Annotated in this window: 50 protein-coding genes and 3 pseudogenes (1 of these 53 cut by a window edge); 31 read left to right on the top strand and 22 right to left on the bottom strand. The window is 70.6% G+C overall.

The annotated features are described in order from the left end of the window. The 3 genes from HN013_RS16045 to HN013_RS16055 all read right to left on the bottom strand — a co-directional run. Positions 1-705 carry the beginning of a cell division protein FtsK gene (locus HN013_RS16045; protein ID WP_398979860.1) on the bottom strand. Its footprint begins 1,368 nt before the window's first position, so 705 of the gene's 2,073 nt are visible here — the first part of the coding sequence; its start codon is at positions 703-705; the stop codon falls past the left edge of the window. Next, positions 675-962, bottom strand: a complete 288-nt coding sequence (locus tag HN013_RS16050; RefSeq protein WP_171166821.1) for a hypothetical protein — start codon at positions 960-962, stop codon at positions 675-677. The genes HN013_RS16045 and HN013_RS16050 overlap by 31 nt, the downstream gene beginning before the upstream one ends. Before the next feature lie 87 nt (positions 963-1,049). Beyond that, positions 1,050-1,433: a hypothetical protein gene (locus HN013_RS16055; RefSeq protein WP_171166822.1), complete on the bottom strand. Its 384-nt coding sequence runs from the start codon at positions 1,431-1,433 to the stop codon at positions 1,050-1,052. 294 nt (positions 1,434-1,727) lie between these two features. Between HN013_RS16055 and HN013_RS16060 the strand changes: the two genes are divergently transcribed. Both HN013_RS16060 and HN013_RS16065 read left to right on the top strand, forming a co-directional pair. Continuing rightward, on the top strand, positions 1,728-2,516 hold the full coding sequence (locus HN013_RS16060) for a GntR family transcriptional regulator (RefSeq protein ID WP_171166823.1): 789 nt from the start codon (positions 1,728-1,730) through the stop codon (positions 2,514-2,516). Then, complete coding sequence (locus HN013_RS16065) at positions 2,510-3,277, top strand: glycosyltransferase family 2 protein (RefSeq protein WP_171166824.1); 768 nt, start codon at positions 2,510-2,512, stop codon at positions 3,275-3,277. The genes HN013_RS16060 and HN013_RS16065 overlap by 7 nt, the downstream gene beginning before the upstream one ends. Here HN013_RS16065 and HN013_RS16070 read toward each other — a convergent pair. After that, positions 3,267-4,007 (bottom strand): GntR family transcriptional regulator, encoded by a 741-nt coding sequence (locus tag HN013_RS16070; RefSeq protein WP_171166825.1) that lies wholly within the window; start codon positions 4,005-4,007, stop codon positions 3,267-3,269. The genes HN013_RS16065 and HN013_RS16070 overlap by 11 nt on opposite strands. A gap of 500 nt (positions 4,008-4,507) precedes the next feature. Here HN013_RS16070 and HN013_RS16075 point away from each other — a divergent pair, with 500 nt between their 5' ends. The 7 genes from HN013_RS16075 (at position 4,508) to HN013_RS16105 (ending at position 9,100) form a co-directional block, all read left to right on the top strand. Then, positions 4,508-4,705: a hypothetical protein gene (locus HN013_RS16075; protein ID WP_171166826.1), complete on the top strand. Its 198-nt coding sequence runs from the start codon at positions 4,508-4,510 to the stop codon at positions 4,703-4,705. A 187-nt stretch (positions 4,706-4,892) separates the two neighbouring features. Next, positions 4,893-5,102, top strand: coding sequence for a hypothetical protein (locus HN013_RS16080; protein ID WP_171166827.1), 210 nt, complete (start codon positions 4,893-4,895; stop codon positions 5,100-5,102). Continuing rightward, positions 5,096-5,863 carry a GntR family transcriptional regulator gene (locus HN013_RS16085; RefSeq protein ID WP_212764398.1) on the top strand — a complete coding sequence of 256 codons (768 nt, stop codon included), beginning with the start codon at positions 5,096-5,098 and terminating at the stop codon, positions 5,861-5,863. Before HN013_RS16080 ends, HN013_RS16085 begins: the two co-directional genes overlap by 7 nt. Beyond that, positions 5,844-6,425, top strand: a complete 582-nt coding sequence (locus HN013_RS32380; protein ID WP_212764399.1) for a hypothetical protein — start codon at positions 5,844-5,846, stop codon at positions 6,423-6,425. The genes HN013_RS16085 and HN013_RS32380 overlap by 20 nt, the downstream gene beginning before the upstream one ends. Before the next feature lie 130 nt (positions 6,426-6,555). Then, a complete protein-coding gene (locus HN013_RS16095) occupies positions 6,556-7,524 on the top strand; it encodes an FkbM family methyltransferase (protein WP_171166829.1) in 969 nt (322 codons plus the stop codon). A 206-nt stretch (positions 7,525-7,730) separates the two neighbouring features. Continuing rightward, the gene (locus HN013_RS16100; RefSeq protein ID WP_171166830.1) at positions 7,731-8,102 is read left to right on the top strand and encodes a hypothetical protein; all 372 of its coding nucleotides are present in this window, start codon (positions 7,731-7,733) and stop codon (positions 8,100-8,102) included. 8 nt (positions 8,103-8,110) lie between these two features. After that, on the top strand, positions 8,111-9,100 hold the full coding sequence (locus tag HN013_RS16105) for a hypothetical protein (protein ID WP_171166831.1): 990 nt from the start codon (positions 8,111-8,113) through the stop codon (positions 9,098-9,100). Positions 9,101-9,198: 98 nt separating this feature from the next. Here HN013_RS16105 and HN013_RS16110 read toward each other — a convergent pair whose 3' ends face one another. Beyond that, the gene (locus HN013_RS16110) at positions 9,199-9,348 is read right to left on the bottom strand and encodes a hypothetical protein (RefSeq protein ID WP_171166832.1); all 150 of its coding nucleotides are present in this window, start codon (positions 9,346-9,348) and stop codon (positions 9,199-9,201) included. Between the two features lie 252 nt (positions 9,349-9,600). On the opposite strand from HN013_RS16110, the gene HN013_RS16115 reads away from it, so the two are divergent. Next, complete coding sequence (locus tag HN013_RS16115) at positions 9,601-10,134, top strand: hypothetical protein (protein WP_312018617.1); 534 nt, start codon at positions 9,601-9,603, stop codon at positions 10,132-10,134. 68 nt (positions 10,135-10,202) lie between these two features. Here the strand turns inward: HN013_RS16115 and HN013_RS16120 are convergent, their stop codons facing one another. Beyond that, positions 10,203-10,799, bottom strand: a complete 597-nt coding sequence (locus HN013_RS16120) for a hypothetical protein (protein WP_171166833.1) — start codon at positions 10,797-10,799, stop codon at positions 10,203-10,205. Positions 10,800-10,850: 51 nt separating this feature from the next. On the opposite strand from HN013_RS16120, the gene HN013_RS16125 reads away from it, so the two are divergent. Then, entirely contained in the window at positions 10,851-11,108 is a 258-nt protein-coding gene (locus tag HN013_RS16125) for a hypothetical protein (protein WP_171166834.1), read from the top strand. 329 nt (positions 11,109-11,437) lie between these two features. Here the strand turns inward: HN013_RS16125 and HN013_RS16130 are convergent, their stop codons facing one another. The 4 genes from HN013_RS16130 to HN013_RS16145 all read right to left on the bottom strand — a co-directional run bounded on the left by HN013_RS16130 (position 11,438) and on the right by HN013_RS16145 (position 14,930). Then, entirely contained in the window at positions 11,438-12,271 is an 834-nt protein-coding gene (locus HN013_RS16130) for an SLATT domain-containing protein (protein WP_171166835.1), read from the bottom strand. A gap of 1,173 nt (positions 12,272-13,444) precedes the next feature. Next, positions 13,445-13,939, bottom strand: a complete 495-nt coding sequence (locus HN013_RS16135; protein WP_171166836.1) for a hypothetical protein — start codon at positions 13,937-13,939, stop codon at positions 13,445-13,447. Positions 13,940-13,953: 14 nt separating this feature from the next. Next, positions 13,954-14,430: a hypothetical protein gene (locus HN013_RS16140; RefSeq protein ID WP_171166837.1), complete on the bottom strand. Its 477-nt coding sequence runs from the start codon at positions 14,428-14,430 to the stop codon at positions 13,954-13,956. A gap of 14 nt (positions 14,431-14,444) precedes the next feature. Then, on the bottom strand, positions 14,445-14,930 hold the full coding sequence (locus HN013_RS16145) for a hypothetical protein (RefSeq protein WP_171166838.1): 486 nt from the start codon (positions 14,928-14,930) through the stop codon (positions 14,445-14,447). A gap of 408 nt (positions 14,931-15,338) precedes the next feature. Between HN013_RS16145 and HN013_RS16150 the strand changes: the two genes are divergently transcribed. The 4 genes from HN013_RS16150 to HN013_RS16165 all read left to right on the top strand — a co-directional run bounded on the left by HN013_RS16150 (position 15,339) and on the right by HN013_RS16165 (position 19,439). Then, on the top strand, positions 15,339-16,523 hold the full coding sequence (locus HN013_RS16150; protein ID WP_249375053.1) for an XRE family transcriptional regulator: 1,185 nt from the start codon (positions 15,339-15,341) through the stop codon (positions 16,521-16,523). Continuing rightward, positions 16,520-17,062 (top strand): flavoprotein, encoded by a 543-nt coding sequence (locus HN013_RS16155; protein WP_171166840.1) that lies wholly within the window; start codon positions 16,520-16,522, stop codon positions 17,060-17,062. The genes HN013_RS16150 and HN013_RS16155 overlap by 4 nt, the downstream gene beginning before the upstream one ends. 102 nt (positions 17,063-17,164) lie before the next feature. After that, positions 17,165-17,407, top strand: a complete 243-nt coding sequence (locus HN013_RS16160) for a hypothetical protein (RefSeq protein WP_171166841.1) — start codon at positions 17,165-17,167, stop codon at positions 17,405-17,407. Positions 17,408-17,930: 523 nt separating this feature from the next. Next, on the top strand, positions 17,931-19,439 hold the full coding sequence (locus HN013_RS16165) for an AAA family ATPase (protein ID WP_171166842.1): 1,509 nt from the start codon (positions 17,931-17,933) through the stop codon (positions 19,437-19,439). Positions 19,440-19,668: 229 nt separating this feature from the next. Here HN013_RS16165 and HN013_RS16170 read toward each other — a convergent pair whose 3' ends face one another. Continuing rightward, positions 19,669-20,580 carry a LysR family transcriptional regulator gene (locus HN013_RS16170; RefSeq protein ID WP_171166843.1) on the bottom strand — a complete coding sequence of 304 codons (912 nt, stop codon included), beginning with the start codon at positions 20,578-20,580 and terminating at the stop codon, positions 19,669-19,671. 204 nt (positions 20,581-20,784) lie between these two features. Between HN013_RS16170 and HN013_RS16175 the strand changes: the two genes are divergently transcribed. Then, on the top strand, positions 20,785-21,927 hold the full coding sequence (locus HN013_RS16175) for an MFS transporter (RefSeq protein ID WP_312018618.1): 1,143 nt from the start codon (positions 20,785-20,787) through the stop codon (positions 21,925-21,927). Positions 21,928-21,949: 22 nt separating this feature from the next. On the opposite strand, the pseudogene HN013_RS16180 reads toward HN013_RS16175, so the two are convergent. Together HN013_RS16180 and HN013_RS34150 are read right to left on the bottom strand one after the other, a co-directional pair. Continuing rightward, positions 21,950-22,681 (bottom strand): annotated as a pseudogene (locus tag HN013_RS16180) (DUF2252 family protein); the annotation flags it as partial. A 151-nt stretch (positions 22,682-22,832) separates the two neighbouring features. Next, a pseudogene (locus HN013_RS34150) lies at positions 22,833-23,423 on the bottom strand (DUF2252 family protein); the annotation flags it as partial. A gap of 204 nt (positions 23,424-23,627) precedes the next feature. Between HN013_RS34150 and HN013_RS16190 the strand changes: the two are divergent. Both HN013_RS16190 and HN013_RS16195 read left to right on the top strand, forming a co-directional pair. After that, positions 23,628-24,410, top strand: a complete 783-nt coding sequence (locus tag HN013_RS16190) for a polysaccharide deacetylase family protein (RefSeq protein ID WP_312018619.1) — start codon at positions 23,628-23,630, stop codon at positions 24,408-24,410. Between the two features lie 266 nt (positions 24,411-24,676). Further along, complete coding sequence (locus HN013_RS16195; RefSeq protein ID WP_171166845.1) at positions 24,677-25,363, top strand: polysaccharide deacetylase family protein; 687 nt, start codon at positions 24,677-24,679, stop codon at positions 25,361-25,363. Between the two features lie 18 nt (positions 25,364-25,381). Here HN013_RS16195 and HN013_RS16200 read toward each other — a convergent pair whose 3' ends face one another. From HN013_RS16200 to HN013_RS16210, 3 genes are all read right to left on the bottom strand, one after another. Beyond that, positions 25,382-25,894, bottom strand: a complete 513-nt coding sequence (locus HN013_RS16200) for a hypothetical protein (protein WP_171166846.1) — start codon at positions 25,892-25,894, stop codon at positions 25,382-25,384. Between the two features lie 208 nt (positions 25,895-26,102). Continuing rightward, complete coding sequence (locus HN013_RS16205) at positions 26,103-28,427, bottom strand: DUF6571 family protein (RefSeq protein WP_171166847.1); 2,325 nt, start codon at positions 28,425-28,427, stop codon at positions 26,103-26,105. Beyond that, entirely contained in the window at positions 28,427-28,861 is a 435-nt protein-coding gene (locus HN013_RS16210; RefSeq protein ID WP_171166848.1) for a hypothetical protein, read from the bottom strand. Before HN013_RS16210 ends, HN013_RS16205 begins: the two co-directional genes overlap by 1 nt. Positions 28,862-29,181: 320 nt before the next feature. On the opposite strand from HN013_RS16210, the gene HN013_RS16215 reads away from it, so the two are divergent. The 9 genes from HN013_RS16215 to recQ all read left to right on the top strand — a co-directional run bounded on the left by HN013_RS16215 (position 29,182) and on the right by recQ (position 39,687). Then, on the top strand, positions 29,182-30,789 hold the full coding sequence (locus HN013_RS16215) for an ATP-binding protein (RefSeq protein ID WP_171166849.1): 1,608 nt from the start codon (positions 29,182-29,184) through the stop codon (positions 30,787-30,789). Next, positions 30,786-31,190 (top strand): roadblock/LC7 domain-containing protein, encoded by a 405-nt coding sequence (locus HN013_RS16220; protein WP_171166850.1) that lies wholly within the window; start codon positions 30,786-30,788, stop codon positions 31,188-31,190. The genes HN013_RS16215 and HN013_RS16220 overlap by 4 nt, the downstream gene beginning before the upstream one ends. Beyond that, complete coding sequence (locus tag HN013_RS16225; protein WP_171166851.1) at positions 31,187-31,555, top strand: DUF742 domain-containing protein; 369 nt, start codon at positions 31,187-31,189, stop codon at positions 31,553-31,555. Before HN013_RS16220 ends, HN013_RS16225 begins: the two co-directional genes overlap by 4 nt. Continuing rightward, positions 31,536-32,138 (top strand): ATP/GTP-binding protein, encoded by a 603-nt coding sequence (locus HN013_RS16230; RefSeq protein ID WP_171166852.1) that lies wholly within the window; start codon positions 31,536-31,538, stop codon positions 32,136-32,138. The genes HN013_RS16225 and HN013_RS16230 overlap by 20 nt, the downstream gene beginning before the upstream one ends. Then, positions 32,135-33,514 carry a cytochrome P450 gene (locus HN013_RS16235; protein ID WP_212764401.1) on the top strand — a complete coding sequence of 460 codons (1,380 nt, stop codon included), beginning with the start codon at positions 32,135-32,137 and terminating at the stop codon, positions 33,512-33,514. Before HN013_RS16230 ends, HN013_RS16235 begins: the two co-directional genes overlap by 4 nt. After that, positions 33,472-34,692: a cytochrome P450 gene (locus tag HN013_RS16240; protein WP_171166853.1), complete on the top strand. Its 1,221-nt coding sequence runs from the start codon at positions 33,472-33,474 to the stop codon at positions 34,690-34,692. Before HN013_RS16235 ends, HN013_RS16240 begins: the two co-directional genes overlap by 43 nt. A 135-nt stretch (positions 34,693-34,827) precedes the next feature. After that, complete coding sequence (locus HN013_RS16245) at positions 34,828-35,520, top strand: VC0807 family protein (RefSeq protein ID WP_249375059.1); 693 nt, start codon at positions 34,828-34,830, stop codon at positions 35,518-35,520. Between the two features lie 152 nt (positions 35,521-35,672). Continuing rightward, positions 35,673-37,721, top strand: coding sequence for a restriction endonuclease (locus tag HN013_RS16250; protein ID WP_171166854.1), 2,049 nt, complete (start codon positions 35,673-35,675; stop codon positions 37,719-37,721). A gap of 88 nt (positions 37,722-37,809) precedes the next feature. Next, complete coding sequence (recQ, locus tag HN013_RS16255; protein ID WP_171166855.1) at positions 37,810-39,687, top strand: DNA helicase RecQ; 1,878 nt, start codon at positions 37,810-37,812, stop codon at positions 39,685-39,687. Positions 39,688-40,830: 1,143 nt separating this feature from the next. Here the strand turns inward: recQ and HN013_RS33040 are convergent. The 4 genes and pseudogenes from HN013_RS33040 to HN013_RS33940 form a co-directional block, all read right to left on the bottom strand. Then, positions 40,831-41,481: pseudogene (locus HN013_RS33040) on the bottom strand (class F sortase); the annotation flags it as partial. A gap of 402 nt (positions 41,482-41,883) precedes the next feature. Continuing rightward, a complete protein-coding gene (locus HN013_RS16265; RefSeq protein WP_171166856.1) occupies positions 41,884-42,423 on the bottom strand; it encodes a hypothetical protein in 540 nt (179 codons plus the stop codon). A 264-nt stretch (positions 42,424-42,687) separates the two neighbouring features. After that, on the bottom strand, positions 42,688-44,529 hold the full coding sequence (locus HN013_RS16270) for an MFS transporter (RefSeq protein ID WP_171166857.1): 1,842 nt from the start codon (positions 44,527-44,529) through the stop codon (positions 42,688-42,690). 283 nt (positions 44,530-44,812) lie between these two features. Continuing rightward, positions 44,813-47,314, bottom strand: a complete 2,502-nt coding sequence (locus HN013_RS33940; protein WP_171166858.1) for a D-alanyl-D-alanine carboxypeptidase family protein — start codon at positions 47,312-47,314, stop codon at positions 44,813-44,815. Positions 47,315-47,573: 259 nt separating this feature from the next. On the opposite strand from HN013_RS33940, the gene HN013_RS16280 reads away from it, so the two are divergent. The 4 genes from HN013_RS16280 to HN013_RS16290 all read left to right on the top strand — a co-directional run bounded on the left by HN013_RS16280 (position 47,574) and on the right by HN013_RS16290 (position 50,306). Next, entirely contained in the window at positions 47,574-48,353 is a 780-nt protein-coding gene (locus HN013_RS16280) for a GPP34 family phosphoprotein (RefSeq protein WP_171166859.1), read from the top strand. After that, the gene (locus tag HN013_RS33675) at positions 48,350-48,481 is read left to right on the top strand and encodes a hypothetical protein (RefSeq protein ID WP_283247564.1); all 132 of its coding nucleotides are present in this window, start codon (positions 48,350-48,352) and stop codon (positions 48,479-48,481) included. Before HN013_RS16280 ends, HN013_RS33675 begins: the two co-directional genes overlap by 4 nt. A 567-nt stretch (positions 48,482-49,048) precedes the next feature. Then, positions 49,049-49,924, top strand: a complete 876-nt coding sequence (locus HN013_RS16285) for a helix-turn-helix transcriptional regulator (RefSeq protein WP_171166860.1) — start codon at positions 49,049-49,051, stop codon at positions 49,922-49,924. A 187-nt stretch (positions 49,925-50,111) separates the two neighbouring features. Continuing rightward, positions 50,112-50,306, top strand: coding sequence for a DUF397 domain-containing protein (locus HN013_RS16290; protein WP_171166861.1), 195 nt, complete (start codon positions 50,112-50,114; stop codon positions 50,304-50,306). Between the two features lie 77 nt (positions 50,307-50,383). Here HN013_RS16290 and HN013_RS16295 read toward each other — a convergent pair whose 3' ends face one another. Beyond that, positions 50,384-51,508: an ADP-ribosylglycohydrolase family protein gene (locus HN013_RS16295; RefSeq protein ID WP_171166862.1), complete on the bottom strand. Its 1,125-nt coding sequence runs from the start codon at positions 51,506-51,508 to the stop codon at positions 50,384-50,386. Positions 51,509-51,665: 157 nt separating this feature from the next. Then, the coding region (locus HN013_RS16300) for a hypothetical protein (protein ID WP_312018620.1) at positions 51,666-52,654 on the bottom strand (989 nt) is incomplete at its 5' end.

Below are 52,654 nucleotides of genomic sequence, written 5' to 3' on the forward strand. Positions count from 1 at the left end.
GATGGGAGTGGTGAAGACGAAGCCGTCCCGGCCCTTGCTCTGGGCCTGGTTGATCGCCGGGATGCCCAGGGCTCCGAGGGCGCGGAGGACGATGTCGCTGGTGAGCTTCTGGGTCTTCGGCATCTCCACTGCCCGCGTGATCACCGGGTCGTCCGCCGGGGTGCCGAGGTACCCGAGAGCCAGCACCAGCGTGCCGAGGGAGACGGCTTGAAGCCAGCCGGGGGCCAGCACGTACAAGGCCAGCGTCGCCCCGAGCCCGATGAACGAGGCCAGGACGGCGACGAGCGTCCGCAGCCGCACCCGGCCGTCCCGCTGCCGGGAGAGCTTCAGGTACTCGCCGACGTCCTCGCGCCGTATGGCGGCCAGGCGGACGGGGTCACCCTCGGAGTCGGTGACCCACCGCATGGTCCCGCCGACGAAGCGGGCGGCGCCACGGGGCGCCTGCAGGGTGAGGCGCGCCGTGTACAGCGGGGAGCGCCACAGGTGGTACGCGGTCACGTGGCTGTAGTGGCCGACGGCCCACGTCGCGGCGGTCTTGAGCTCCGCCCGGTCGCGCATCCACGACGGGACCACCGGCCGGCGCTTGGCGCCGGTGATCCGCGCCATGAAGCCGGGGCCTGCCGTGCCCGGGCCGTCGACCATGACTGCTGCGTCGAGGTCCTGAGCCGTGGCCATCACGCCGCCCCCTTCAGCCAGGTCGGCCATGCCTCGGCCTTCACCCTCCACAGGGCCGTGCTGTTGAGGTGGGCGGCGTACAACGCGTCCTCCGCCGCGACGTCATCCGTCTCGCCCAGCTCCAGGAGCTCCGCGAGCACGCACTCGGCCACCGCCAGGCGGGCCGCGCGCTCCTCGGCGGACTCTCCGGAGACTCCGTGGAAGAGCTCCCTGAAGCTTTCCGGAGTGGTCGACATCCGGGTCTGTAACCCCTTGATGACCTGCTGGTCTTCTGTGTACCAACGCATCGTCTCTCCTGCGCTGTCGGTGGGATGGAGAGCCGGGCGGTGAGCCTCCGTTGACCCGTCGATCACCGCTGCCGGCCCGGGTGGCTCTCAGAGGCGGAAGCGTCGGGGCTGGACGAGGCGGCGCGCGAATCCGTAGAGGTGCGACACGGCCATGTAGCCACCGAGGGCCGTCAATCCGGTGAGAAGCCAGTCCGCGCCCAGCTGCCGGGCGGTGTGGCCACCGAGGTAGGCGAGGAAGAGGGCGAGGACGAAGACGGTCACGGCCACGACGGCCTGCCCGTTCGTCATCGGCTCGGACCTGCGGGCCACCATCTCGACGTCCTTCGACTCGACGAGCCGGATACCGCCGGTGACCTGCAGGGCCACGAGGTTGCCGGTCGGCTGGGCGGCGAAGCCGGACACCGTGCCGAGCGTCTTGCTGCTGCGGTCACGGACCACATCGCCGATCGTGAGCTTGATCGCGCGCTTCAACTGGGTCCCCCCAAGGGATCAGAGGCCGGGAAACCGGATGGCGGTACGGGTCCGCCCCGGGCGGTGCCTCCTCCGGATCCACCGCTGCGGGCGACGGAACCGAAGGTGATCGCTCGTTGCCCTGATTCGCCCGCCCTCAGAACGGTCGCCACAGAGCCGCAACTCATCAAGAGGTCTTGAGGACAACTCCTCTTTATGAGTTGCGATGACTATGGCGGATGCCCGCAGACTCGTCAAGACCTCTTGATGACTCGTATGCTGAGGGCCATTGCACGACGGGACGGGTGAGCACCAGTGGCCAAGGCGTACGAGCGCATCGCGGACGACCTCCGCCAGTCCATCCGCACAGGCGAACTCGCCCCCGGCGACCGGCTGCCGTCCGAGGCGAAACTCGCCGAGCACTACCGCCGGAGCGTCCCGACTGTCCGTGACGCCCTCCGCCTCCTCCAGTCCGAAGGACTGATCGACAAGGAGCACGGACGGGGCAACTTCGTCCGGCGGCCGCGCACCCTGGTGCAGCGCTCGAACCTCCGCCACCAGTGGGAGAAGGACCGGGCCCGCGAACCGGAGGAGAAGCGCGCCGAGACCGGAGCGACCGAGCACGACACCGGCCTGGAGCTCCCGGACCTCGTCTTCCACGCGGCGTACGGCGAGATCCCGGCGGACAAGGACCTCGCGGAAGCGTTCGGCGTCCCTGAGGGGGCGGCACTCCTGGAGCGCACCTATCGCACCCGCTACCGGGCCGAAAGCGCTCCCTTCACTCTGGTGACCTCCTACCTCGTCCGCGACCTGGTAGCGGCGAACCCGGCCCTCCTGGACGCCGCCAACGAGCCATGGCCGGGCGGCACGCAGAACCAGCTGTTCACGGTGGGCATCGAGCTCGGGCGCATAGAGGAACGCGTCACGGCACGCCCCCCGACCGCGGAGGAGGCGGAGGAGCTCGAACTCCCGCCCGGGACCGCCGTCCTGGTCCTCCGGAAGACGTCGTTCGACGTCGATGACCGCCCCGTGGAGATCTCCGACGTCGTCCTGCCCGGCGACCGCACGGAAATGCTCTTCACCACTCCCCTGGAAAGGTGGTGACCGCCGTGCGCCGGCTCGTCATCATTACGGCCGTCCACGAGCCCGCCGCTCCGTACCTGGCGGACGCCTACAAGTCGCTGTGCGCACAGGAGCTCCCGGACGGCTGGGAGTGGCACTGGGTGATCCAGGAGGACGGCAAGGGCGACGCGGTGGCCCCGCACATACCGGACGACCCTCGGGTGACCTTCAAGCAGGGTCGTCCGGGCGGTCCCGGCGTCGCCCGGACCATGGCGCTGGCGCACGCGGAGGGCGAGTACGTCAAGATCCTCGACGCGGACGACCAGTTGACGCCGGGCGCGCTCGCCCGCGACCTGGCCGTACTCGAAGGCGACCCCACCCTCGGGTGGACGACGTCCCGCGTCCTGGACCTCCTGCCCGACGGTTCGACGTTCGGCTTCGACCAGGACCCCGACGAGGGCCCGATCGAGCGCGGAGCGGTGCTGGAGCACTGGCAGGCACACAGCTACCGGGCCCAGGTCCACCCGGCGACCCTGTTCATGCGCCGGGATCTCCTGCTCGCCCTGGGCGGGTGGATGGCTCTGCCGGCGTCCGAGGACACCGGCCTCTTGCTCGCCCTCAACAGCGTCGCCCGCGGCTACTTCACGCGCGAGGTCGGCCTGCTCTACCGCAAGTGGCCCGGACAGGCGACGAGCCAGGCGAGCCACACCGACGCCGACGAGCGCGACGCCCGCATGGCCGTCATCGCAGCCCGCGCCCGGGCTCTGTCGTACTCCAACTGGCGCTACCCGACTACCGGCTGACCGGTACCTCGTACACGATCTCGCCGAACGACACGGGGACGACGATGTCGGCGGTTTCCACCGGCCGCCCGTCGTCGCCGTAGTACGTCCGCCGGACGCGGGTGACGAGGGACCCTCGCTGCACGCCGAGGAGGTTCGCCTCCTCGGCGGTGGCCTGCCCCGCCTCCACCGCTTCCTCGGCGTGGCTGACGGTGACCCCGATCTCGGCCATGCGGGCGACCACGCCCTTGCCCGCCAGCGGCCCGCCCTCGGGCAGCACGACGATCGTGCCACCGGTGAGGCTGTAGGGCTCCCAACTGGTCATGAGCTGAGCGGGCCGGCCGTCGACCATGAACTCGTAGGTGGTGCGCACGCACAACTCGGCGCCGTCGATCCCCAAGCGGGCCGCGATGTGAGCGGGCACCGGTAGCTTCGCCTCGCTCTGGCTTTCCCAGGTGACCCGTGGGCCGAGCCCGAACGCGTCGCCGGACTGTCCGCCCCGCCAGCCCGAGCGCAGTAGACGCGCCCGCTCCCGCGGCTTCGCCACGTAGGTGCCCGAACCCGCGCGCCCCTCCAGGACGCCCTGCGAGATCAGGAGCTCCTGCGCCCGGCGGACGACGTTCTCACCGACGCCGCATTCCTGGGCAATCTGGGCCCGGGAAGGAAGACGCGCCCCGGGAGTCCACTCCTGATCCGCGATGCGCTGCCGAAGCACGTCGGCGATGCGGAGGTAAGGCGGCTGCTCACGCATGTTGGAAATCTAGTCCACTAGCTCTAATCTAGTTAACCAGCCTTACGCCATGTAGTTGTGCCGTAACGGAGGACCGCCTTGTGCCCTCACCCGAAGCTCGTGCCGAAGCGCTCGCCCACCGCTTCGCCGAGGCCGGCTTCGCGCCTCGCCGGAAGGACCGCGGGACCCACATCCACATTAGGGTGAAGGTCCCGGACTCGACATCCCGATCGCGCGCGGCCTGGCAGGAGCTCTTGGCCCTCCTCGAACTGGGCGACCGGTTCGGTCTCGCCCGCGGTCGACGCGGCTTCGTCGCATGGGTCGCCGTTCTCAAGGACCCCCGCCCTCATCAACCCCGCCGCGGCGCCGAGCGCCGCCAGGGGCCGCCGCCATCAGCCACAAGGAGCTGAAGCGTGCTCAACCGCATTCGCGTTGCCGCCGCACAGGCAGGGCAACGGCTCTTACCGTCCGCCAACGCATCTGGAACCGCCCTGCCGTACCCGAGGAGGCAGGCCGAACCCATGGCGAACACGCCCATGGGGTACTTGCCGCAGGGCTGGGACGGCGATGCCGCCGTCTCCGTCCCCTGCACGCGGCAGGTCGTCCTCGCGCGCCCCTTCCTGCCCTGCACGCAGGGGTGCGCTCAGCCCTCGCTCAAACGCTACCCGGGCACCTTGCTGGTCAGCCGGTGCGACAACGCGCCGGAGGCCTACCGATGACTCGCGAACGCCAATCAGCCACGCACTACCGCTCATTCGCCTGCCACCTCGGGGCCCACCGCGACTGCACGGAGTCGCGACCGCCGAGCCGGCGGCTTGCCTCCGGTGTCCGATACGAGACCTGCCACTGCGACTGCCACCGAGCCCCGAGCCCCGGCAGGACCGACGAGGAGCAGGGAGGGGCCGGGTGAACACCGTCTACACCCTCATCGAGGTGACCGCGTCCACGGTGAGGCGGGGCGACCTCATAGAAATCGGCACCCAGCAGTTCAAGGTCCAGAGCACCTTCGACATGCCCGGTGCCGGCAAGCGTGTCTACTTCAGCACCGGCGAGAGCTTCGTGTTCCGCAGGGGAACCCGCGTGTTCGCGATGCGCGCCGCCATGAGGAGGTGGTGAAGTTGGCCCTTCGACACCAGGAAATCGCGGACGACCTGCGTCGCAAGATCACGGCTGGCGAATACGCACTCGGGAAACGCCTGCCGTCGGAAGCCGCTCTCTCCGAAGCCTACGAGGCCGGCCGGCCCACCCTCAGGGACGCACTGGATGTTCTCCGGGCGGAGGGGCTGCTGGCCAAGCGGCACGGAAGCGGAAACTACGTGACCCGCCCGCAGCCACCCGTCCGGTACTTCCCCACCGCGTATCCGGGAGAGTCGGACGCGGTCGCGCGGAGCCCGCTCCGGACCAGCGTGAGCGCCATGTCCGTGAGGGCCGGTCACGAATTCGCGCTTCTCATGGGCGTCTCCCCCAATGCCTGGCTGGTCAAGTACACCTACGCGAACCACGAGGGCGTGACTCCTCACAGCCTTGTGCACGTCCACGTGCCGCAAACCGTCGCGGAAAGGGACCTCCGAGAAATCCGCATGGTCCACTCCCCGTGGGGCGAGGACGTCAGGAACCTCCTGGCCAAGGCCGGGGTGCGGTTGACGGTCACCGAGGAACGGCTGACAGCCCGATTGGCCACCGCGGAAGAGGCTCAGCTCTTGCAGATCACCACCAGGACGCCGGTGATGGCCATCGAGCGTGTCGCGACGGACGCCAAGGGCCGCGTGGTGGAAGTGACCCGCTTGGTCCTCCGCGGCGAGCGCACCGCGGTCGTGGTCACGATGCCCACGGCGAACCGGGGAGGGGAGGTGCCCGGTGAGGGAAGCACTGACTGAAGCCGGCTTGCCGAGAAGCCTCGGCACTCGGCCGCAGCTTCGTCTCCTCCCCTGGGCCGGGTGCGGCGAGAAGCCGTTCTACTTGAGTCCGGCTGCCGGTGGCTTCCTTTCCAGGCTGGCAGACGTCGTGGAGGAGGAGCAACTGACCTTGGCGAGCGACCTCCTCGACCAGGTCGAGGAGTTGGCCAACCGGGACGACGGTGGTCCGGACGACATACGCCTTCTCGTGAGTCCGCTGTGCGACGCCTTGCGGGATGTCCTCCGCGTGGCGGTGAGTCGGGGTGCGCGCCTTGCCGAGGATGCCGACGGGGAGCGGCGCGGACTGCCCGCTTCGCGGGGCGACGAGGGCCTCTGGGAACTGGCATCCAGCTCGTCATCACCGATCCGGTATTCCGGAGCTTGTGTCGAGTGCGGAGAGGAACAAGCCGCCGGCGAGCCGACCGCGAGGAGGGCCTACTCCTGGTTCGCGCGTCACGCGGAGACCACCGGAGACCGCGTCTTCAAGGTACTGGCCTCGCAATCCTTCACCGTAGGAAGGTCCGATCCGCCAAGTAATCCGTAGCCACGGACGAAGCGGGCCGGCTCCAATTGGAGCCGGCCCGCTTCGTCGTACGGAATCCAGCCGTGTCCCACAGCGACGGCTGCCTCTCGGCCCTTGTCGACAAGATCACGACACTCGTACGGTCGTGTGCATGGCTTCCACCGCTGCACGCCGCCCCCCGTCCGAGACGACCCTGTTCCCACCGCCGTGGAGGCCGCTGTTAACGGCGGCCCGCTGGTACGTGCGATACGGCCCGGGCATCGCGCTCAAGCGCGCCCTGCTGCATGAATGGCTCGACGTCGGGCTCCGGCAAAACCCCCACCGCCCCATGACGGTCAGAACCCGGCAGGGCGCCCGAATCCGGGTGCGCACGACCGAGGACCTGATCATGCGGTCGCTCTACACATCCGGGTGCTGGGAACCCAACGTCTCCGCATTCATCGCTGCCCGCCTCAGGCCGGGCGACGGCTTCCTCGATATCGGCGCGAACCTCGGGTACTACACCGTGCTGGCATCCCAGCTCGTGGGGCCGCGAGGAGTCGTGGTGGCTGTCGAGCCGGCGCCCGCAATGCATGCGGAGTTGCTGGCGAACACCGCCCTGAACCGCTGCAGGAACGTACGCACTGTCCGCGCCGCCATCACCGACTCCCCCGGTGAGGTCTCCCTCTACATCCCGCACACGGGCAACCTCGGTGCCACCACCACGCTCAAGCCGGATCACCATGTGAAACAGCTGTCTGTGCCAGGCCTCCCCCTGGCCGACGCGATCTCTACTGTGGAGTTGGAGCAGGCCCGGGTCATCAAGGTGGACGTGGAAGGCGCCGAGGGCACGGTGCTCGACAGCCTCGCCCCGCTCCTGAACCACCTGCGGCCGGACGCTGAGATCGTCGTCGAGATCAGCCCGGAGCGCCTGGCAGTCGGCCAACGATCGGTCGAAAGCCTCCTGGCCCCGTTCTTCGATCACGGCATGCACCCGTACAGGCTCGTGAACTCCTACATGCCCGAGGACTACCCGGTGATGCTGCGCCGGCCGACGGCGCCTGTCCGAATCCGTGGCCCGATCACGGCGCAGACGGACGTCGTACTGTCCTGCGTCGACGCCGAATCCCTCTCCGTGTGAGTGCCATGGTCCGCCGGAAGGGCGCTCCGGTCCTTCACCCTGACGCACAAGCGAGCGGACCGACCACAGGTTAAGGATCCGTATAAGCGCACGGATCTGCACCCGACCGCAACAGCGGATCTCAGTACGGTCAAGTGCGGTGTACACACACCCCACACAGGAAAGCCTGTTGCGGAGGCTGCGTGTTGGGAGAGAGGGAGGAAGACATGACGATATCCGGCAGACCACCGGACTTGGAGGTCCACGCTGACGATCTCGGCAGGATCGGCCACGAGGCTTTCGTTCTGCAAGAACGTCTTCGAAAAGCCGGAGACGTGAGCCGCGGCTCAGAAGGCGGCGGCGCGACGTCCTCCGCAGCCGGCGAGCTGAAGCGACACAATTTCTCCATGGGGGAGGCTCTGACAACCACGCTCCACAAATGGGAGTCACAGCTGAGCAGCTTACGGCAGGCGTGCGGCGTCATATCCGACCATCTCGACTTCTCGGCCAGCTCACGCGCTGAAGAAGACGCCAAGCTTGCCAAGTCATTCGGCGGCCAACCGGCGACAGCTTCCGACATCCTGAAGTACTTCAAGTAGGTGTTTCCATGGGAAAGCTGACCTATGCAGATGTGACCGGAGTCGGGCTGAGCAGCCTGAATCGGGCGGTGTCGGACTGGAAGGAAATCACTACTCAGCTGAGCGAGGTAGCCAAGGACGCACGCGATGGAATGTTGAGGGAAGCCGATCGAGCCCGCTGGGCCGGCGTGAACTCCGACGTCACGAGAGAAGTGATACGAAAGACGGCCAAGGAGTTCGAGGACGCACACGCCGAAGCAACGAGTATCCGCAATTGCCTGGAACAGGCACATACGGACCTCTTGGCTGTGCGCGCAAGCATCCTCGACGCGGTGGAAGCTGCCAAGAGAACCGTCGTGGTAGTAGACAACCGCGACGGTACGGTCAGGTGCGAGTTCGCCATATGCGCCGCAGGCGACGAACAGCCCGGGCAGGCGGAGCAGAACGGCAAGCAACGGCTGGAAGACTTCATCAACGAACTCCTTTCTCAGGCTCGGGACATCGACGATGGAGTGGCGCAAGCACTAGGAAAGAGTCACGGCAACGAGTCTCACAACTTCGGTCACGCAAAATACGAGTCGCTCGACGACGTAAGGGAAGAACAGAAGGACCGCCGGGTGTCTCTTGACATCGACGACGCTCCTAAGCAGTTCGGTGGCGGTACTCTGAAGCCTGCGGCAGAGTTCTTCAGCTACCGGTCATGGATGAACAGCTTTGAAACTGGAATGCACGGCGAGTTCGGAAAGTCGTGGGAATATTTCTTGGGGGGTACGCCGTCCTATTCCGGCGGCCTGGTGAGCAAGGGGCTGGAGAAGAACATAGGCGGCGGGGGAAGGCACCGCAAACCTTCAGCGGTCAACCGCCTGGGGCGAGTGGGAACCAAAATTTTTGGTGCACCCGTAGCTCTCGTGGCAACAGGAATCGACTTCTTCTACACGCCGCCGGGAGGCAACGAGAAAAAGGAGGGCAGCCGGGTCGTCGCACCGAGGGAGCCCGGACGAGTGGAGTACAAACCATGATTGGTGGACGAGGAAATCGCCCTCGCCGAAAGCCTGGGAACCTGCCGTCCCACACACTCGTCCTCGGGATTCTCGCTGCCGTCGGCGGGATAGCCGGATCAGTCCGTGCCGTCGGCCGGGGCGAAGAGGTACTCGTCGTTCTGGCGTTGTTGGGCGTCGGCGTCCTTGGCGTTGCTCTCGCGGTCGCCTACGTCATGGACTACGCAAAACGGTGACGCCCCCGGGGAGGGCACGGCGGACAGACTCATGCAAGACCCACAGCCCACCCGCCCGTCCAGCCGGAAGTCTAGGTCTCCGGTTCCTTGATGGCTGGAACAGCCGGGGGTGTCACAGCAGTCACGCCGTCACGCTTCCTACAGGGGGCTATGACCGGCGGCCACCCCCGGCGTGTTCCAGCCATTTGGCAGGCTCCGATCCACTTCCTCTCCGTCTCCTGCGATTCTCAAAGTCGTCAAGACGACTTGTTGGGGGCCGGCCGGGTGGGGAACAGCGAGCAGCTAGTGACGATCGCCGCCGTGCTCCTGGGCGCGGTGACCACCCATCTGGCCAACCACAGGATGGAGAAACAACGGCACCGCCAGGCACTCCAGACCCGTTGGGACGCCAAGAAGCTGGACGCCTACGCGCACTACATCGACCACATGCGGTCCTGCATCTTCCTCGCCGTCCAGCTCTACCACCATCGCGAAGGGATACTCCCGAGCGACAAGCCCGAGCCGGAGCTCAGAGCAGAGATGTCCGAGGCCGGCCGCCTCCGCGGCCGCGCCTTCGAGCGCATCATGCTCCTGGGCGGCGACGACGTCGTCGAAGCAGCCCACGAACTCAACGCCCTCGCCCTCAAAATCGACTGGCAGGCCACAGGCGAGACCACCGGCACCCTGGACGACTGGCGCGAACGCCACCGCGCCACATTCAGAGCCATCAACGAGTTCCACGAAGCAGCCCGCCAAGACCTCGGCGTCCAAGGCCGCGTCACGGGCGACAGCCACCCGGAGAGAGACCTCCTCCTGCCGCCAGCTCGCAGCGAGGACTAACGCCCCTGCGGACTTACATCAACCGGGCGCGAACGAAAGAGTCGTGAGGTGCCAGAACCTATAGAGCCTCAGGCTAATCCGTCACTATCCAGGTAGACGCGGGCAGCCTCAATCCACGTTGCAAGTCTGCGCTGCACTTCTGTGCCTGCCTCATGAAATGCGTTCTGCCGGTTGTCTGGGGCGAGTCCTTGCCTTGCATCATTGATCAGCGAGGATGCACCATCACCAACAACCCCGCAGCTCGCCAGGGTCGTCAGCGCACGAGCTGCGGCCTCAGCTAGGACTGCGTTGCGGGCACCTGCAGTCCTGATCGGATAGCTGCCAGCCGTCGCTTGAGCTCGCGCTGCTGTACTTAGATCGTGAAGGGCATCCCATGCATCCAGGACGTCATCCAAATCGATTCCCGCCAGCCCTTGTTCGTTCTCCACTGCGCGCAAGATATGGATCGCCCGTTCTACCAGTGCGGCCTCGTTAGCGCGCAGTTGGAGGGAAATGATCCCTTCATAGACACGCCCGGCCAACTCCGCCACCGGCACGGGACCTTCCAACTCAACCACTGCACATGAGAACTGAATTGCTCGCCCGGCAGCCATACAAGCACTTTTCAACCCGTCGAAGTCTTCATGTGGCTCAGCCCTATTAACCAAGTCAGCAGCAGCCGTCATGGCTTCATGCACCTTCGATGCGAACGTCGCCCACGCCTCACGTCGCAAGGTATGTCGCCACTGACGGTACTCAGCTCGGGCTTGATCGCGGGTCGCGTCAAGGGCGGCACGATAGGTGGCTTCTGCTTGTGCTATCCCCGCCTCGGCAGCGGCTCGCGCCTGTGCCTGGCCTGCTTCAGCTCCAAGTTCAGCCGCCCGTACCGCAGCTTGGGTCTGCGCGCGCCCAACCAGAACAGCAGCGGGAATGCCGATGAAGGCGACGAGAGCAGACGCGACGGCACCTACTCCTTGGAGATCTATAACTGCTGACACCTCCCAGACCCACTGGGTAGCAACCGTCTCTACGGGTTCAAGGCGACTCGCTCCGCTCGTCGCGCGCGGCCCGGCTCCCCCGGGCCGCCGTTCCTGTCTCCGCCCCGCTCCGGCCCGGGTCCGCACGCTCAGCAGCCCACCGGAACGTAAGAGCGAGCAGCGTGGCTGATCTGACGGACTGGAGGCATACACGTGCCTACTTGTTCGTCCGCCCCGCCGTCGTAGCTGACTTTCTGTAGCTCAGGCCCGACTGGAATATTCAATGAATGAGCCGTCCGCCCAAAATTTGCACCACAACACCCCTTACACCCGCCGGCGAACCTCTTCTAGACTACTTCCTGTCGACCTTGCTGTGGTTGATCGAGTTGCTGTTCACGCAGGCGCTGCTCAGCACGCATCCTCTCTACCGTAGTAGCGAATACCTCAAGATTGACCCGCTCCTCAACTTCAGCATAAGGCGCGATACCCAACTCAAGCGCGGTCGCATGCTGTTCCATACTGTCAGCGGTCTGCTGCAGATTGAATGCACGCTCACGAGGCTTAAAGTATCCGGTAGCAGCCGTAACAACGCTCACTGTAAAGCCGAGGGCAATCAGCGCCCCCTTTCCAGGCTGGGGCGGGTCGTACCAGGCCGTGACCCCAGAGACACCGGCCGAGCAAAAGAACAACATCCACTGCATAAAGAGATGCACGCGTCGATAGTGTCGCGATTCCTTGCGCAGCCTGGCTATCTCGACAGGAATCCTCTCTTTATACGAGGCTTGCCTCTCCAGAGTCGGAGGAGTCAGACGTCTCGCCTCAAGAATTCTCCGCTCCTCCGCCAACTCGAGATCAAGCTTAAGTTTCTTCAGCGGAGTCCCTGAATCTTCCCATATCCCCCCTTCGGAAAATTCAAGAAAAAATTGCGCCAGGGTCGCAAGAACCAAAAACGCCAGGACCCCCGCAAACGTCCCATTGATCACAGATGGCGTATCACCGTGGAGCCAAAAAAGAATCTTTACACCCGACCAGGCGAGAGCCACGAGAAGCACCGCGACGGGAGTCCCGTAAATCCCGAAGACTTGCAAAGTCCTGTTTCTGATACGTTGCTGTAGATCCGCCACATCCTCCCTGTACCTGATCAGGGCGTCAGTGGTTGACGCATTCTGCGGTCCGAGCATCGAATATGCGTTCCCCTCAATCGCACCCTCAGGAAGGTCGGCACTTTCACGCCTCAGGTGGAGCGCGCGCCTTCCGTTGGCTGAACATCATGTCGCATATAAGTGATCGAAGGGGCTTATTAGGCCTACTGCTGGCATCACTACTCCCGCCTACAGGTCGCGCCCGGCAACCCACTCCTGAAGGCCGCCCCTTCATGACCAGCCGTCGCTACCTCCCTCTGCCGACGCGGCAGCCCGGGAGTGTTCTCGCAGGCGTTCGGGCCCTACAGGCCAGACACAGGGCCACGCCGCCTCGCGCACACCCCCACCGCCACGACCGACTGCCATGCGGCTAGGTGCAGACCAAGCCATCCGAGCCTCCATGCCGTATCGATAGACGAGTTGTAGCCGGGCGCAGCAGAGCACGCAGGGCTACAGGCCCGATGATTTGACATCCACCGCTGACATCAACGGCCCTACACGACACCGGGCCCAAGCGCACTGCGCCGACCATCCCTCTCCCATCGAGGTCCCCGTCTCCGCCCCCTGATCGAACTCCTAAAGCGGGTGTCGGCAGTTCGAATCTGCCCGGGGGCACACCAGGTCAGCCCCCCTCTTCAGTTCGAACAGAGGGGGGCTGACCGCTGTCAGAGTCCACGTAGAGTCCACATCCCCACAGCAGCCGTGCGCATCCTCACCCTTGAGGGGAACTGCTGCGCGCACCGGTATCGGCAATAGCGCGCGCGGAGGAGGCAGGCGTGGATCCCTACATACACCTGCCACACCCCTCCGCCATCCTGTGAGACCCCGGCAGGGAGGCCGGCCTCACAGGCGCGGCCCCCTGCCGAAGACGTCGGCGGGGGCCCTACCGCGTCCAAACGTAGACCGCCCCGTGCCCGAAGGCGCGGGGCGGGACGCCAGCGAATCAGGTTCGCGGCGTCTTGCGGTAGGGAGCGGGCAGACGCACCAGTACCCGGATTTCACCGCTGGGAAGCTGCTCCTCTACCCGTTCGGGTACCCGGAGCGACGGTTCGGCGGCTCACCCTCACGCGCAACCAGCGGCACGATCCCCTTCACCACGACACACGCATGGTGGGCGTATACCCAGGGCGACGACTTGGTCCCCGTAGACCTCATCCACGAGCACTCCATTCCGCACCGTCTTCTTGCACACGCAGCACCTCTGCACGAGGGTCATCCCGTCACCCCCGCCCCTGGCTGCTCCTGGAGCCGGGAGAGCAGACGCCAGACCGCGACGCGGTCGGCGAGGCCGCTGGGTAGGTCGGGCAGTTCGGACACCCAGTACGACCCAGGCGGGTGGCTCCGCCCAGGGTGGGGCACGCCCAGCACATCGCCGCGCTGAAGGCAGATGGCACCGGCCATCTGCTCCGCCCACGTGCTGTCGGGGGGAAGGAGGATGTAGTACCAGCGCAAGTTGCGGGCGACGATCACGCCCTCGCGGATGCCGGATTCCGCGAAGAGCAGCCCGAGATTGCCCGGGGTCGGGACACCGGCGAGGCGGTTGATCAGGGAGCCGGGGATGCGGAGGACGTCGAAAGCGTGGCCGGCCTCGACGAGAGCGAGGGCGCCGTTGGCCCACCGCTCGTGGATCAGCTTCGGGTCTGGCTCCTCCGCCAGCAGCCACTTGGCCGCGGGGTGGTGCACCGTGGAGCGCGTGTCGGGGCGCATGTGGGGACCTCCCTTCACCGTTCGGTGGTCGTGCAGAGCAGCGCGCGGAGCCGGGCCGGGGGGCACAGGGCGAGCTCCCCGTCCGGGGCGGGCAGGAGCCAGTAGGCGCCGGGGGGCTCTCGGCGAGTGGGAACGGGGGTGGTGACGTAGTCGCGGCCGAGGCATTGAGTGTGGGGGAAGTCCCAGAAGTCGGAGGTGCCCGGCGGAACGAGCGTGGTGTACCGGTCGTGGCGGCGCGAGACGATCACGGCGCCGGTGATCCCGGCGGCCCGGAAGTGCGCTTCGACGGCGTCGCGTTCACGGCTCGCGGCCCGGTGCTCGATGAGCGAGGCGACGATGTGGACGGCGTCGAAGTGGGCGCCGGAGCGCAGGGTGGCCGGCAGGCCCTTGGCCCATGCCTCCCGGGCGACACGGGGGTGCACCTCCCGGGAGACGAGCCAGGCGGCGGCGCCGGTGGAAAGCCAGGGATCCAGACGTGTCAGGGGGCTCATGAAGGTGGCCTTCTCTACGGGGTGCACCGGGCCGGTGCGCCTGTGCGGCTGGTCAGGGAGCAGGGGACAGGTGGGGCAGTAAAGATCGGCAGGGCCTGGGCGAGGGCAGCGCCGAGGGCAACCGGGTCGGTCAGGCAGCCGGAGCCGTTCGGCAGTTCCAGCCAGCCGCGCCCGCGCAGCGGCTCGTCGGCCGGTGGGCAGTGCAGGGTCCAGCCGGGCGGCAGGACGGTCACGTCCGGGTGCCCGTCGAGCGCCGCGGCCTGGCCAGGCGGCACCAGCCACCAGACGCGCTCCTCCTCCGGGTGGACCAGGACCGGCCCGAGGAGCCCGGCTCGGCGCAGAGCGAGCATGGCGTCAACGGCCCCGACGATGTCGTGCGTCTCCACCACCGACCACGCGGTCGTGCAGATCGCCGCGAGCTCTCCGGAAGCCCAGCGCGCGCGAGCCGCCTCCGGGGACGGGGTGTGGTCGGCGAGCCAGTCAGTGCCGACGGCGGTCATCTGGCCACCGGTTCGTGGCAGGTGCAGGCACAGGCCAGCAGATCCGGGCGGCGCACAGTGCTCTCGCCGGAGATCCGGCGGATGCTCGTGGTCCCGGGGCACGAGCGGTGGCGGCCGATCCGGCACTGCGCCGTGGTGTGCGGGGCAGGGCGGCGAATCACGGGCACTGCGCTCCCACCTCCTGACGCAGAAGGGGCGTCCCGTGAGCCGCAGCGGCCCTGCCTGCCGTCACCGGCACGAAGTGTGTGGGGGAATTGGTGTCGGACTTGGCCATGCGAAGACCGTAGGAGCGGTATACCAAGAGTGGCCCACACGAAGTGTGTGGGTCATCAACCTCTTTTCCCGGGGCACCCGATGGAGAGCATCCAGTTCGGCCGCAGGGTCCGGTACTGGCGCACCCGGCGTGGCATGGAGCAGCAGACGCTCGCGACGCTGATGGGCCGGTCGCTGCGGTGGGTCGAGGAGTTGGAGGGAGGCCGGCGCCAGGCCGATCCGAACTTGTCGGTGGTGCGGCAGGTGGCGCTGCGTCTGGGGATCACGGTGGACCGGCTGCTGGCGGATCCCGCCGTTCTGTGTCCCACCGAGCCGGAGGTTGAGGCCGTGCGGGCCGCACTGCACCGGCACGACGTGCTGACAGGCTGGAGCCAGGACGCGAGTGCCGAGCCGGTTCCGGTCGAGATGCTGCGGCGCATCCTGGAGCACGCCCGCGCCGGTTTCCAGGCCGGGCACTTCGCTCAGCTCGGAGTGCAGATCCCGGCGCTGCTGGTGGATGCGACCAGCGCTGCCGACCGCCACCGCGGTGCGGAGCGGCTCAAGGCGTGCGCGTTGCTGTCGCTGAGCCTGGAGCTTGCCGAAGCCGCCGCCGTCAAATGGGGTGACAGCGAGCTGGCGGTCCTCGCGGGCCACCGCGCTGTCGCGGCCGCCGAGCGTAGCGAGGACCCGGTCATCATGGCGTCCGCCGCCCGCCACCTGGCCGATGCGATGACACACCACGGCCAGGCGGCTGCCGCGGTCACCTTCGCCACCGCGGCGGCCCGTAGGCTCCAGGACGACCTGCTGCGGCGTGACGCGGACGGGCTGTCGGTGCTGGGCATGCTGTGGCTCAAGGCCGCGATGGCGCAGGCCGCCGCGGTCGAGGCAGACGACGACCAGCCGGACGTTCTCGCCCGGCGCGTACCGGACCTCCTCGACCAGGCCGACGAACACGCCGTCCGTCTTGGCGCCGACGGCAACGCCCTGTGGACCGCGTTCGGCCCGACCAACTGCCACTTGTACCGCGTCGCTGCGCACGTCTACCTGTCCGAGGGAGCTGACGCCCTTGCGGTCGCCGCCAGCATCCCCGGGCACGCCGTTGGTGCTCTGCCTCGCGAGCGTCGTGCGCATCTGCTGACCGACCGCGCCCGTGCTGAGACGCAGACGGGGCAGCGCGAGGCGGCAGTGGAGACCCTGCTGGAAGCGGAGCGCTCTGCGCCCGAAGAGGTGCTGTGCCGACCTCGAAGTCGCCAACTCATTGAGGACCTGCGGCTGCTGGGGGCCGGCCGGGCCGAGGGGCGGTTGCACGCCCTGGCGAACCGTTGTGGACTGCCCCGGTGACCACACGAACCCTGTACCTGATCGCGTGCGCGGCACCACCTGCGCAACGTCTTGAAATCCCCATCCATGCTGCCCAACAGGCCGGTTGGGACGTCTGTACCATCCTGACACCGTCCGCGTACCGGTGGGCGAGCGAGGACGCCGAGGGCGAGGTCAAGGCCCTCGAAGCCCTCACCGGACATCCTGTCCGCCACCAGTACAAACTCCCCAGCCAGGACGACGTGCTCCCCGCGCCGGACGCGCTTCTCGTCGCTCCGCTCACCGCGAACACGCTGAACAAGTGGGCCGCGGGTATCAGCGACACCCTCGCCCTCGGCTTGATGACCGAGGGGATCGGTCTCGGTCTGCCGATCGTCACGTTGCCGCACTGGAACTCCGCCCAAGGTGCGCACCCCGCCATTGGCCGCAGCGTGCAGGCACTGCGTGACGCCGGCGTCACCGTCTTGATCGGAGACGGCGGGTTCATCCCGCACCCGCCCCGCAAGGGCAACCTCGACACCTACCCCTGGCGCGCCGCCGTCGAGGCTCTTCCCTTCTGACCCCGCAGGCTCGTGGACGCAGGCGAGACGTCGAAAGCCTCGCCCGCGCCACCGGTGCCGTCAGGCGTGTCTCGGACCCCCAGACTCGCACACGCGCACGATTTGCTGCCTGATCTTCCCCGGCTCCGCACGGCCGAGAAGCCCCAGGCCACTTGGTCGCTCATCGGCGGGCGGACGTGCACCTACACCACGCTCCGGGGCGACATGACGGTCACCTGGACCATGCGGCCGGTGCAGTTCCTCCCGCTGGTCCACCGCGCGAACTCCCGTCGGCCCGCCTGCTCGAAGCGCTTCCCGGCCTATCCGTTCCGCCCCTTGCTGACATCGCCACCCCAGCCCCACTGAGTAACAACCTTCTCTACGGGTTCAAGGCGGCTCGCTCCGCTCGCCGCGCGCGGCCCGGCTCCCCCCGGGCCGCCGCTCCTGTCTCCGCCCCGCTCCGGCCCGCTCCGGCCCGGGTCCGCCCGCCCGCGCGGCTGAAGCGAGTCGCCACCTTCCCTCAGAACGGATGCCTCCGGCGGGGGCGCTCCGACTCCGGGATGGCGGAAGGCCGGCGGGCGGATGCGGGTCGCATGGGGTTGAGGAGGGAGCTGCCATCCCGCCTGCCGTCGCCCCAGGCAAAGCCGAGCAGCCTTGGCCCGGGGCGTCCAGGTCGTTCGTCCAGCCGGGCGCTCCACCTGGACGCCCCGGGCCAAGCCCGCTCCACATGCGTGTGGGACGACGACAGACGGGATGGCAGCGAAAGCGGTGCGACGAAGTGGCGCACCGGCGCCGCCTCCTCCACTTCTCTCCAGGCTCTTATCGAAAAGACCCGCCAGACCCTGGGAATTTCTGGAACGCTGACTCCCGAGAGTGGGGAGAACGTTCTATGCCTGATGTGCCGCACGCCTCCACGAGGCTCTGGAAGTCATTGGAAAATTTCCACCCCGAGGTTTACATCCAGCACGTGGATTTCAAGGAAGGCTCTCCCTATGAAGGGCAGAGCGTGACCCTTTCCCCGATCACCCTGATATCCGGCGCTCACGGTACGGGCAAAACCACATTCTTGTCCCTAGTGGCAGAGAGCCTGCGTGCCGGTGCTCGATATTACGACATACCTCCGATAATTCGCCCCGCACGTCACGCCGAACCTTTCCTGGGCGGGAAATGCTCGCTCCGAGTGCAATACAACGGGCAAGAAGTTCAGATCGAGGCAGACTTGAGCGTCAAGCCAGAGGCGTCAGAGAATAAGACAGACAAAGAACTCGACCTACACCCAATAATCCAAGGCGCCTACGAGATCTCGTCAGACATCCAGATGTTCTTCCAGGACGTGCGCCCAAAGTTCCTTAAGAAAGACCAAACCGGAGACCCTTGGAAGCAAAAAAAGCGGGACTTGAACGCACTTCGCGAGATTCTGGGATTCCCGTACGATGAGGCCACATACTACCCCCTTGACGTAGACGGATCTGGCGTCGAGTTTCCGTACGTCCGAGCCAGGCGAGGAGACGAGTGGACCGACTCGTTCCAAATGGGCTACGGAGAGCTGACCGTTCACAAGCTTCGATGGGACATCGTAAATTCCCCTTCAAACTCCGTGCTGCTTCTGGACGAGCCCGAAGCCAATATAGCCCCGAGAGGACGAGCCGCCCTCATTGACGAGATCGCCACACTCGCCCGGATTTCGAGTCGGCAAGTAGTGGTAGCTACACATTCAGCAGAGTTCCTGAACCGTGCCCCTCTTTCTGCGATTCGCATGTGCGTCCGCGCAGGCAGTTCACGGGCCATACTCTCGCCGTCGCGCACTGCGGATCTCCGCGATTCGCTGGGGGTAGACCATCCACTACGATTCTTCCTCGTCGTAGAGGATGAGGTAGCCGAGGTCGCTCTGAACCTCGCCCTCACCGCGAAACAATTCACCCTTCTTAGCGAAACAGAAGTAATCAAAGCCGGTTCATGGACCGATGTCATAGTGACGCACAACTCCCTGTCATCCTCTAGTCGTGTAAGGTCGGTCGCCGTAATAGACGGCGATCAGCGGGATAGCATACCGCCCACCAAACAGAGGGAGGGAATCTTGTTTCTTCCCGGCACCGAGCCTCCCGAAAAGGTATTTATCCAGTTCGCCGCACGCCATCCGGAAGAGTTCGCAAACAGACTCAACTGCTCAATTCAGTCCATCAGTGTCTATATCGCAGAAATGCTGGGAATTGACCACCATGGATGGCTCACGCTTCTCGCCAAGCGCACCGGGCACGATTGGCGGCATTGCCTACGGTCCGCTTTTGAAATCTGGCACTCTTGTCCCGAGCATGAGCTTCAAGTCAATTCCCTAGTTGAGGCAATCATGGAGTCCCTCCAGCGCGGGGTCGGAGCAAATACAGCACACTCCAGTTGACATCCACGTCTGACATCAACGCCAGCGCACAGTGACAGCTCAGCCTGCCTCCATACACCTTCTGCGAAGGCCAGTCGCCGCTTCAGGAGCACCGGCACGCACATCGAACTCCTAAAGCGGGTGTCGGCAGTTCGAATCTGTCCGGGGGCACACGGTGAAGGGCCGGTTCAGGGGATTGCCCCTGGACCGGCCCTTCTGCGTGATCACGGCAGCCGTCTCCCGCGCGGAGTCACGCCGGGGTCGTCGCGCCGGCGAATTCCTCGTGGAGGAAGCGGGCGAGGGCGGTGAGTTGGGGGGTGGTGTGGTCGGTGCGCCAGATGAGGGCCATTTGGGAGGGGTCGGGGAGGGCGTCGACCGCGAGGTAGCGGACGTCGCTGCGGGTGATGCGTTCGGCGAGGGGGCGGCAGACGAGCATGGTGTGGTCGCCGGTGGCCACGAGGGCGAGGCCCTCCTGGATGGTGGCGATCTCCCTGGTGGAGCGGATGGGGGCTCCCGCGGGGGTGGAGTGGGGGACGCGGGCGGCCATCCAGTAGGCGGGGGCGTCTCCGGTGGGGCGGAGGATGTCCAGGGTGGCCAGGTCCTCGGCGTGCAGGCGGCCGGCGGTGGCGAGGGGGTGGGAGGAGGCGACGGCGAGGAGGCGGTCCTGGGGCGGGAAGCGGAAGCCTACGGTCAGGGCGGCTTCCCTGACCGGGAGTTCGACGACTGCGGCATCGAGCCGGCCTTCGAGGAGGGCCGAGAAGGGCGAGCCCCAGGGGATCTCGCTCAGGGCCATCGTGACGTCGTGGTGGGCGCGGAGCCGGCGGAAGGCTTCGGTGACTTCCTCGTAGACGCTGCCGTGGAAGCCGATGCGCAGCTCGCGCAGGGCGCCGCGGCCGGCGCGTTCGCGGGCCTGGGTGACCACCGTGGTCAGCGCCTCGTAGGCGGGACGGACCTCGGTGACGAACTGCGCGCCGAACCGGGTCAGTTCCACACGCCGGCTGGTGCGTTCGACGAGGCGCACGCCGACGCGGCGTTCGAGGCCCGCGACGAGCTGGCTGACGCGGCTCTGGGAGTAGCCCAGGCGGGTGGCCGTCCGGCCGAAGTGCAGCTCATCGGCCAGGGCGAGCAGGCACTCGAGCTCTTGGACGTTGACCTGGGTCATGGCGTCCTCTCCGGGGGTCCTTCCGGGCGTCCCCTCCGAAATCCTATCGATCAGCCTAGCTGATCGATCCTTGAGAACATCGCCGTTGTTCATGGTCAGGCGCGCTGTTTGGCTGGCGGCATGGGTTCCTCCGCATCAACCAGAGTCACCGCGCCACGGCAGTGGGTGGCGGTCGCCGTGTTGTCCCTGTGCACGTTCGTGGTCGTGACGTCGGAGATGCTGCCGATCGGCGTGCTGACCCCGATGGCCGACGGCCTGGGGATCAGCCCGGGTACGGCGGGGTTCAGCCTGTCGATCACCGGCCTGGTGACCGCCGTCACCGCACCGGCGGTCCCGCGCGCGCTGGGGGCGCTCGACCGGCGCGTGGTGCTGGCCGTGGCGATGGTGGTGCTGGCCGTCGGCAACGCCCTGACCGTGGCGGCGCACGGCTTCGGCCTGCTGGTCGCCTCCCGGATCATCATCGGGCTGGGGATGGGGGCGGTGTGGGGCCTGGCGTCCGCGGTCGCGACGCGGCTCGTCGCACCCCGCCATGCCACGCTCGCGGTGTCGTTCACCGTCAGCGGGGTCGCGGCGGCCTCGGTCGTCGGCGTTCCCCTGGGCACGCTCGTCGGCAACACGTTCGGCTGGCGTGCCGCGTTCGCCTCGCTGTCCGCCGTCGCGGTGCTCCTCGCCGCCGGGCTGCTGCTGGCGCTTCCCCGCCTTCCCCGCCCGGCCGCGCCGGCCGGGACGGACCACCGGGCCGTCAGCGAACCGCTGCTGCGCAACGCCCCGGTGACCGTCGGACTGGCACTGATCGTCTTCCTCGTCACCGCGCACTTCGCCGCGTACACCTACGTACGGCCCGTCCTCGAAGAGCGCACCGAGGCGTCGCCCGGGACCATCGCCCTGCTCCTGCTGGTCTACGGACTCTTCGGGCTGGCCGGCAACTTCGCCGCCGGCGCCCTGGCGGCACGCCGCGCGCGCCTCACGGTGCTGGGTCTCACGGCCGGGATCGGCGCGTCCGTCGTGCTGCTCGCGGCCCTCGGTACCGTCGCCGGTGTGACCGGCGTCGGCATGGCCCTGTGGGGGCTGACGTACGGCGGGCTGTCGGTGGCCGGCCAGCTCTGGATGACGCAGTCCGCACCCCACCGCGCCGAACACGTCACCGGCCTCTACGTCGGTGTCTTCACCGCGGCCATCGCCCTCGGCGCCTTCCTCGGCGGCACCGTCGTGGAGGCGTCCGGCATCACGTCCCTGCTGTGGAGCGCCGCCGCGCTCACGGCCGCGGCCCTCGCCGTCGGGGTGTTCGGCCCCGGCCCCGCCCCGGAGGGGAAGCAGGAGCCGGAGCCGTCCGTCGCGACGCCGTGAGTCCTTGGGCCGAAGCCCCGGGCTACAGGCCCGGGATCCGGCCGTTGCGGAACAGGTCCGCGAAGATCTGGTGGTCCTCCCGGGCCCGGGCGCCGTAGCTGTGGGCGAAGTCGGTGAGCAGGTCCGCGAAGCCCGTCTCGTCGGCGGCGATCGCGGTGTCGATGGCCCGCTCGGTGGAGAACGGCACGAGCGAGTGGCCGCTGGTGTCGTCGGCGGCGGCGTGCATGGTGGCGGTGGCCCGGCCGAGGTCGGCGACGACGGCGGCGATCTCCACCGGGTCGTCGATGTCGGACCAGTCGAGGTCGACGGCGTACGGCGAGATCTCCGCGACCAGCTGCCCGGCGCCGTCGAGCTCGGTCCAGCCCAGCCACGGGTCGGCGTGCGCCTGCAGGGCGCGCTGGGAGATCACCGTGCGGTGGCCCTCGTGCCGGAAGTACGCGCGCACGGCCGGGTCGGTGATGTGCCGGGAGGCCGCGGGGGTCTGCGCCTGCTTCATGTAGATGACGACGTCGTTCTCCAGGGCGTCGCTGTTGCCCTCCAGGAGGATGTTGTACGAGGGCAGGCCGGCGCTGCCGATGCCGATGCCGCGGCGGCCGACGACGTCCTTGACGCGGTGGGAGTCGGGGCGGGCCAGGCTGCTGCCGGGCAGGGTCTCCAGGTAGCCGTCGAAGGCGGCCAGGATCTTGGAACGGGTGTCGGCGTCCAGGGCAATCGAGCCGTCGCCGTCGAGGAAGCGCCGGTCGTGCCCGCGGATCCCGGTCATGGTCGCCAGGAGCCCGAACCGGGTGCGGGCGCGGGCCTCGCGCAGGGCGTCGAGGAGCGGGCCCTGCGCCGTGTCGAGGGNCGGCGTCCAGGGCAATCGAGCCGTCGCCGTCGAGGAAGCGCCGGTCGTGCCCGCGGATCCCGGTCATGGTCGCCAGGAGCCCGAACCGGGTGCGGGCGCGGGCCTCGCGCAGGGCGTCGAGGAGCGGGCCCTGCGCCGTGTCGAGGGTGAAGGGCGGCACATCGTCGCTCTTGGCACCGGTGGCCAGGGCGTGGACGCGCTCGCGGTAGGCGGCGGCGTAGATCCGTACCAGCTCGGTGATGGTGTCGTCGCTGAGCGCCTTGGCGTGGCCCAGCAGGGCCACGGAGGCGGCGAAGCGCTTGAGGTCCCAGAGGAACGGGCCGACGTAGGCCTCGTCGAAGTCGTTGACGTTGAAGACCAGGCGGCCGTTGGCGTCCATGTAGGTGCCGAAGTTCTCGGCGTGGAGGTCGCCGTGGATCCACACCCGGCGGGTGCTGTCGTCCAGGTACGGTCCGGCGTCCCGCCCGTCGGCCAGGTCGTGGTAGAAGAGGCAGGCCGTGCCCCGGTAGAAGGCGAAGGCGGAGGCGGCCATCTTCCGGAACTTGACGCGGAAGGCGGCCGGGTCGGCTGCCAGCAGCTCTCCGAACGCGGTGTCGAAGACGGCGAGGATCTCCTCGCCGCGCCGGCCGGCCCGGTCGTGCTCGAGCGCCATCGCTGGTCCTCCTGGGGGTTCATCATGCGGACGCGTGTGCGCTCGCCGTTCCACGCGTGAGGTTATCGCCGTGGGCCCGGGGCTGTCGGTGGGGGCCGGCCTGCCCGCCGGCGCGGAAGACCGGCACTTCCGCAACCACCGGGGCCCACCCGTACGGGTGAGCACACTCCCACACCGGCCCCCGCCCCGCGCGATGCTGGCACCGTGACGATCAGCGAACGACGTGGCCCGCACCGCCGGGGCCTGCTCGCCGCGGCCGGGGCGGCGCTGCTGCCGGGCCTCCTCGCCGCGGGCCGCGCCCGGGCCGACGGGCCGCCCGCTCCCGACAGACAGGTGGCCGCGGGGCCGAAGACGCTGGCGCTGACCTTCGACGACGGACCGAGTCCGCTCCACACACCGCGGGTGCTCGACGTGCTGGACCGGTACGACGTGCCGGCGACGTTCTTCGTCCTGGGCGCCAACGTCGCCGCGTACCCGGACGTCACCCGGCTGATCGCCGGGCGGGGGCACGCGCTGGGCAACCACACCTGGGCGCATCCGGACCTGGGCACGCTCTCCCGGGCGCGGATCCGGGACGAGATCGTGCGCACCCAGGACGTCGTCGCCGACGCCACCGGCCGCGTCCCGGCGCTCTTCCGCGCCCCGGGCGGTCACTTCGTCACCGCCGCCCTGGAGATCTGCGCGGATCTGCGCCTCCGCGCGGTCTCCTGGTCGGTGGATCCGGAGGACTGGTCGCGGCCCGGTGTCGACCACATCGTGCGGACCGTCCTCGACGGAGCCCGCACCGGGGCGATCGTCCTCCACCACGACGGGAGCCTCGTCGACCCCGAGGGGCAGAACCAGCAAGCGGAGAGGGACCCGAAGACCGACCGCTCCCAGACCGTCGAGGCCCTCAAGACCTACCTGCCGCGGCTCCTCGACGCCGGCTACCGCTTCACCACCGTCCCGCCGCTCCCCCGAGCCGTCCGGGGATCCTCTTTCGGGTGACGGATTTCGGGTGACGGGCGGAGGGGCGGTCCTGCCCCGGGCCTCCTGCCCACCGGAATCGGGCGCCTCCGCCCGCGTTCGCCCGCCCCGTCGGCACGGCACAGTTGACTGCCCCAAGGCCCATACCCCCCATACCCCAACGCCCCAACGCCCCTGAAGGGACAGTTCGCTTGAGGAACACGCCCACGTCTCACCCCACTTCGCCTTCCCTCCGGCCCGCCAGACGCGATCTCCTGCGCCTCGCGGCGCTCGCCGGAGCGGCCGCGGTGGCCGGTGCGGCGGCTCCCGCGGCCGCCGCGGAGCCGGACGGCGGGAACGGGCGCCTGGCGGGACGGGACTTCACGACCCTGCCGATCGCGGAGGAGAAGGTGGCGCTGACCTTCGACTGCGGCAGCGGCCCGGACGGTGTCGACGCCGTCCTGGCGGCCCTCGGGACGCGCGCGCTGCCCGCGACCTTCTTCATGACCGGGCGGTTCGCCTCCGCGCACGCCGCGGCGGCCCGCCGTATCGCCGGGGCGTACCCGGTGGGCAACCACTCCATGACCCACCCCGCGTTCCCCGGGCTGCGGCGGGAGCAGCGCGTGGAGGAGGTCCGGTCGGCGGCCTACGCGATCGAACGGGCCGTCGGACGGCCTCCGGTGCCGCTGTTCCGGTTCCCCTTCGGGGAGGTCGACCGGGAGTCGATCGCCGACGTCAACGCCGAGGGGTACACCTGCGTCCGGTGGACGGTGGACACCCTGGGCTGGAAGGGCGCCGCGGCGGGCGTCACCACGGACACCGTCGTCGCCCGCGTCCTGGACGCCCTCACCCCCGGCGCCATCGTGCTCATGCACGTGGGACGCACCGGCACCGCGGATCCGTCGACCGTGGACGCGACGGCGCTGCCCCACGTGATCGAGGCGATCGCCGGCCGGGGGTACGGGTTCACCTCACTGGAAGCCCTGATGGGCTGACGGGCCGCACCGAGCGCGTCAGCCCCGCGGCCCCCGCAGCGCCGGCGGCTTGCGGTACGCGGACGGCGGGGCGGGCGCGGGGACGGCCGCCGGAAGGCCGGACCGCTCCAGGCAGCCGAGCTTCCCGGCCATCGTGCGGGCCGCCGAGTGGAGGACGGTCATCAGCAGATGGCCGCGCTCGGGCCCGTCGATCTCCGTGTGCGCCCTGTCGGGCCACAGGTCGAGGGAGGCACCCACGACGGGAGGTGCCGGCCCGCCGAGCCCGCCGGCCCCGCCGAGCCCACGGTCACAGCGGAAGCCGAGGAACGCGGTCTTGCGGTCGGCCGTTCCGATGAGCCCCATGCGGTAGTACCGCTGGTCGGCGCTCAGCCGGTCCGGCCAGTCCGCCCAGCGGTCGGGGTGGACGAACTCGACGGTGAACAGCGGACCGTCCTTCGTGCTGCCCGCCTCGTGGACGCGGCAGACGACCGACCGCGATTCGCTGATCCCCGCGTTCCCCCGGAGCCGTCCGGCCGCGTCCTCGAACGTCATCCCCTTCTCCTCCCCGAAGTCCTTCCCGAGGTCCTTCCCTCCCCCCTGCCCCAGCCGGTCCAGCGCCCCCACCGCGGCCGCGTTCAGGGACCCGTGGCACAGCTCCGCCGTGGGGACGCCGGCCGCTTTCCCGGCCCCTCCCCCCTCCGACGTGCACGCCGCCGAGGTCAGCGCCGCGCACAGCGTCAGGGCGAGCAGGACGCGTCGTCTACGGGGTGTACGGCTTGTGGCCGCGGTACTGGTCGGTGGCGGCTCCGGTGCCGATGTAGGCCTGCTTGATCCGGTCGGAGATGGTTCCCGTCGCGTCCGCGGCATCGGCACCGGTCCCGTATTGTCGCTCGTACTTGGGGATTTCGTACTGTTCCGCCGTCTTGCCCAGGGCAGAGACACCGTTCTCGAACAACGTCGACGAATCGACGGGCGCCGGCAGCTGGGGGCCGTGGAACAGCAGGTCGTTGTGGAAGAGTTTGGCGAACTCGACGGCTCCGCCCATGGCGACGGGCACGACGAGCCCCCACGGGCCCGATTTGCCGACCACGCTGACGATGCCGTTGGACACCGCGGGTCCACTGGCGCTGATCCCGACCCGCGTCCAGTCGGTCGACTCCTTGTAGGCGGCCTCGGCGGCCGCCTTGTCGTGCTGGTACGTGGCCTCGATCTGCGCGGCCCTCGAATGGTCGAGGATGCCGCGCACCTCGGCCTCGGTCAGCAGCGCCCGGCGGGAGTGGGCGTAGTCCGCCAGCCCGTCGGCCGGCGGGTTCTGGGCGAACCGGTCGACGGTGTAGAGGTGTTCGGCCTGGTTCATGATGCCGTGGGACTCCGCGTTCTGCCCGAGCACGCTGAGGAAGTCGATCGCCTGCTTGCCGCCGAAGTCGGCGCGGCCGCGGTAGGCGGCGGGGAAGGCGTCGTTGTTGCGCAGGCTGTCGTTGCCCGCGCCCGACACGTTGTAGTTGAGGTCGTCGACGTACGTCCCGCCCATCACGCCCAGGCTGGTGGCCATCCCGGGCTGGTCGTGCAGGAGCCGGGGGCCGTCCTTGCCGCCGTACACGTGGACGACCTGCTCCATGACGTCCGCGGTGGCGGCGTTCCGCCGGCTGCCGCCCGCGGCGAAGATCTCGGGGTCCTTGCCGCTCAGCTCCCCTGCGTCCCAGGCGTAGCCGGTGGTCGCGGCGGTGAGGGCGTGGCCCAGTGCCTCGTGGCCGGTGAGATTCCTGGGGCCGCCCGGCACCTGGCCGTCGAAGACCCAGTTGCGCTTCTCCACGAGGTAGGAGAAATGGGAGTTCACCGCGTCCTTGCCGCCGCCCTCGGGCTTCTTGAAGAACTCGGTGGCGGCCTCGGGGCTGTGGCCGAGCCCTTCCAGGAATCCCGCCACCGCGTCGTGGCCGGTGTCGCCGCGCCGCCGGCCGATGAGGTTCAGGGTGTCGGTGTCGGCGGTGTTGGACCAGAAGGGGTATCCCTTCTTGGTGTTGTTCTTGGCGTCCCAGGTGAGCAGTTTGCCGCCGTACGCGCTCATGAAGCGCTTGTCGTAATCGCCGGTCCGCATGAGATTGCTCATGACCTGGAAGCCGTACGGGTGGGTCGCCGCGCCGCTGTCGAGCCGCTCGGGGCCCATCCGGATCATGCTGTCCTTCCACTCCCGCATGGCGGGGGTGTCGGAGTGCGAGGCGGTGGCGAGGGTGGTGCCGAGGCTCCGCTGGAGGCTCTCGGCCGCGGGCCACCAGACCTTTTCGTCGATCTTCGTGCCGGGACGGTCGGGGTTGCGCGGGTGCGTGGCGTTGAACCACAGCTGGAGGGTCTTCTCCGGGCCGACCCGGGTGGCGAACTGCTCGGCGAAATCGGGGACGTTGCTGTGCCGGGCCATCGCCTCCGACAGCTCCCGCAGCTGGTCGGAGGTCATCTTGCCGTTGGGCATGCCGGTCAGCCGGACGGCCCGGTCGAGGTCGGCGGCCGTCTCCTTGCGGGCCTCGGCCAGGCTGTCGTACGCCTTGGCGTTGAAGCCGCGGTCCTCGCCGTTGACGTCGGAGCTCAGGGCCATGGCGAGGGCGCTGTCCGCCTGGGCGGCCTGCTCGATCGCCTTGCGGGTGCGCTGCCGGTAGTGCTCGAAGGTCTCCTGGTACGCCTTGGTCAGGTTGGCGCGGTGCGGCTCCTCCTCGCCGGTGAGTTCGAGGCGGAGGGAGCCGTCCGCCGGGTTGAGCCTGAGGTGCTTGTGCCCGGCGAGCTCCCGCTCGATGGCCTCCAGCGCCTTCTTCGCCGCGTCGAACTGTGCCAGGCCCTCGCTCATGACGTTGTAGACGTGGAGGGATTCCTCGACGGCGGCGCTCAGTTGCTTCTGGAGCCCCGCGAACTTCTCGCCCGCCGCCTGTGCGGCCTTCCCCTCCCAGGCGGGGGCCTCCAGTCCGCGGGTGACGTTGTTGTACAGGTTCAGCTGAATCTGCTGGAATTTATCCGGCGCCTGCCGCCACTTCGCCACGGCCTCGCGGAGCGGTCCCAGATTCGCCGTCCTGACCTCGTGGTACCCGAGTTGTCCGGTCATCACTGTTTTCCGTCGTCCGTGCCGTTGCCGCCGCCCTTGAAGGATTGCGCGTGCTTCTTGTCCTCCGCGGTGAAAGCGTCCGCCGAGGCGCTCAGCGCCTTGGCGGTCGCGCTGAACTGCCTCTTCACATGGGCCATCTGGTCGAGCCAGCGCTGCTGGAAGGCCCGCAGGGCCTCGTCGGCCGTGAAGCCCGCGAGGGTGCCGGGCACTTCCCCGGTCTCACGCATCACCTCGTCGTCCGCCTTGAGGAATTGACCGCGCACCTCCTCCGCCCTGCCCGCCCGGGATTTCAGCAGGGAGGACGTCACCTTGAGCTTCCCCGCACCCCCGCTGCCGCCGCCTCCCTCACCTCCCGCCGACGCGATCCGCAGGCGTCCGGCTTCCGTATCGGCCCGCGGAACCTGGAATTTCGCCCACTTTTCCTCGTATGACACGCATTCCCCTCCCTTTGCCCGGTCGGGCGGGTCCATTTCCCCGAGGAATCGACCCGCCGCGGAGCGGAATGTAAATACCGAAAGAAAACACGAGGTGACGTCCGCCCGACCGCCGCCTGGACACCCGGTGTGGTGCCCCGGCGGACGGACGACGGCGCGGGGGCCAACCGGGCGTACCTCCACCACTGTTTGCTTTCGCGGAGGAATGGACCGGAATCCGACCAAGCGTCAGGACACACCCAACACTTCCGCCACCCCCGACCCGACCCGTACGCTGACGGCCGTCCTCCAGTTGAAGATCGCCTCCCGGGAACCGTCTGATGATGCCGATAACGGAGGCCGTGTCCCTGGGTCTGGTCGCGGGCACGGCCACCGCCGCTGTGATCGCCGCGCCGTTGCTGGTCCGCGCCCGCCGTCTGACGGCCCGGCTGCGGGACGAACTGGCCACCGCCACCGGGCAGCACCAGCAGCTGACCGCGTATCAGCGCGCCTGGGAGAGCGAGCTGGACCACCTCGTCGGCACCCGGCTGCCCGCGGTGCTGGAAGGGGCGCCGGAGGTTCCGGGTCCGTTGCACGGCGGTACGGCCCCTGCGGACGGTACGGGCGGTACGGCGTTCGGGGCGCGGCACGAGGCGCTGCTGGACCGTACGGCGACCACCGTCCGGAGGCTGAAGGCCCGCGAGGACTCCGGGCGGGCGGCGTTCCTGGTCATGGCGGACCGGATCCAGGTGATGGCCCTCGCCCAGCAGCAGGGACTCGACGTGCTCGAACAGAGCGCGGAGGACCCGGTCCTGATGGCCGGTCTGATGCGGGCCGACCACGCCGCCGCGCAGCTGGCCCGGCAGGCGCAGACCATGAAGGTGCTGTGCGGCGCGTGGCCCGGCCGGCAGTGGCCGGAGGCGGTGTCGCTGCTGGACGTGGTGCGCGGCGCGCAGTCGCGGATCCTGGAGTACCAGCGGGTGCGCGTCCAGGGGGCGCGGGACGCCGCCGTCGAGCCGCGCGCCGTCGAGGCCCTGATCCACGCCGTCGCGGAGCTGCTCGACAACGCCACCCGTTACTCGCCCCCGACCGTGACCGTGCTGGTGGGCATCCGCCCGGTGCACAGCGGCGCCGTCATCGAGATCGACGACGGCGGGCTGGGGATGACCGAACAGGCCCTCGCCGAGGCCGAGGTGCGCCTCGGCGGCGGCGCGGTGGCCGAGGGCCGGGGCCTCGGCGCCAAGCCGCAACTCGGCCTGGCCGCCGTGGGCATGCTGGCCCGGCGGTACGGCTTCTCGGTGAAGCTCGACTCGCCGTCGGCCTACGGCGGGGTCCGGGCCGTCGTCCTCGTCCCGTCCGCCCTCCTGACGCAGGGTCCCGCCGCACCCGCCACCCCGGCACCGCCGCGGGCCCCCGGGCTCCGGGAGCACGCGCAGGAGCAGCTCCGGGAGCACGCGCGGGAGCAAATGCGGGAGCACGCGCGGGAACAGCCGCGGGAGCCCGTACCCGAGGACGCCCCGGCGGCCCTCCCGCAGCACACCCGGCCCGAGCCGACGGCCCGTCAGGACATGCCGCGTTCAAGGGAACAGGGCCTCACGCCGGAGCGGCCGCGGGAGCAGCACCCGACGCCGGAACCGCCCGCGACCACCCCCGGCGGCCTGCCCCGCCGGCGCAGCCGTCGCGCGGCGAACCAGGATGCCCCGGAGCCCGTACGCCGGGCCGCTCCGGCGGCGGAGCCCGTCCGGTCGCCGCAGCAGGCCGCCGACTTCATGAGCAGCCTGCAGACCGGTACCCGTCAGGGCCGGGAGGAGGCGGCGGCGTCCGCCGGGACGCCACAGGCCACAATGGCGGCGGAAGGGGCGGGTCCGGCCGGTGCGGCGGACGCGGCGCGAGCGACGGGGCCCACGCGGCCCCGGGAGCCCCACGACAGCGAAAGGGAATCGCGTTGAGTACGAACGGGAATCTGGAGTGGCTGCTCGCCGACATCCTGCGGGTGCCCGCGGTGCGGCACGCGCTCGTGGTGTCCCGCGACGGGCTGCGGCTGGCCGGTTCGCCCGACATATCCACCGACGACGCCGACCGGCTGTCGGCCATCTGCTCCGGCCTGCTCTCCCTCGGCCACGAGGCCGCGGCCCAGCTGGCCGGTGACGGGAGCGCCCCGCGCCAGGTGATGGTGGAGTTCGACGGCGGGTTCCTGTTCCTGGTGGCCGCGGGGCCGGGCGCCTCGCTGGCCGTCGCCACCGCGGCGGACGTGGACGCCGGGCTGGTCGCGCGGGAGATGCAGCACATGGTCGTGCGCATCGGGCAGCACCTCAGCAGCCCGCCCCGCGCCCGTACCGCCACTCCGTGAGCGGTACGGCCGGCGCGGGACCGGTACGCCCCTACGTGATCACCGGCGGCCGGGTCGCCCCCTCCCGTGACACCCTCGCGCTGGAGACCCTGGTGGTCGCCACCGACGCCGACGAGGCCCCCGAAGGCGCGGGGCCCGCGGCCGGCCTGAGCCCGGAGTGCGCCGAAATCCTGGACCTGTGCGGCCGGTTGCTGTCGGTCGCGGAGGTCGCCGCCCATCTGCGCCAGCCCGTCGCGGTGATCAAGGTGCTGCTCGCCGACCTGCTGGACGCCGGCCTGGTCGTCGCCCGTCCCCCGGTCACGGCCGCCGACCGGCACGACCCCGCCCTGCTGAAAGAGGTACTCGATGGACTCCGCCAACTCTGACGGCGGCCGCTATCTGCCCCCCACCGTGCGCACATCCGTCAAGATCGTGATCGCGGGCCCGCTGGGCGTGGGCAAGACCACTCTGATCGGTTCGCTCAGCGAGATCCCGCCGCTGCGCACCGAGGAGACCATGACGCAGGCCGGGCAGGGCGTGGACGACGTGCTGCCGGGCAAGTCCACGACCACCGTGGCCATGGACTTCGGGCGGATCACGCTCAACCGGCGGCGTGTCCTCTACCTCTTCGGCACCCCGGGGCAGCCGCGTTTCTTCCCGCTGTGGCGGCATCTGACGCACGGCGCGCTGGGCGCCCTCGCCCTGATCGACACCCGGCGGCTGGAGGCGAGCTTCGACGTCCTGGGCCACCTGGAGGACCTGGGCGTGCCGTTCGCCGTCGCCGCCAACGCGTTCCCCGACGCGCCCGCCCACCCGGCGGAGGAGCTGCGGGAGGCGCTGGACCTGCTGCCGGAGACCCCGGTGATGCTCTGCGACGCCCGCGACCGGTCGTCCAGCGCCCGTGCGCTCGTCACCCTCGTCGACCACCTGTACACCACCGCCGCCGCCCTGGAGGCACCCGCGTCATGACCACCCCGACCCCGGCGGAGCCCCCGGCCGGCTGCCCGGCCCACCACGCGCCGTCGGGCCCGGCGCCCGCCGCCCTGTACGGGCAGGTGCTGACCGGCGACACCCACGCGCTGTACGCGCGGCTACGCCGCGAGCACGGGCCGGTCGCCCCCGTCGAGCTCGAACCGGGCGTCCCCGCCTGGCTGGTGATCGGCTACCGCGAGCTGCTGGAGGTCACCCGCAACGAGGAGTGCTTCTCCCACGACTCGCGCCGCTGGCGGGCCCTCCGCGAAGGGCTGGTGCGTCCGGACTCGCCGCTGCTGCCGATGATGGGCTACCGCCCGACCGTGCTGTTCGCCGACGGGCCGGTGCACCGCCGCCTCTACCGCGCCGTCGGCGACGGCTTCGCCCGCCTCGACCAGCACCGGCTGCGGCACAGCATCGCCCAGCTGTCGGACATGCTCATCGACGCGATCGCCCCGCGCGGCGAGGCCGACCTGCTGGCCGAGTACGCGCTCCAGCTGCCGCTGTGGGCCGCCTCCCGGATGCTCGGGCTGGCCGACGCCGTCGCGCCCGAACTCATCGCGGCCGTCCAGGGCATGGTGGACAGCGGACCCCGGGCGGCCGCCGCCAATCAGACCCTCCAGCGGATCCTGGGCGACCTGGTGCGCCGCAAGTCCGCGGAACCGGGCGAGGACCTCACGTCCTGGCTGCTGGCCCACCCCGAGGGCCTGTCGGCCGAGGAGGTCATGCACCACCTGGCCGTCATCATCGTCGCGGGCAACGGCCCCGCCGCGAACTGGACGGCCGCGACCATCCGCCTCCTGCTCACCGACACCCGATTCCGCACCCACGTCACCGGCGGCCGGCTCACCGTGGACGCGGCGCTGGACGAGGTGCTGTGGCGCGACGCGCCCGTGCAGAACTTCCCCGGCCGCTACGCCACCCGCGACCTGCGGTTCGGCGGGCAGCACATCCGTGAGGGGGACGCGCTGCTGCTCGGCATCGCCGCCGCCAACCACGACCCCGCCGTCCAGCCGCCGGACGGTCAGATCGTCCCCGGCAACCGCTCCCACCTGGCCTTCGGCGCGGGCCCGCACACCTGCCCCGCCCGCGACCAGGCCCGGGTGATCGCGCACACCGCCGTCGACACCCTCGTCCACCGCCTGCCCGACATCCGGCTCGCCGTGCCCGCCGGGGACCTGGCCTACCGGCCGTCCCCATGGGCCCGCGCCCTCACCGCCCTGCCCGTGCACTTCACCCCAATCCAACACAGCACACCCGTTCAACACAGCACCTCTGTCCAGCACAGCACCCCCGTCCCGCACCGCACCGCCGCCGTTGGAGGCCCGTCATGGACAGCAGAACCGACGCCCCGCTCTTCCGCCTGGACGTGACCGGCGCCGATCTGGACGGCGAGATACGGCGGCTGCGCGCCATCGGCCCGGCCGTCCGCGTCGAGCTCCCGGACGGGATACCCGCCTGGGTGGTCACCCGCCACGGGCTGCTGCGCGAGCTGCTCACCGACCCGCGCGTCGTCAAGGACCCGGGCAACTGGAGCGCCCTGCAGGACGGTTCGGTCCCCGAGGGCTGGCCGCTCGTCAACTTCGTCGCCAAGGCCGGCATGATCACCGCCGACGGCGACGACCACCGCCGCCTGCGGACCCTCGTCACCCAGGCGTTCACGCCCCGCCGCATCGCCGGTATGCGGCCGCCCGTCGAGGCCACCGTCCGGAATCTCCTCGACCGCCTCGGCGAGCAGCCGCCCGGCCCGGTCGACCTGCGCGTGCTGTTCGCCTACCCACTGGCCATGCGGACCATCGGCGACCTGCTCGGCGTCCCGGAGGAGCGCTACGACGAGTTCCGCGCCCTCTCCGCCAGCCTGACCAGCAGCGCCACCGGCCCCGACGAGGTCATCGCCACCCGCCGCCGGCTGCTCGCCCTGCTCGCCGCCCTCGCGGCCGAGAGGCGGGCGCGGCCCGGCGAGGACATCACCTCCGACCTGATCGCCGCGCGCGAGGACGGCGACCGGCTCTCGGAGGAGGAGCTGATCGGCACCCTCCTCCTCATGCTCGTCGCCGGCCACGGCACCACCCTCAACCTCGTCACCAACGCGGTCCGCGCGCTCCTCACCCACCCGGACCAGCTGGCCCGCGTCGTCTCCGGCGAACAGCCCTGGTCGTCCGTGGTCGAGGAGACCCTGCGCCGGCACTCGCCCGTGGGCCACTTCCCGATGCGCTACGCGAAGGAGGACATTCCGGTGGAGGGCGCGGTCATCCGGCGCGGCGACGCCATCCTGGCCTCGTACGCGGCGGCGGGCATCGACCCGGAGCAGTACGGGCCGACGGTGGACGACTTCGACATCGGCCGCGAGAACAAGCGCCACCTCACCTTCGGCCACGGTGCCCACTTCTGCGTCGGCGCCGCCCTGGCCCGGCTGGAGGCGGAGGTGGCCCTGCCGGCCCTCTTCGCGCGCTTCCCCGGCCTGTCGCTCGCCGTCCGGCCGGACGAGCTGACGCCGCTCCCGTCGTTCATCAGCAACAGCTTCCGGACACTGCCGGTGCTGCTGGGCTGATCCGGGCAGGTCACGGGTGGGGCCGCCCACCCGTGACATTCGTCCTGCCCGATCCCCCACACCCGGCCCTGCCGACGGACATCCCTCCCTTGCGAGGCTGTGACCACCACCCCAGGACAGCCCCAGGAGCCCCAGATGTCGCAGGCAACGGCCGCGCCCGCCACCACCACCGAGCAGGCGCGGCAGGGCAACCCCCTCGTCACCGCCCTCAAGCCGCTCCTGCTCGACGTCGCCCTGCCCCTCGGCTCCTACTACCTGCTCCGCGACGGCCTGGGCCTGAGCCTGGTCCTCTCCCTCGCCCTCAGCAGCGTCGTCCCGGCGGCCCGCACCCTCATCCCGGCCGTCCGCGAGCGGACGTTCAACGGCCTGGCCGGCGTGATGCTCGTCGTCAACCTCCTCTCCCTGGCCCTGAGTTTCGCCACCGGCGACGCCCGGCTCATGATGGCCAAGGACTCCGCCATCAGCAGCGTCGTCGGCCTCTCCATCCTCTGGTCGGTCCTCGCCGGGCGGCCCCTGATGACGGCCGGCCTCAAGCCCATGCTCGTCAAGGGCAGCACGGCCAAGGCCGCCGCCTGGGAGCGGCTGTCCGCCGGGAACGCCCGGTTCCGGCGGTACGAGCTGACGTTCAGCGTGATCTGGGGCACGGCCCTGCTGACCGAGTGCGCGGCCCGCGTCGTCGGCGCGTACACCCTCCCCCTGGAGACCATGGCCTCCTGGGGCTCCACGGCCATGCTGCTCGGCGCCATCGCGCTGGGGGTGGTGCTGGGCGGCGCGGTGGCGACCGGGCCGATGGACAAGATGCTGGACGAGGAGACGACCGCCGCCTGAGCCGCTCCCGCCTGAGCCCTTTCTGACGATCCGACACCCGCGCCTCCCCCAGCGGCCCGCCGACTAAAGTTGACGGGTCACCGCTGGTCATGGAGCCAGTACGTATCGCGGTTCCGGGACGGATCGGTCTCGGGGGGAGGGCTGATTCCGCCATGACTCGTCGCTCCAACGGACTGATAGGCATCTGGGCCGAGGCCCAGCGGGCGCAGCACCGGCAGCAGGAACTGCGGCACCGCACGGTGCTCCAGCAACAGCGGGAACAGGAGCGGCAGCAGCGGGCGGCCGAGCGGGAGGCGGCGCGGCTGGACCGGGAGCGGCGGGCCGCGTACCGGCAGGGGCGGGAGGCGGAGGCCCGGCGGCGGACGGAGGAGCTGGAGGCGCGGGTCGCGGAGCTGGAGGGGCTGCTGCGGACGGGGTGCGCGGCGCCGGCGTTCGGCACGGCGCGGCTGGCCGAGCCGGAGGTGCTGGAGCCGTTCGCGCCGGGCCACCTGGGGCAGCCGACGCTGATGCCGGACCCGGCGCACTACGGCTTCGGACGGCGCGCGCAGTACGAGCGCGACCTGCGGGCGGCGCAGGCCGCCGAGGCGCAGCGGCAGCATCAACTGGCCGCGTACCGCCAGCAGTACGACCAGTGGGCGGCCTCCCGGCTCGCGCAGATCAGGCAGCACAACGCCGGGGTCGCGGAGCTGGTGACGGCGCTGCGCGAGGGGGATCCCGAGGCGGTGGTGGAGTACTTCTCGGCGGCGCTGTACGCGTCGTCGGCCTGGCCGGAGGAGTTCCCGCACCAGGTGTCGGCCGCGTACGACCCGGGGGCGCGGCAGCTGGTCCTGGAGTGGGAGCTGCCGGGGTTCGACGTGGTGCCCGAGGTGAAGTCGGTGCGCTACATGCCGACCGCCGACCAGGAGAAGGAGACGGCCCGCCCGGTGACCCAGCGCAGGGCGCTGTACCGGGACGTGCTGGCGCAGTGCGTGCTGCTGGCGGTGCGGGAGCTGTTCGCGTCGGACGAGTTCGGCGCCCTGGAGTCGGTCGTCCTCAACGGCTTCGTCGACGACCACGACCCGGCGACGGGCCGGCGGGCCCGGCTGGTGCTGGCGGCGGTCACGGTGGACCGGACGGCGTTCGGGCGGCTGCACCTGGAGCAGGTGAGCGCGCCGGACTGTCTGGTGGACGGGCTGGGCGGCCGGCTGTCGGCCCGTCCCGACCAGCGCACGGCCGTCCGGCCGGAGCGGACGCCCGGCGAGGTGGGCCGGGGCGTGGTGTCGCACGGCGGCGGGGAGGACGACGACCCGGACCTGTTCGGGATGGACCCGGTCGCCTTCGAGGCGCTGGTCGCGGAGCTGTTCCGGGCGCGCGGGATGCAGGCGGTGATGACGACCCGGTCGAACGACGGCGGGGTGGACGTCGAGGCGCTGGACCCGGACCCGATCAGCGGCGGCCGGATCATCGTCCAGGTGAAGCGGTACCGGAAGACGGTGCCCCCGACGGCCGTCCGGGATCTGTTCGGCACGGTCCAGGGGGCGGGCGCGAACAAGGGCGTGCTGGTGACGACGTCGGGCTTCGGCCCCGGCTCGTACGCCTTTGCCAACGGCAAGCCGCTCACCCTGGTGACGGGCGAGGAACTGGTCGGCCTGCTGGCCCAGCACGGCCTGCGGGGCCGCCTGGGCCCGGCGGGCACGGCCCCCCGCACGGCGTGCCCGGAGCCCGAGCCCGACACCGACGACCACAATGTGCTGGGCATGTCCTGGTCCGGCGGCGTGGCCCTGGACGTGTGCGCCCTGGTCTGCAGCGGCTCCCGGGTCCTCAGCGACGACCACTTCGTCTTCTACAACAACCCGCGGACCCCCGACGGCACCGTGCGGTCCGTGGACCCGCTGCCCGGGGACAAGGCCGCGCTGCGGGTGGCGTTCGACGCGCTGCCGCGCGGGGCCGACCGGCTGGTGCTGGCGGCGGCCATAGACCCCGAGGTCAACCCGGAGGCGGATCTGTCCCGCTTCACGGACGCCCGGATACGGCTCTCGGACGCGGCGGGGACCGAGCTGGGGCAGCTGGAGGTCTCCGACGGCCGGCCGGGCGAGACGGCGCTGGTCCTGGGCTCGTTCCGGAAGCGGTCCGGCGGGAACTGGGACTTCGTCGTGGGAGGCAAGGGGTACCCGGGAGGTCTGGAGGCGCTGGTGCAGGAGTATGGGATAGAGGTGGCCTGAGGGTAACGGCGCTGTCCACAACCAACCGTCCGTCCACAGCCCTCCAAGATCACCCACCCGGGGGAGCCGTTCCTCGTAGACTGCCCGGATGGCCGACCCCACTGAGACCAGCGATTCCGGAGCGTCCAGCGAGGCGCTGGGCGTCCTGCGCCGCGTCTTCGGTTACGACGCGTTCCGCGGGGAGCAGGAAGAGATCATCGAGCACGTCGTCGCGGGTGGCGACGCGCTCGTCCTGATGCCCACGGGCGGCGGCAAGTCGCTGTGCTACCAGATCCCCGCCCTGGTCAGACCGGGTGTCGGGGTGGTCGTGTCCCCGCTGATCGCCCTGATGCAGGACCAGGTGGACGCCCTGCGCGCCCTGGGCGTCCGCGCGGGCTTCCTGAACTCCACGCAGGACCTCGACGAGCGCCGCATGGTCGAGGCCGAGTTCCTGGCGGGCGAACTCGACCTGCTCTACCTCGCCCCCGAGCGGCTGCGCCTCGAATCCACCATGGGCCTGCTGGACCGGGGCAAGGTCTCGGTCTTCGCCATCGACGAGGCGCACTGCGTGGCGCAGTGGGGCCACGACTTCCGGCCCGACTACCTGGCCCTGTCCGCCCTGCACGAGCGCTGGCCGGACGTACCGCGCATCGCGCTGACCGCCACCGCCACCGACGCCACCCGCCGGGAGATCGCCGCGCGGCTCCAGCTGGGTGACGCCCGTCACTTCGTCGCGAGCTTCGACCGGCCCAACATCCAGTACCGCATCGTCCAGAAGAACGAGCCCCGCCGCCAGCTCCTGGACCTCATCCGCACCGAGCACGCGGGCGACGCGGGCGTCGTCTACTGCCTGTCCCGCAAGAGCGTGGAGGACACGGCCGCGTTCCTGGCCCAGCAGGGCATCGAGGCTCTCCCGTACCACGCCGGCCTCGACGCGTCCGTCCGCGCCGCCAACCAGTCGCGGTTCCTCCGCGAGGACGGCGTGGTGATGGTCGCCACGATCGCCTTCGGCATGGGCATCGACAAGCCCGACGTCCGCTTCGTGGCCCACCTCGACCTGCCGAAGTCCGTCGAGGGCTACTACCAGGAGACCGGCCGCGCCGGGCGCGACGGCCTGCCGTCCACGGCCTGGCTGGCGTACGGGCTCCAGGACGTCGTCCAGCAGCGCAAAATGATCGACGGCTCGGAGGGCGACGACGCGCACCGCCGCCGCCTGGCCGCCCACCTGGAGGCGATGCTCGCCCTGTGCGAGACCGTGGAGTGCCGCCGGGCACGCCTGCTCGCCTACTTCGGCCAGCACGGCGACGCCTGCGGCAACTGCGACACCTGCCTGACGCCGCCCGTCACCTGGGACGGCACGATCGCCGCGCAGAAGTTCCTGTCGGCCGTCCTCCGGCTGGCCCGGGAGCGCCGCCAGAAGTTCGGCGCCGGCCAGATCATCGACATCCTCCTCGGCAAGCGGACCGCCAAGGTCATCCAGCACGACCACGACCAGCTCACCGTCTTCGGCATCGGCACCGAGCTCAGCGCCGTCGAATGGCGCGGCGTGGTACGCCAGTTGCTGGCCGAGGGCCTGCTCGCGGTGGAGGGCGAGTACGGCACCCTCGTCCTCACCGACGCGAGCGGCGAGGTCCTGGGCCGCCGCCGCGAGGTGCTGCTGCGGCGGGAGCCCGAGAAGAAGACGTCCCGCGCGAAGTCCGCCTCCGGCGGCGGCCGCTCCGGAGGCCGCGCCGCGGCGGCGGAGCTGCCCGAGTCCGCCGTGCCGGTCTTCGAGGAGCTGCGCGCCTGGCGCGCGGCGACAGCCAAGGAACAGGGCGTCCCCGCCTACGTCATCTTCCACGACGCGACACTGCGGGAGATCGCCACAGCCCTGCCGGACTCGCTCGACAAGCTCGGAACGGTGGGCGGCGTGGGCGAGAACAAGCTGGCGAAGTACGGGGAGCAGATCCTGGAGGTCCTGGGAGCACTGCGGACGACGTCGGCGTAGGGGGCGGGAGGGGGCGGCCCGGGTCCTCCCAAGGCCGCCCCGATGTACCACAGTTGACCGCCGGACGACCTCAACCGCCACGGGACCTGCCATCGGCACCAGGGGTTACGGCTTCCAAGCCGGGGCGGAACGCCGAGCACACCAACCGGTGGATCCGGGCGCTCCACGGCAGGAGCCAGGGCGCACACGACNCATCGGCACCAGGGGTTACGGCTTCCAAGCCGGGGCGGAACGCCGAGCACACCAACCGGTGGATCCGGGCGCTCCACGGCACGGAGCCACGACACACACGGCCCGCATCTCCAAGGCCGCACCAGTCCACCACAGTTGACCGATGCACAACCTCAACCGCCACAAGACCCGTCACCGACACCAGGGGCACAGGTCCCCAGCCCAGGCGGCACACTGAACACACCAACCGGTCGACCCGGGCGCTCCACAGCAAGGAGCCACAACGCGCACAACCCGGACGCCCCAAGCCCACCCCGATCCACCACAGTTGACCAACGGACAGCCTCAACCCCCACAGAAAGCACCACCGACACCAGGGCTTACGGATCCCCAGCCCCTCCCGGGCTCCCGGCACACCAACCGGTAGATCCGGGCACTTCACGGCACGGAGCCACGGCACGCGCACCCCTGCGGGCATCCCGCCGCCCCTCCTCACCCTCGCCCCTCACCCCCCTCGCCCCCTTTGCCTCCAGCAGCCCCGCGCCCGAGAACCGCCCGGGCCCCCTCCCCCCCCCTGGCCGCCGGCGCAGTTCAAGACGCGCGCTACGACGAGACGGGCGGACGGCGGAGTACCCGCCATGTAAACCGCCCACCGCTGCCGCCCCACACGACGCCGTCACGCCATCGGACTCACCCGGACCCCGGGGCTCACGGCCGCCAGGAGATGCCGAGCCCGGGGACGGCCGGGGGGACGAGGTAGGGCGGCCGGGCCAGGGGCGAGGACGTGCGGTGGGTGGGAGGGGCGGTCGGCCGGGTCGACGGGCCGGGGGCCCGGCCGGGGACGGGCCCGGGGGACGCGGAGGGCGGCGCGGTGGGCGGTGACGCCCCACCGCTCCGGGCCCCCTCCCTCCTCTTCCCCTCCGCCTTTCCCTTCACTTTTTCCTTCGCCTTCGGCGGTCCGCCGTGTCCGGTCACCTTCGCCAGGTGGGCGTAGACCACCACGTTGCCCAGGTAGGCGTGGCGCTCCTGCGAGAAGCCGCCGCCGCAGGTGATGACGCGCAGTTCCGGGCGGCCGGAGGCGCCGTACACCTTGCGGGAGGGGAAGTCGTTCCGGTCGTACACCTCGATCGCGTCGATGGTGAAGACGGCGGTCCGGCCGTCCGCGCGGATCACTTCCACCGTGTTGCCCTTCTTCAGGGCGCCGAGGTTGTAGAAGACGGCCGGGCCGGTGGGGGTGTCGACGTGGCCGGCGACGACGGCGGTGCCGATGGCGCCGGGCGGGGTGCCGGCCTCGTACCAGCCGGCGAGGTTCCTGTCGCGTTCCGGCGGGCTGGCGAGGCTGCCGTCGGGCAGCAGGCGGAGTCCGCGCAGTGGGGCGTCGACCTTGATCTCGGGTATCCGCACCCGGACGGGCACCACGGGCGGCAGCGGCCGGATCAGGGGGTCGTGGTGGTGCGGGGCGAGGTGGCCGCCCGCGGGGAACGCCTCGGCCCGCGAGGGCTGCGGCGGCGGTGCGGGGGCCCTGGTCCCGCTGTCGATCAGCCAGCAGCCGGAGAACAGACCGGCCGCGACGAGCGCGGTGGCGGCCACGGCGCGCGCCGGCCTCGGGGAGGCCGTCCGCACACTCGTGAACGGCACTGCGTCCGGCGGCGCCACGGAAGCGGAGACGGACGCGGAGACAGGCACGGACGCAGAACCGGACGCGGAAACGGAACCGGAATCGGAAGCCGTCCGCACACCCCCGACAGCGTCAGCCGGCCCCGCCGCCACCCTCTCGACGATCACTCTCGCGACGGTCGCCGCCCACGAACTCACGCAGAGCGCGGGCGCCTTCACCGGCGTCCTGCGTATCTTCCCCAGCGTCGTGCGTATCTTCCCGGGCGTTCCGGTCATCGAGGTCCTCCACCGGTGCACGGCGGTCCCCCTCAGCTCCCTGGCCCCCCAACTCCCCCACCCCCTCCACTCACTCAACCCCCCGCTCCCCGGCCCACGACCGACAGGCCGGGGGCCGGGACCGGACGGCGGTCAGGTCCGGTCGTTGCCGGCGCGTCTGCGCAGGAACCAGGTGCCGCCGATCGCGGCGGCGCCCAGGACGGCCGCCCCGGCGATGATCTCGGGAGTGCCCGAGCCCTCGCTGGTGCCGCCGGCACCGGTCTTCATGCCGCCCTTCGGCGGCTCGGCCGGCTTGCCGGGCTTGGTCGGCGCGGGCGACCCGGTGGAGACGACCAGGTCACCGGTGGCCTCCTTGCCGTTCTTGCACTTCACGCCGATCCCGTATGTCCCGGCCTTGGCCGCTTCCGGAACCGTGAACTGGCCTACCACCAGCTCCTTGTGGGTGCCCGGCTTGAGTTCGAACGCGGAGGGGCCGCCGACGGCGCTCGCGTCGCCGGTGCCGACGCCGTGTTTGCCGCAGGCGAGGGTGCTCACCGTGACCGTCGCACCCGGCGACGCGGTGCCCGGCTCGATTTCCAGCTTGTCGAAGTCCCCGGCGAAGGCGGGGGCGATGGGCAGCCCGGCGACGGCTATGGTCAGGACGGCTCCGGCCAGCACTCGTGCAGTACGCATGCTCGTTCCTCCGTGCGCGGACGCGGCACGCCGATGTGCCGCAGCAGGTGGGAGGTTCCGCGCACTTCCGAGCGAAGCGGCCCGGGAGCGCCGCCGCACGCCGCGCGACGACGAACGGGTGATCTCCGACGTCCCGCACCGCGTGCCGACGAATGGGTGATTCCCGGGGCCGGATCCCGGATCCCCGGCCGACGGAAACCCCGCCGGCCCCGGCGGACGGGAACCCCCGCCCGCCCTCACTCCCCTACTCCCCCAGGGCGTCCCCTAGGGCGCCATGTCGTCCGGACACCCCGTCCCGCGCGGGAACTTGTAGGGGGCCCCGATGCGGTACGTACCGGGGTGCGGCGCGTGGAGCACCGTCCAGTCGTCCTCCGGCTCGTCCTCGTCCGACGACTGTTCGACGCGCTTGGTGAGGCAGCCGTTCTCGTTGACGGCCGGCCGGCCGTCGGACCCGGACTTCGGGGGCGCGATGGGCTTGCCTGACTCGTCCACCAGGCCCAGCCAGGGCGTGTAGGGGATCCGGATGAGCACGGGCCCCGCGGCCTTCACGGTGATCGACAGCTCGTCGGCGTCGGCGCGCAGCACCTCCGCGGGGGGCGCGGCGAGCGGCGTCGGGTTCTTGACGGCGTAGAGCCGCCAGGTGGAGTCGGACCACACCTGCTCCAGGTACGGCAGGCCCTTGTCGACGAGCTCGGCCTCCTTGACGGCGGCGTGGTCGGGTTCGCCCTTGGGCAGCACCACGTAGTGCACGGCCCAGCGGTCGAGCCAGGCGCGGTAGGCGTGCGGGCTGAGCGCGCCCTCCCGGTAGAAGAGGGGGTTGCGCTTCAGGTCGGCCTGCCGGTTCCAGCCGCGTGCGAGGTTGACGTACGGGGCGAGGGCGGAGGCCTCGCGGTGGCTGCGGGCCGGGACGACCTCGACCCGGCCGCGCCCGGCGTCCACCCGCTGCAGCCGGTCGACGAGCGGGGCCAGCGAGCGCGCCCAGGACGCGGCGGGGGTGGTGTGCACGATGTCGGCGGCCGCGTTGGCGCCCTGCCAGACGGTGAGCGTGGCCACCGCGAGGACGGACGCCGTCCACATCCGGCCCTTCCGCAGCCATTCCGGCCGCGGCGGCATCTTGACCCTCTGCAGCGCGGCGAGCAGCACCACGCCGCCGAAGATCATGCCGAGCCGCGAAATGTTGGTGCCGATCTGGGAGGGGATGAGCCAGACCAGCAGGACGCCGACGACGTACAGGCCGGCCGCTATCCGTACGGTCCGCCATTCCCGCGGGGTGAAGAGCAGGCAGAAGACGCCGCTCAGCAGCGGGAGGATCGCCGAGGCGATGGACATCGGCTGCTGTCCCGAGAAGGGGAAGAGCCAGGCGGACAGGCCCACCACCACGACCGGGGTGAGGCCCAGCGCGTAGGCGGCGGGACGCCGTTTGCCCAGCCAGAGCGCGGCGGCCACAAGGCCGATGTAGAGTCCGGCGACCGGACTGGACGCCGTCGCGAGGGCGGCCATCAGGGCCGCGAGCCCGGCCCGCGTCCAGCGGTACCGGCGCTCGGCGCGCCAGCGGGCGGGCCAGGCGAAGATCAGGGCCACGGCAGCCAGGCCGAACATGGCGCCGAGGGCGAAGGTCACGCGTCCGGAGATCGCGTTGCCCGCCAGGGCGAACGCGCCGTAGAGCGACGGCCACAGCGGCCGCTTCACGGCCCGGCTGCGCACCACCAGCAGCGCGATCAGCCCGGACGCGACGGTGCCCGCGATCATCATCGTGGGGCGCACGCCGAGCTGGGCCATGAGGTACGGCGAGATGGCGCTGTACGAGACGGGGTGCATGCCGCCGTACCAGGCCAGGTTGTACGCGGAGTCGGGGTGCTGGAGCGCGAACTCGGCCCAGGCGTCCTGGGCCGCCAGGTCACCACCGCTGTTGGCGAACACCAGCCGCCACACCACGTGCAGCACCGCGGCCACGAACACGGTGATCGGCACGGTGCCGGTGAGCAGCGCGCGGGCTCTCGGCAGGCCGCGCAGCCGTGCCGGAGCGGCGCCCGCCCCTGTCGGTGCGGCGCCTGTGCTGCCCTGATCTTCAGGTTTGCCGGCCGGTGCCGGGCCCACGGTGGTCACTGCGGTTCTCCCCGTCCTCCCCGAGGTAATTCCCCCATCTTCACGCATGCCCCGGCCGCCTCGTCCCGCCCGGGGGCTGCGGAGCCGGTTCCGGGGACGGCGACCGCGCGCAAAAACCCAGGTGACGCTAGCACGGGCCGTCCGGGCGGCCCGGACCGCGGAACGGCTCCCGGCCCGTACGAGGGGTACGGGCCGGGAGCCGGACGCGTTCCGGAGGGGCCGGATGCCGGGCCGGACGGGCGGGAAGGCCCTGAGTGCCCCGCCGGCCCGGTGCCCGCCGACGTCAGCCCAGGCGCGTCAGCTTCGAGCCGAAGGACGGCTCGCTCAGCGTCTTCTGCAGCGCCACCGGAACCTTCACGGCGTCCGGGCCGCTGCCGACGAGGAGCTCACCGACGACCGTGCCGGCCTTGGCCGAGTGGGGCAGCGACTTCCCCTTCGGGCGCAGGGAGAACGTGGCCTTCATGCCGCCCCAGCCGAAGCCCTTGACGTTCTTGGTGGCGACCACCGGGGTCTTCCCGCCCAGCTGGTCGTCGATGTAGCCGACGACCTGGCCCTTCTTGACGACGGTGGCCTGCTGGAGGGCGTTCTGGACGGCGGTCATCTGCTCGTAGCTGACCCGCTTGACCATCCTCAGGCTCATCTCGGCGTTGAGGTCCGGGCCGCCCTTGAAGTGCTGGTCCATGGTCGCGCCGATGACCAGGACCTCCTCGCCGCCGAACCGCTTGCGGGCCGCCCACATCAGGGTGCCGCCGGCCGGGGAGGACGAACCCGTCTTGATGCCCAGCACGCCGGTGTGCTTCATCAGCAAGTCGTCGATGTTGCTGTTGATGCCCCCGTCGAGCCCCTTGATCGGGGTGTTGGTCTTGGTGGTGATGGAGCGGATGACCGGGTTCTTGATCACCTGCTCGGCCAGCAGCACCTGGTCGACGGCCGTGCTCACGGTGGTCTTGTTGAGGCCGCTGGGGTCGGTGTACGTGGTGTTCTTCATGCCGAGCTGCTTGGCGGCGTCGTTCATCTTCTTGATGAACGCGGCCTCCGAACCGGCGTCCCAGCGGCCGAGCTGCCGGGCGATGTTGTTGCCGGACGGGATCAGCAGCATCTGGAGCATGTCGTACTCCGAGAACTTCTGCCCGGCCTTCAGGCCGGGGATCGCCGACTCGTCCTTGGCGTGGCCCTCCCGCTCCGCCTTCGCGTCGATGGTGAGCATCGGGCCCTGCTCGGGCTCGTTGCCCTTCATCTTCAGCGGGTGGTCACGGAGGACGATGTACGCCGTCATGACCTTGGCCATGCTCGCCGTCGGCACCGGCTTCTGCGGGCCGTAGGTGCCCAGGTCACCGACGCCGACCACCTTCGCGGCGGACTGGCCCTCGGTGGGCCACTTCATGTCGAACTTCTCGCCGCCGAAGGTGTACGCGGCCTGCTTGCCGCGCACCAGGGACGCGTCGGGCAGCGGACGGAACGCCTGCACCACACAGCCGATGATCAGCAGGAGCACCACTATGGGCGTCCAGATCTTCACCCGGCGCACGACGTTCCGCACCGGCGTCTCCGGCGGCGGCGGGGTGTTGGTCAGCTGCGCCAGCAGATCGAGCGGCGCCTGCTTCTCGCCGTCCGGGCCGGCGGGCATGGGCGTCTGCATGGTGCGCTCGGGTCCGCCGGGTCCGGCCGCCGGACGGGCGGCGGGCGCGGGGGGCGTGACCTTGACCGGCACGGCGGGTCCGGCCGGCGCCGCGGGCTTCCCGGGGGCGGAGGCGGCCTTGCCGGGCGCGGCGTCGTCCGACTTCAGGGGGACGAACCGGCTCGCCCGCTCGCCGGCGCCGGGAGCGGCCGGCGGGACGGCGGGTGCCTTGATCAGCGCGGTCGGCTGGTCGGCGGAGGAGGAGCCGGACGGCTCGGCCTTCGGAGCGGCGCCCTTGGCATCGGCCTTCGCGTCACCGTTCCGCGCGGGCTGCTTCGAGGCCTGCTTCGGGGACGCGGAAGGGGCCTTGCCCTCAGCACCGTCGGCACGGTCCGGACGCACGATGCCGAAGGCGGCGGTCGGCCGGTCCACGGGCTTGTCGTCGGCGTTCTTCTTCTCGCCGGGAGCGGGAGCGGCGGCCGGAGCCTTGATCAGCTGCGTCGGCTGGTCGGGCGAGGAGCCCGAGGACTTCGCCCCGTCCGCACCGGCAGCCGCGGAGCCCCCGGAGCCCTCGGGCTCGTCGTCGTCCTCCGTGCTCGCCACCCACGCGGCGACGGCGGCCTTCAGACGTGCGTCACCGGCCGGAACCCGGCCTTCCGGCCGGGCGCCCTCCGCCGCGCCCGACTTCGCGGGCTTTGCATCCGCATCGGTTTCCGTACCGGCTTCCGCGTCCGCCTTCGCGCCGCTTCCGGTCGCACGACCACCGGTCGCGCCCTCGCCGTCCGCCGCCGGACGGGACCCGTCGCGCTCCTCGCGAGCGTCGTCGGACGCATGGGACACGTCGGACGCGTCGGACGAACGGGCGGGCGTAGAGCCGGAGGACGCCGTCACCGCGCCCTCGGACGCCTTAGCGGCCTTGCCGTCCTTGCCGTCGCCCCCCTTGCCGCCCTCGCCGTCCTGACTGTTCTCGACGCTCTCGCCGCTTCTGCCGCTCGCGCCGCTCTTGTTGCCCGTCTCGTCCGTCTCGTCGGAACCACCGGTCTCCCCGGCCACGGCCACGGCCGACCCGGACTCCCGGAGGACCCCGAGCCTCGGGTCGTGCTCACCGCCGGCCGCCTCCCCCGACGGCTTCCCCTGCTCAGACTTGTCGGGGGACTCGCCCGCCACCGATGCCTCCTCGATTCCCACGCCGTACGCCGGGACGGAGCGCCCCTGCGCTCCGCCGTCCGGACATTCTCAACGTCTACCAGTGTCCTCTGCCGTCGGCGTGCCACCGCGCGACCACCCGGCAGGCGGCTTCCCCGGCTTCACCCATGTGCAAGACGAGACGACATACCTACCGGTTCCCACCCGAAGCCACCACGCACTCTCGACAGACCAATGTGAGAGGGGTCACCCTGTCACTCATCCACGCGGGGAGGCATGGATGGGCAGGAGCCGCAGAACAATTCCGGAGGAGCTTCTGCTGCTCGCCTTGGACCCGGCCACCGGGACCACGGCGCAGCCGCAGTCGCTCGACCTCGGTCTCGCCGGAGCCCAGCTAGTGGAGCTGGCTCTGGCCGGACGGATAGCCCCAGACGGGGATCGTATCGCCGTGGTGATGCCACGGCCGACAGGAGATCCGACCCTGGACACCGCGCTCGAACTGCTGCGCCGCCGCGGCAGTCCGGTCCGCGCGGTCCACTGGATCGGCGGGCCCCGGCTGGGGCTGCGTCAGACGTACCTCACCCACCTGGAGCGGTGCGGCATGGTGCACGCCGTCGCCGGCCAGATGTGCGGGGTGCTGCCGACCACCCGGTACCAGGCGACGGACACGGCCATCAGCCGGGAGATCAGGGCCCGGCTCGACAGCGCGATCCGCACCGGCGTACCGCCGGACCCGCGGACCGCGGCGCTCGCCGCCCTGGCCCACGCGGTCGGTCTGGGCAAGCACCTCTACCCGGGGAACGAGGGCCGCTCGTCGCGGTCCCGGCTCCGGGACCTCATCCGGCACGACCCGATGGGCGGGCTGGTGGCGCACGCCGTGATGGACGTGCAGAACGGCGTCGCGGCCCAGCCGCGGCGGGCCGCGGCCGTGGCGGGCGGCGGGAACGGCGGGTCGGGGCGCAGGACGGCTGCCGTCCGCAGTGCCGTCGCACCTGCTGAAACCGTTCCTCAACAGGTCGCGCACCGCGGAGGGGTGATGGCCCGCGCGGTGGCCTCGTGACACCGCCGCCCGGGGTGCCGGACACGCACGCCGAGCTCGTCCAGCACGACGCGCACGCCGAGCACGACGCGCACGTCCAGCATGACGAGCACGCAGCACCGGACGGGCGACGCGGCGTACTCCGGTGACACCCGCGCCGGTGACATCCGGTACGGCGCCGCGACGTTCTTCGTCGTCCGGTCTCCGTCCGGTCTCCGGCGCCCGGCCTTCGTCCGGCACCCCACCCCCGCTCCGCCGGAGCGACCGACTCCGGTGGAGCGGTCAACTCCGGTGGCGCGTTTGAGGATCACGGTGAGGTGATGGTCACGGTGGAACGGTGACCGCGGCAGCACGACGGCGCTCGGCGACGGGGGACGGCAGAGCCGCCCTCCGGCCGAGCGCTGTCCCATGCGGCCACGAGGACGGGCGGAGCCCGCCGTCGCGCCGCGGCGGCGCGCACGGCCCGCATAGGGCCCGCGTACGGCACCGGGAAGCAGAAGCGGAAGCGGAAGCAGGGCCTACGGTGTTCGCGCCCGCCCGGCGTGCGCCCGGTCGCAGCGGGCACACCGCCGTACGCCCGCCTCGGGGATGTCGCTGTCGTGACCACAGTCACCGCGAGCGGATCCTGTGTCGGCATTTTCCAGCGCCGCCCCGGCCGGTGGTGGCAGGCTGCGGGAGCAGGAGACAGCAGCATGACGGAGCCGGAGGTGCGTCCCGTGGCGTCCAGTGTCAATCCCACCGTAAGGCGGCGCCGCTTGGGGCAGGAGCTGCGCAAGCTCCGTGAGCTCAAGGGGATGACGGCGGAGGAGGTCGCCGAGCGGCTGCTGGTGTCGCAGTCGAAGATCAGCCGGCTGGAGAACGGCCGCCGCAGCATCAGCCAGCGCGACGTCCGGGATCTGTGCGGGGTGTACGGGGTCGAGGACCACCGCATCGTCGATTCGCTGATGCAGATGGCCAAGGAGTCGCGCCAGCAGGGCTGGTGGCATGCCTTCGGCGACATCCCCTACAGCGTCTACATCGGCCTGGAGACCGACGCGGCCTCGCTGCGGATCTACGAGGCGTCGCTCGTGCCCGGCCTGCTCCAGACGCCCGGTTACGCCAGTGCCGTCACCGAGGGCTCCTGGCCCGAGGCCACGACGGCGGAGGTGGAGCGGCGGGTCCAGGTGCGGATGCGGCGCCAGGAACGCATCAGCGACCCGGACAACCCGCTGCGCCTGTGGGCGGTCATCGACGAGTCGGCGCTGCGCCGCGTCGTCGGCAGCAGGGCCGTGATGTGCGAACAGCTGGAGCACCTCGTCGAGTTCAGCCTCCAGCCGCACATCACCGTGCAGGTCCTGCCGTACGACGTGGGGGCGCACCCCGGCATGTACGGGAAGTTCTGCATCCTGGAGTTCCACGACCCGCAGGACGCGAGCACGGTCTACCTGGAGGGGATCACCAGCGACCTGTATCTGGAGAAGCCGAACGACGTGCAGGCGTACAGCGTGATGTACGAGCACCTGCGGATGCAGGCGCTCAACGCCGAGCACTCACGGCAGTTCATGCTCCGCGTCGCGGACGAGTACCGGTCCGCGGACGGCGGCCGCCGGTAACCTCCGCTACGCGAGAGGCGGAACGGTACACCTGCTGCCACCCCTGGGGAAGAGGTGCCTGGAATATGCCATCCGGTCGGGTGAACGGCCAGCTCAGCACCTGATGTTGGCGCGTACCGTCGTTTCCACTTCGGGAAACCGGCGTTTCTGACCGACAGGCAGTACTCACAGGCAACGGAGCAACACCATGGCTATTCAGCAGGGCAAGTCCACCTGGCGGAAGTCCTCCTACTCGCTCGCCCACGGCGACTGCGTGGAGGTCGCCTCGCCGCTTCCCCGTTCCGTCGCGGTCCGTGACTCCAAGGACCCCGAGAGCCCGGTGCTGGGTTTCACCCCCGAGGCGTGGAGCGCGTTCACCGCGACCGTCACGGTCGGCGCGTGACGTAGGCCCGCTTCCCGGGGGCCACACCCCTCCCAGGCCCTCGGGTGGCGCGTCCTACGCCTCCTGATCAGCGCGTCCTAGGCTCTCGGATAGCGCGCCAGCCAGGCGGCCGACGACCCGGCAGGGCCGTGCAGCGAGGCCCCCTGGGTGAGCTCCATGGCGAAGTCGTCGGCGAGTTCGAGGATCGTGGCCCGGCCCTCCAGCTCGGCGAGCCACCCCGCCGGCAGCGCGGTCTCCCCGTGCACGGCACCGAGCAGGTTGCCGCAGACGGACCCGGTGGAGTCCGAGTCCCCGCCGTGGTTGACGGCGAGCAGCAGCCCGTGACGCACGTCCTCGGCGACGAGCGCGCAGTAGACGCCCATGGCCAGGGCCTCCTCCGCCACCCACCCCTGGCCCAGCGATTCGACGCGCTCGGGCGTCGGCAGCCCCTGGCGCACCGCGCCCAGGGCCTGCCGCAGCGCGTGCGTGGTCTCCTCGTGGCCCGGCCGCCCGGCCAGCAGGGCCAGGGCCCGCTGGACCGCGGCGTCCAGCGGCTCGCCGCGGGCCGCGCCGTGCACGATGACGGCGAAGGCCGCGGCGGCGAGCACGCCCGTGGGGTGCCCGTGGGTCTGGGCGGCGCACTCCGCGGCGAGCTGGAAGACGAGCGGCGGCTCCCAGCCGACGAGCAGTCCGAAGGGCGCCGACCGCATCACCGTGCCGCACCCCTTGGAGCCGGGGTTCTTCGGCTCCTCCGGGGTGCCCATCCGGTCGTCGGCGAGCCCGCTCAGGCAGGCCTGGCCGGGGGCCCGGCGGGCGTACAGCCACTCCTCGTGGACGAGCCACCCGGCGTCGGGCTCCCGCTCGTCCGGCCCCCAGTCGCGCTGGGTGGCCGCCCACCGCAGGTAGGCGCGGTGGACGTCCGTCGGCGGGTGCCAGGCGCCGGTGTCCCGGCGCACCTGCGCCCGTATCAGCCCCTCCGCCGTGAAGAGCGTCATCTGGGTGTCGTCGGTGACGGCACCCCGGCGCCCGTACGCCGGGACGTAGTCCCGGACCCCGTCCGGGCCGTGGGCGGCGCGGATCGCCGCGAGCGAGTCGAACTCGATGCCCGCGCCGAGCGCGTCACCGATGGCACCGCCCAGCAGGCAGCCCCGTACCCGGGCCCGGAAGTCCTGCTGTTCCGCGCGGCCCCACAAGGGCGTTCCCGCACCGACGGTCGTGGTCACGTTCCGGCCTCCCGGCTTCCGACTGCATTCGGTTCACGGTCGGCTCAGCACTGTAATCGACCGCCCCCGCCCGGGACTTGGTGCGGTGGGCAGGCTCACACCACCCGGATGGGCAGGCTCACACCACCCGGACGGTCAGCTCACACCACCCGGGCGGTCAGCTGGCGGCGGCCGGCCGGACGGAGTTCATGATCTTGTCGATCTGCTCCTCGGAGAGCGCGTCGGGCACACCCTGGTCCGCGTAGATCACCCACCCGTGGAAGGTGCCGTCGGGCATCTTCTGAGCGATGCTCTTCACGATCGCGGTGGGCGGCACACAGGCGCTCGGCCGGTGCGTGACCTTGACCTTGGCGGTGGCGGTGTAGCCCTCGACGCCGTTCTTCCTCCACGGGGTGGCCTGGCTCACCTCGATCTTCGGCTTGTTCGCGCCGATGCCGCCATAGGCCATCACGCCCCAGTTGCCCGCCCAGTTGCGGGCGTTGGTCTGCAAGTCGCCGTCCTTGCCGCCGCCGGTGGTGCCGACGGTGGCGAGCTGGCCCTTGCCGGCCTCGCCGAAGGTGTCGGGGTTGGGGTTGGACGAGCAGCCGCCCTCGCGGAAGTTGGCGGTGCCGGTCATGGCGACGACCGGCTTGCCCTTGTCGGTGTACGAGATCATCGTGTCACCGGGCAGCACCTTCCACTTGTCCCCCTTGCCGGGGACGTCGTAGCTGAAGCCGTGCCGTTCGTAGGTCTGCGTCTGCCAGCCCGCGGGCGCCTTGTAGCCCCCGTCCGCCGGCTTGTCCTGGTCGCCGGGCTGCGCGCCGGGCTGCGCGGACTCCTTGCCCTGCTGTCCGGCCGCCGGGTCCTTGGGCGCCTCGGACGCCGCCCGCGCGCCGCCCTTCTCGTCCTTGTCGTCCCCGCCGTTCTTGTTCACGGCGTACACCACGCCGGCGCCGACGACCGCCAGGGCGACGACACCGCTGGCCACGGCGAGCACGGTCTTGTTCCTGCGGCGCGGCTGCGGCGGCACGGGGACGGGCATGGGTGGGGCCATGCCCGGACCGGCGCCGGGGTACGGCCCGGGGGCGCCCCCGGGCACGGGGCCGGGCGGCGGTACGGGACCGCGGCCCTGCGGGGCGGGGCCGCCGGGCACGGGGCCGGGCGGCG

It is taken from the genome of Streptomyces sp. I05A-00742, from assembly GCF_013055795.1.
GTDB lineage: Bacteria > Actinomycetota > Actinomycetes > Streptomycetales > Streptomycetaceae > Streptomyces.

Excerpts from the sequence above, each read along its gene's own strand:
- HN013_RS16050 (WP_171166821.1), bottom strand. The coding sequence starts at position 962 with ATGCGTTGGTACACAGAAGACCAGCAGGTCATCAAGGGGTTACAGACC.
- HN013_RS16070 (WP_171166825.1), bottom strand. The coding sequence starts at position 4,007 with ATGCGTGAGCAGCCGCCTTACCTCCGCATCGCCGACGTGCTTCGGCAG.
- HN013_RS16075 (WP_171166826.1), top strand. The coding sequence starts at position 4,508 with ATGGCGAACACGCCCATGGGGTACTTGCCGCAGGGCTGGGACGGCGAT.
- HN013_RS16095 (WP_171166829.1), top strand. The coding sequence starts at position 6,556 with ATGGCTTCCACCGCTGCACGCCGCCCCCCGTCCGAGACGACCCTGTTC.
- HN013_RS16100 (WP_171166830.1), top strand. The coding sequence starts at position 7,731 with ATGACGATATCCGGCAGACCACCGGACTTGGAGGTCCACGCTGACGAT.
- HN013_RS16105 (WP_171166831.1), top strand. The coding sequence starts at position 8,111 with ATGGGAAAGCTGACCTATGCAGATGTGACCGGAGTCGGGCTGAGCAGC.
- HN013_RS16110 (WP_171166832.1), bottom strand. The coding sequence starts at position 9,348 with ATGAGTCTGTCCGCCGTGCCCTCCCCGGGGGCGTCACCGTTTTGCGTA.
- HN013_RS16120 (WP_171166833.1), bottom strand. The coding sequence starts at position 10,799 with ATGACGGCTGCTGCTGACTTGGTTAATAGGGCTGAGCCACATGAAGAC.
- HN013_RS16125 (WP_171166834.1), top strand. The coding sequence starts at position 10,851 with ATGTCGCCACTGACGGTACTCAGCTCGGGCTTGATCGCGGGTCGCGTC.
- HN013_RS16130 (WP_171166835.1), bottom strand. The coding sequence starts at position 12,271 with ATGCTCGGACCGCAGAATGCGTCAACCACTGACGCCCTGATCAGGTAC.
- HN013_RS16135 (WP_171166836.1), bottom strand. The coding sequence starts at position 13,939 with ATGCGCCCCGACACGCGCTCCACGGTGCACCACCCCGCGGCCAAGTGG.
- HN013_RS16140 (WP_171166837.1), bottom strand. The coding sequence starts at position 14,430 with ATGAGCCCCCTGACACGTCTGGATCCCTGGCTTTCCACCGGCGCCGCC.
- HN013_RS16145 (WP_171166838.1), bottom strand. The coding sequence starts at position 14,930 with ATGACCGCCGTCGGCACTGACTGGCTCGCCGACCACACCCCGTCCCCG.
- HN013_RS16150 (WP_249375053.1), top strand. The coding sequence starts at position 15,339 with ATGGAGCAGCAGACGCTCGCGACGCTGATGGGCCGGTCGCTGCGGTGG.
- HN013_RS16165 (WP_171166842.1), top strand. The coding sequence starts at position 17,931 with ATGCCTGATGTGCCGCACGCCTCCACGAGGCTCTGGAAGTCATTGGAA.
- HN013_RS16170 (WP_171166843.1), bottom strand. The coding sequence starts at position 20,580 with ATGACCCAGGTCAACGTCCAAGAGCTCGAGTGCCTGCTCGCCCTGGCC.
- HN013_RS16200 (WP_171166846.1), bottom strand. The coding sequence starts at position 25,894 with ATGACGTTCGAGGACGCGGCCGGACGGCTCCGGGGGAACGCGGGGATC.
- HN013_RS16205 (WP_171166847.1), bottom strand. The coding sequence starts at position 28,427 with ATGACCGGACAACTCGGGTACCACGAGGTCAGGACGGCGAATCTGGGA.
- HN013_RS16215 (WP_171166849.1), top strand. The coding sequence starts at position 29,182 with ATGATGCCGATAACGGAGGCCGTGTCCCTGGGTCTGGTCGCGGGCACG.
- HN013_RS16230 (WP_171166852.1), top strand. The coding sequence starts at position 31,536 with ATGGACTCCGCCAACTCTGACGGCGGCCGCTATCTGCCCCCCACCGTG.
- HN013_RS16235 (WP_212764401.1), top strand. The coding sequence starts at position 32,135 with ATGACCACCCCGACCCCGGCGGAGCCCCCGGCCGGCTGCCCGGCCCAC.
- HN013_RS16240 (WP_171166853.1), top strand. The coding sequence starts at position 33,472 with ATGGACAGCAGAACCGACGCCCCGCTCTTCCGCCTGGACGTGACCGGC.
- HN013_RS16245 (WP_249375059.1), top strand. The coding sequence starts at position 34,828 with ATGTCGCAGGCAACGGCCGCGCCCGCCACCACCACCGAGCAGGCGCGG.
- HN013_RS16250 (WP_171166854.1), top strand. The coding sequence starts at position 35,673 with ATGACTCGTCGCTCCAACGGACTGATAGGCATCTGGGCCGAGGCCCAG.
- recQ (WP_171166855.1), top strand. The coding sequence starts at position 37,810 with ATGGCCGACCCCACTGAGACCAGCGATTCCGGAGCGTCCAGCGAGGCG.
- HN013_RS16265 (WP_171166856.1), bottom strand. The coding sequence starts at position 42,423 with ATGCGTACTGCACGAGTGCTGGCCGGAGCCGTCCTGACCATAGCCGTC.
- HN013_RS16280 (WP_171166859.1), top strand. The coding sequence starts at position 47,574 with ATGGGCAGGAGCCGCAGAACAATTCCGGAGGAGCTTCTGCTGCTCGCC.
- HN013_RS16290 (WP_171166861.1), top strand. The coding sequence starts at position 50,112 with ATGGCTATTCAGCAGGGCAAGTCCACCTGGCGGAAGTCCTCCTACTCG.